General features: G+C 53.6%; 58 protein-coding genes and 1 pseudogene (1 of these 59 running past the window's edge). 23 read left to right on the top strand and 36 right to left on the bottom strand.

Translation table 11 applies throughout. The annotated features are described in order from the left end of the window. From MK323_08070 to MK323_08035, 8 genes are all read right to left on the bottom strand, one after another. A protein-coding gene (locus tag MK323_08070; protein ID MCH2482117.1) for an isopenicillin N synthase family oxygenase crosses the window boundary here: on the bottom strand, positions 1-863 show its 5' portion. The gene continues 160 nt to the left of window position 1, outside the view; 863 of the gene's 1,023 nt are visible here — the first part of the coding sequence; it begins with the start codon at positions 861-863; its stop codon lies off the left edge, out of view. A 108-nt stretch (positions 864-971) separates the two neighbouring features. After that, positions 972-2,120 carry a cobalamin-independent methionine synthase II family protein gene (locus tag MK323_08065; protein MCH2482116.1) on the bottom strand — a complete coding sequence of 383 codons (1,149 nt, stop codon included), beginning with the start codon at positions 2,118-2,120 and terminating at the stop codon, positions 972-974. Between the two features lie 37 nt (positions 2,121-2,157). Continuing rightward, the gene (locus MK323_08060; GenBank protein MCH2482115.1) at positions 2,158-2,496 is read right to left on the bottom strand and encodes a Lin0512 family protein; all 339 of its coding nucleotides are present in this window, start codon (positions 2,494-2,496) and stop codon (positions 2,158-2,160) included. A 372-nt stretch (positions 2,497-2,868) separates the two neighbouring features. Next, a complete protein-coding gene (locus MK323_08055; GenBank protein MCH2482114.1) occupies positions 2,869-3,807 on the bottom strand; it encodes an acetamidase/formamidase family protein in 939 nt (312 codons plus the stop codon). A gap of 24 nt (positions 3,808-3,831) precedes the next feature. Further along, positions 3,832-4,248: a DUF423 domain-containing protein gene (locus MK323_08050; GenBank protein MCH2482113.1), complete on the bottom strand. Its 417-nt coding sequence runs from the start codon at positions 4,246-4,248 to the stop codon at positions 3,832-3,834. Between the two features lie 87 nt (positions 4,249-4,335). Next, the gene (locus MK323_08045; protein MCH2482112.1) at positions 4,336-4,749 is read right to left on the bottom strand and encodes a GFA family protein; all 414 of its coding nucleotides are present in this window, start codon (positions 4,747-4,749) and stop codon (positions 4,336-4,338) included. 113 nt (positions 4,750-4,862) lie between these two features. Further along, on the bottom strand, positions 4,863-5,597 hold the full coding sequence (locus MK323_08040) for a dienelactone hydrolase family protein (protein MCH2482111.1): 735 nt from the start codon (positions 5,595-5,597) through the stop codon (positions 4,863-4,865). 66 nt (positions 5,598-5,663) lie between these two features. Beyond that, a complete protein-coding gene (locus MK323_08035; GenBank protein ID MCH2482110.1) occupies positions 5,664-5,876 on the bottom strand; it encodes a hypothetical protein in 213 nt (70 codons plus the stop codon). A gap of 208 nt (positions 5,877-6,084) precedes the next feature. Between MK323_08035 and MK323_08030 the strand changes: the two genes are divergently transcribed. Next, positions 6,085-6,699: a hypothetical protein gene (locus tag MK323_08030; protein ID MCH2482109.1), complete on the top strand. Its 615-nt coding sequence runs from the start codon at positions 6,085-6,087 to the stop codon at positions 6,697-6,699. A 174-nt stretch (positions 6,700-6,873) separates the two neighbouring features. Here the strand turns inward: MK323_08030 and MK323_08025 are convergent, their stop codons facing one another. Together MK323_08025 and MK323_08020 are read right to left on the bottom strand one after the other, a co-directional pair. After that, positions 6,874-7,593 carry a transporter substrate-binding domain-containing protein gene (locus MK323_08025; GenBank protein MCH2482108.1) on the bottom strand — a complete coding sequence of 240 codons (720 nt, stop codon included), beginning with the start codon at positions 7,591-7,593 and terminating at the stop codon, positions 6,874-6,876. Positions 7,594-7,809: 216 nt separating this feature from the next. Further along, positions 7,810-8,982 (bottom strand): MFS transporter, encoded by a 1,173-nt coding sequence (locus MK323_08020; GenBank protein ID MCH2482107.1) that lies wholly within the window; start codon positions 8,980-8,982, stop codon positions 7,810-7,812. A 131-nt stretch (positions 8,983-9,113) separates the two neighbouring features. Here MK323_08020 and MK323_08015 point away from each other — a divergent pair, with 131 nt between their 5' ends. The 3 genes from MK323_08015 to MK323_08005 are packed head-to-tail and all read left to right on the top strand — an operon-like array spanning position 9,114 to position 11,187. Continuing rightward, the gene (locus MK323_08015) at positions 9,114-9,980 is read left to right on the top strand and encodes a TauD/TfdA family dioxygenase (protein ID MCH2482106.1); all 867 of its coding nucleotides are present in this window, start codon (positions 9,114-9,116) and stop codon (positions 9,978-9,980) included. Between the two features lie 30 nt (positions 9,981-10,010). Further along, entirely contained in the window at positions 10,011-10,919 is a 909-nt protein-coding gene (locus MK323_08010; GenBank protein MCH2482105.1) for an amidohydrolase family protein, read from the top strand. Positions 10,920-10,968: 49 nt separating this feature from the next. Then, entirely contained in the window at positions 10,969-11,187 is a 219-nt protein-coding gene (locus MK323_08005) for a GNAT family N-acetyltransferase (GenBank protein MCH2482104.1), read from the top strand. A gap of 10 nt (positions 11,188-11,197) precedes the next feature. On the opposite strand, the gene MK323_08000 is transcribed toward MK323_08005, so the two are convergent. The 11 genes and pseudogenes from MK323_08000 to MK323_07950 all read right to left on the bottom strand — a co-directional run bounded on the left by MK323_08000 (position 11,198) and on the right by MK323_07950 (position 25,214). Continuing rightward, on the bottom strand, positions 11,198-12,316 hold the full coding sequence (locus MK323_08000; protein MCH2482103.1) for an alanine racemase: 1,119 nt from the start codon (positions 12,314-12,316) through the stop codon (positions 11,198-11,200). Then, positions 12,309-14,372 carry an NAD(P)-binding protein gene (locus MK323_07995; protein MCH2482102.1) on the bottom strand — a complete coding sequence of 688 codons (2,064 nt, stop codon included), beginning with the start codon at positions 14,370-14,372 and terminating at the stop codon, positions 12,309-12,311. Before MK323_07995 ends, MK323_08000 begins: the two co-directional genes overlap by 8 nt. Before the next feature lie 31 nt (positions 14,373-14,403). Next, the gene (locus MK323_07990) at positions 14,404-14,640 is read right to left on the bottom strand and encodes a hypothetical protein (GenBank protein MCH2482101.1); all 237 of its coding nucleotides are present in this window, start codon (positions 14,638-14,640) and stop codon (positions 14,404-14,406) included. A gap of 6 nt (positions 14,641-14,646) precedes the next feature. Beyond that, entirely contained in the window at positions 14,647-15,849 is a 1,203-nt protein-coding gene (locus MK323_07985; GenBank protein MCH2482100.1) for an aminomethyltransferase family protein, read from the bottom strand. Between the two features lie 46 nt (positions 15,850-15,895). Continuing rightward, positions 15,896-17,509, bottom strand: a complete 1,614-nt coding sequence (locus MK323_07980) for an AMP-binding protein (protein ID MCH2482099.1) — start codon at positions 17,507-17,509, stop codon at positions 15,896-15,898. 37 nt (positions 17,510-17,546) lie between these two features. Further along, positions 17,547-18,469, bottom strand: a pseudogene (locus tag MK323_07975) (LLM class flavin-dependent oxidoreductase). A gap of 152 nt (positions 18,470-18,621) precedes the next feature. Continuing rightward, complete coding sequence (locus MK323_07970; GenBank protein ID MCH2482098.1) at positions 18,622-19,098, bottom strand: VOC family protein; 477 nt, start codon at positions 19,096-19,098, stop codon at positions 18,622-18,624. Positions 19,099-19,186: 88 nt separating this feature from the next. Beyond that, a complete protein-coding gene (locus tag MK323_07965; GenBank protein MCH2482097.1) occupies positions 19,187-20,056 on the bottom strand; it encodes a polysaccharide deacetylase family protein in 870 nt (289 codons plus the stop codon). A gap of 66 nt (positions 20,057-20,122) precedes the next feature. Next, the gene (locus MK323_07960) at positions 20,123-22,423 is read right to left on the bottom strand and encodes a hydantoinase B/oxoprolinase family protein (GenBank protein MCH2482096.1); all 2,301 of its coding nucleotides are present in this window, start codon (positions 22,421-22,423) and stop codon (positions 20,123-20,125) included. Positions 22,424-22,437: 14 nt separating this feature from the next. Next, positions 22,438-24,540: a hydantoinase/oxoprolinase family protein gene (locus MK323_07955; protein MCH2482095.1), complete on the bottom strand. Its 2,103-nt coding sequence runs from the start codon at positions 24,538-24,540 to the stop codon at positions 22,438-22,440. Between the two features lie 38 nt (positions 24,541-24,578). Continuing rightward, positions 24,579-25,214 (bottom strand): cupin domain-containing protein, encoded by a 636-nt coding sequence (locus MK323_07950; GenBank protein MCH2482094.1) that lies wholly within the window; start codon positions 25,212-25,214, stop codon positions 24,579-24,581. A 193-nt stretch (positions 25,215-25,407) separates the two neighbouring features. Between MK323_07950 and MK323_07945 the strand changes: the two genes are divergently transcribed. Next, positions 25,408-26,391 (top strand): VOC family protein, encoded by a 984-nt coding sequence (locus tag MK323_07945; protein ID MCH2482093.1) that lies wholly within the window; start codon positions 25,408-25,410, stop codon positions 26,389-26,391. A 6-nt stretch (positions 26,392-26,397) separates the two neighbouring features. On the opposite strand, the gene MK323_07940 is transcribed toward MK323_07945, so the two are convergent. Together MK323_07940 and MK323_07935 are read right to left on the bottom strand one after the other, a co-directional pair. Further along, complete coding sequence (locus MK323_07940; protein MCH2482092.1) at positions 26,398-27,048, bottom strand: malonic semialdehyde reductase; 651 nt, start codon at positions 27,046-27,048, stop codon at positions 26,398-26,400. 25 nt (positions 27,049-27,073) lie between these two features. Next, the gene (locus tag MK323_07935; GenBank protein MCH2482091.1) at positions 27,074-27,931 is read right to left on the bottom strand and encodes a 6-chlorohydroxyquinol-1,2-dioxygenase; all 858 of its coding nucleotides are present in this window, start codon (positions 27,929-27,931) and stop codon (positions 27,074-27,076) included. Positions 27,932-28,037: 106 nt separating this feature from the next. Between MK323_07935 and MK323_07930 the strand changes: the two genes are divergently transcribed. Genes MK323_07930 through MK323_07915 form a run of 4 tightly spaced genes read left to right on the top strand, consistent with a single transcriptional unit; the run spans position 28,038 to position 32,272 of the window. Further along, entirely contained in the window at positions 28,038-28,481 is a 444-nt protein-coding gene (locus MK323_07930; GenBank protein MCH2482090.1) for a carbon monoxide dehydrogenase subunit G, read from the top strand. A 52-nt stretch (positions 28,482-28,533) separates the two neighbouring features. Continuing rightward, positions 28,534-29,385 (top strand): xanthine dehydrogenase family protein subunit M, encoded by an 852-nt coding sequence (locus MK323_07925; protein ID MCH2482089.1) that lies wholly within the window; start codon positions 28,534-28,536, stop codon positions 29,383-29,385. A gap of 20 nt (positions 29,386-29,405) precedes the next feature. Continuing rightward, positions 29,406-29,891 (top strand): (2Fe-2S)-binding protein, encoded by a 486-nt coding sequence (locus MK323_07920; protein ID MCH2482088.1) that lies wholly within the window; start codon positions 29,406-29,408, stop codon positions 29,889-29,891. Further along, positions 29,888-32,272 (top strand): xanthine dehydrogenase family protein molybdopterin-binding subunit, encoded by a 2,385-nt coding sequence (locus MK323_07915; protein MCH2482087.1) that lies wholly within the window; start codon positions 29,888-29,890, stop codon positions 32,270-32,272. Before MK323_07920 ends, MK323_07915 begins: the two co-directional genes overlap by 4 nt. Before the next feature lie 96 nt (positions 32,273-32,368). Here the strand turns inward: MK323_07915 and MK323_07910 are convergent, their stop codons facing one another. The 7 genes from MK323_07910 to MK323_07880 all read right to left on the bottom strand — a co-directional run bounded on the left by MK323_07910 (position 32,369) and on the right by MK323_07880 (position 37,953). Next, on the bottom strand, positions 32,369-33,100 hold the full coding sequence (locus MK323_07910) for an ABC transporter ATP-binding protein (GenBank protein ID MCH2482086.1): 732 nt from the start codon (positions 33,098-33,100) through the stop codon (positions 32,369-32,371). Beyond that, positions 33,090-33,815 (bottom strand): ABC transporter ATP-binding protein, encoded by a 726-nt coding sequence (locus MK323_07905; GenBank protein MCH2482085.1) that lies wholly within the window; start codon positions 33,813-33,815, stop codon positions 33,090-33,092. Before MK323_07905 ends, MK323_07910 begins: the two co-directional genes overlap by 11 nt. Next, complete coding sequence (locus MK323_07900) at positions 33,808-34,773, bottom strand: branched-chain amino acid ABC transporter permease (protein ID MCH2482084.1); 966 nt, start codon at positions 34,771-34,773, stop codon at positions 33,808-33,810. The genes MK323_07905 and MK323_07900 overlap by 8 nt, the downstream gene beginning before the upstream one ends. Continuing rightward, entirely contained in the window at positions 34,773-35,666 is an 894-nt protein-coding gene (locus MK323_07895) for a branched-chain amino acid ABC transporter permease (GenBank protein MCH2482083.1), read from the bottom strand. Before MK323_07895 ends, MK323_07900 begins: the two co-directional genes overlap by 1 nt. A gap of 174 nt (positions 35,667-35,840) precedes the next feature. After that, complete coding sequence (locus MK323_07890) at positions 35,841-37,112, bottom strand: amino acid ABC transporter substrate-binding protein (GenBank protein ID MCH2482082.1); 1,272 nt, start codon at positions 37,110-37,112, stop codon at positions 35,841-35,843. A gap of 350 nt (positions 37,113-37,462) precedes the next feature. Continuing rightward, positions 37,463-37,627, bottom strand: coding sequence for a hypothetical protein (locus tag MK323_07885; protein MCH2482081.1), 165 nt, complete (start codon positions 37,625-37,627; stop codon positions 37,463-37,465). Between the two features lie 23 nt (positions 37,628-37,650). Beyond that, positions 37,651-37,953 (bottom strand): Gfo/Idh/MocA family oxidoreductase, encoded by a 303-nt coding sequence (locus tag MK323_07880; protein MCH2482080.1) that lies wholly within the window; start codon positions 37,951-37,953, stop codon positions 37,651-37,653. Between the two features lie 119 nt (positions 37,954-38,072). On the opposite strand from MK323_07880, the gene MK323_07875 reads away from it, so the two are divergent. The 4 genes from MK323_07875 to MK323_07860 all read left to right on the top strand — a co-directional run bounded on the left by MK323_07875 (position 38,073) and on the right by MK323_07860 (position 43,486). Next, a complete protein-coding gene (locus tag MK323_07875) occupies positions 38,073-38,474 on the top strand; it encodes a hypothetical protein (GenBank protein MCH2482079.1) in 402 nt (133 codons plus the stop codon). Positions 38,475-38,614: 140 nt separating this feature from the next. Beyond that, positions 38,615-39,586 (top strand): dihydrodipicolinate synthase family protein, encoded by a 972-nt coding sequence (locus tag MK323_07870; protein MCH2482078.1) that lies wholly within the window; start codon positions 38,615-38,617, stop codon positions 39,584-39,586. A 143-nt stretch (positions 39,587-39,729) separates the two neighbouring features. Then, positions 39,730-41,820: a hydantoinase/oxoprolinase family protein gene (locus MK323_07865; GenBank protein ID MCH2482077.1), complete on the top strand. Its 2,091-nt coding sequence runs from the start codon at positions 39,730-39,732 to the stop codon at positions 41,818-41,820. 4 nt (positions 41,821-41,824) lie between these two features. Next, positions 41,825-43,486: a hydantoinase B/oxoprolinase family protein gene (locus tag MK323_07860; GenBank protein MCH2482076.1), complete on the top strand. Its 1,662-nt coding sequence runs from the start codon at positions 41,825-41,827 to the stop codon at positions 43,484-43,486. Here the strand turns inward: MK323_07860 and MK323_07855 are convergent. Then, positions 43,472-44,488: a homocysteine S-methyltransferase family protein gene (locus MK323_07855; GenBank protein ID MCH2482075.1), complete on the bottom strand. Its 1,017-nt coding sequence runs from the start codon at positions 44,486-44,488 to the stop codon at positions 43,472-43,474. The genes MK323_07860 and MK323_07855 overlap by 15 nt on opposite strands. A 196-nt stretch (positions 44,489-44,684) precedes the next feature. Here MK323_07855 and alr point away from each other — a divergent pair, with 196 nt between their 5' ends. Then, the gene (alr, locus tag MK323_07850) at positions 44,685-45,872 is read left to right on the top strand and encodes an alanine racemase (protein ID MCH2482074.1); all 1,188 of its coding nucleotides are present in this window, start codon (positions 44,685-44,687) and stop codon (positions 45,870-45,872) included. 126 nt (positions 45,873-45,998) lie between these two features. Here the strand turns inward: alr and MK323_07845 are convergent, their stop codons facing one another. After that, on the bottom strand, positions 45,999-46,181 hold the full coding sequence (locus MK323_07845) for a hypothetical protein (GenBank protein MCH2482073.1): 183 nt from the start codon (positions 46,179-46,181) through the stop codon (positions 45,999-46,001). A 250-nt stretch (positions 46,182-46,431) separates the two neighbouring features. On the opposite strand from MK323_07845, the gene MK323_07840 reads away from it, so the two are divergent. Beyond that, entirely contained in the window at positions 46,432-48,162 is a 1,731-nt protein-coding gene (locus tag MK323_07840; GenBank protein ID MCH2482072.1) for an amidohydrolase family protein, read from the top strand. Between the two features lie 172 nt (positions 48,163-48,334). On the opposite strand, the gene MK323_07835 is transcribed toward MK323_07840, so the two are convergent. Continuing rightward, positions 48,335-48,529 carry a hypothetical protein gene (locus MK323_07835; protein MCH2482071.1) on the bottom strand — a complete coding sequence of 65 codons (195 nt, stop codon included), beginning with the start codon at positions 48,527-48,529 and terminating at the stop codon, positions 48,335-48,337. A gap of 261 nt (positions 48,530-48,790) precedes the next feature. Further along, positions 48,791-49,198 carry a SufE family protein gene (locus MK323_07830; GenBank protein MCH2482070.1) on the bottom strand — a complete coding sequence of 136 codons (408 nt, stop codon included), beginning with the start codon at positions 49,196-49,198 and terminating at the stop codon, positions 48,791-48,793. 212 nt (positions 49,199-49,410) lie between these two features. Here MK323_07830 and hisI point away from each other — a divergent pair, with 212 nt between their 5' ends. Beyond that, a complete protein-coding gene (gene hisI, locus MK323_07825) occupies positions 49,411-49,896 on the top strand; it encodes a phosphoribosyl-AMP cyclohydrolase (GenBank protein MCH2482069.1) in 486 nt (161 codons plus the stop codon). After that, a complete protein-coding gene (locus MK323_07820; GenBank protein MCH2482068.1) occupies positions 49,871-50,563 on the top strand; it encodes a protein-L-isoaspartate(D-aspartate) O-methyltransferase in 693 nt (230 codons plus the stop codon). The genes hisI and MK323_07820 overlap by 26 nt, the downstream gene beginning before the upstream one ends. On the opposite strand, the gene MK323_07815 is transcribed toward MK323_07820, so the two are convergent. After that, the gene (locus MK323_07815) at positions 50,564-51,625 is read right to left on the bottom strand and encodes a TauD/TfdA family dioxygenase (protein ID MCH2482067.1); all 1,062 of its coding nucleotides are present in this window, start codon (positions 51,623-51,625) and stop codon (positions 50,564-50,566) included. It lies immediately after the preceding gene. 168 nt (positions 51,626-51,793) lie between these two features. On the opposite strand from MK323_07815, the gene MK323_07810 reads away from it, so the two are divergent. The 6 genes from MK323_07810 to MK323_07785 all read left to right on the top strand — a co-directional run bounded on the left by MK323_07810 (position 51,794) and on the right by MK323_07785 (position 57,365). Further along, positions 51,794-53,248 carry an amidase gene (locus MK323_07810; protein ID MCH2482066.1) on the top strand — a complete coding sequence of 485 codons (1,455 nt, stop codon included), beginning with the start codon at positions 51,794-51,796 and terminating at the stop codon, positions 53,246-53,248. A 43-nt stretch (positions 53,249-53,291) separates the two neighbouring features. After that, positions 53,292-53,591, top strand: coding sequence for a hypothetical protein (locus MK323_07805; protein ID MCH2482065.1), 300 nt, complete (start codon positions 53,292-53,294; stop codon positions 53,589-53,591). A 118-nt stretch (positions 53,592-53,709) separates the two neighbouring features. After that, a complete protein-coding gene (locus MK323_07800; GenBank protein MCH2482064.1) occupies positions 53,710-54,540 on the top strand; it encodes an SDR family oxidoreductase in 831 nt (276 codons plus the stop codon). Between the two features lie 88 nt (positions 54,541-54,628). Beyond that, positions 54,629-55,216: a thymidine kinase gene (locus MK323_07795; protein ID MCH2482063.1), complete on the top strand. Its 588-nt coding sequence runs from the start codon at positions 54,629-54,631 to the stop codon at positions 55,214-55,216. Between the two features lie 51 nt (positions 55,217-55,267). Then, positions 55,268-56,473 carry a M48 family metallopeptidase gene (locus MK323_07790; GenBank protein MCH2482062.1) on the top strand — a complete coding sequence of 402 codons (1,206 nt, stop codon included), beginning with the start codon at positions 55,268-55,270 and terminating at the stop codon, positions 56,471-56,473. Between the two features lie 106 nt (positions 56,474-56,579). Next, positions 56,580-57,365, top strand: a complete 786-nt coding sequence (locus MK323_07785; protein ID MCH2482061.1) for an SDR family oxidoreductase — start codon at positions 56,580-56,582, stop codon at positions 57,363-57,365. A gap of 31 nt (positions 57,366-57,396) precedes the next feature. Here the strand turns inward: MK323_07785 and MK323_07780 are convergent. Then, on the bottom strand, positions 57,397-57,671 hold a 275-nt coding region (locus MK323_07780; protein ID MCH2482060.1), incomplete at its 5' end, for a GNAT family N-acetyltransferase.

Genomic DNA, 57,671 nt, shown 5'->3' with positions numbered 1-57,671 from the left:
CCGACAAAAAACCCGATTGAAAGTCGCCTTGAAAGCTCATCGGCACCAGCAGGCGGTAACACTACTCTGTGAGATGTAGAGACAAGCCGATCATTGCTCCAGCGCATCAGCAAATCACCAATATTGAGAATGTACGAATCATCGACTGCCGGTGCGTCGGCCCAGCCGCCATCACGCATTTTGATCTGAAGGCCGCCAGGAACCGGATCATTACGCAGAATGGTCATCATACCAACATCAGTATGCGCCCCGGCCCGCAACTGTCCCGGCTCAGCATCTCCTCTAACCGCCGGATAGTGCAACAGCCTGAGCTGACTGGTGTGCGTGTGATCAAGAATATCTGCAAAGGTATCACCCGGAAGTGAAAGTGAAATCGCCAGAGCCTCGGCGATGGTCCGCATGAGAGCCTCCATCTTTTCCCAGTAGGCCAGCATGCAGGAGCGTAGATTGATTGGGGCAACAGGCCAAAGATTGGGCGCAAAACTCGGGTAGCTGCCAGGTCCGGTAAAGTAAGGTTCATCTGGAATATTATCCGGCCCGATAGCGAAAACTTCCTTGTAATCAGGTGGGCTGCTTCCACCGGCCATGCGAACAAGCGTTTCCTCTCCATAAGGAATGTAGCCCCGATTCTGATCATTCTTCGGTCGACGAATAACCAATTTTTCTTCCAGCGGCAAATCGAAAAACCGCAGCGCAGCGTCGCGCAGCTCGGCGCCAATAATCGGGTCAATACCATGCCCGGCGACGACAGCAAAACCCAGCGTCTGCGCAGCTGAACCCAGCTCCATTGCGACCTTGATCTTTGCGCCCGGGTCACCCGAGATAATGGGCGCCAGGTCAATGACTGGAATGCGGTCTGCCATTTGCTAATGATCCTACTTTCAGAAACCCTGTGTGCTGTCTCTTCATTATCACGACACTGCTGTAATGTCATATATCATCGCGCAGCATACCAGTTCAACACGACCCAACTACCACAAACGGTCACTGGCCAAGGCAGCACCTTCGACCAGGGCGCCCAGCTTGGCCCAGGCGATGTCCGGATCGACAGCGGGTCGCTCTGCAAAGGTTGCAAAGCCGCAGTCGGCACCAGCAATGACGCGTTCACGTCCGACTTTACTGGCATAGGCGCAGATCCGCTGTGCAACCAGTTCCGGATGTTCGATGAAATTGGAGGTCGAATCGATCACACCTGGAATGATTATCTTTCCATCGGGCAGCGGATAGCGATCGAAAACAGTCCACTCATGTCCATGGCGGGGATTTGCACCCTCGATAGAGATGGCATGTGGCCGAGCCGTGTACACCAGATCAAGAATATCGGACAGCTCAATGTCATGATGATGTGGACCGGAGTAGTTTCCCCAGCACAGGTGGAGGCGCATCGATTCTGGCGGGATATCTGTGGTAGCAGCGTTGAGCACCTCGATGTGCCGGGCCGCGATCTTTCGAAATTCAGCCACAGATTTTTTCCGATAGACCACATGACGACCCATGGCGAGGTCAGGGCAGTCCAGCTGCAGGATAGCGCCGGATGCAACAATGGCCTCATACTCGGCCTTAAGAATTTCCGCCAGCGCTTCAAGGTAGGCATCGTGGTCAGGATAGTACTGGTTTTGCAGAAATACCGTGACCACACCTGGTGAGGACGCGGTCAGAAATCCTTCCATCGGCTGATGTGCTTTTACTGCTGCGCTGAAGTTGGCGAGATCTTTTTGCAGCACGGTGTCATCACGCACTGAAAGCGGGCCATCACAGGCGGGGCCCTGCAGGCTGCGCTCTGTGCCGCCCTGCTCGACCAGCCGACGCGCATAGCCAATGAAATCCAGCAGATCACCGGCTGCACGATTTTCTCGGGCAGTACCATTGAAACCGTTCAAGCGGTCCTTGAGATAGGTCGCATAACTGATCTTGCTCATCTCACCATCACTGACCAGATCTATTTTTGCAGCCACCTGACGGGCGACAACTTCGTCTACAGCAACCGACACACACTGATCGAACGCTAGCTGATCATAAGGTTCACCCTGATCTTTCTTATGCAGCAATGCGCCTAGGCTATCCGACCTGGGCAGACTGCCGACATGGGTTGTAAGAATTCGTTCAGTTGAAGTTTTCATCACTCGGGTTTTAACCGTCACCGGAACGACCGCTTAGTTACTCCTCGAAACATACCAGAACAGCAGCATTTGCGATAACGATTGCATCGTCGCCAGCTTCATTGGGCACTTCCAGACCACCCGGCCTGACTTCGACCGTGACCGAGCCGTACGGCAACTCTGATGCAACAGCTTCCGAATCCACTGCACTGGGCTCAGTTACACCAATAACCAGCGTAATGCGCATGTCTTCCCGCGACTTGTTCGTCGCCTGAAAAAAATGAAGACTCGAGTGACGGATTGCATCCGAGACGGCCCGACGGGCCGCATTCGTATAATCTCGGCCATGTACATCCACCCCCATACCCATTTCAGTCACATATCGTTTAAGTGCCATTTAATTTCACCTTTGTAACCGTGTCGTCGAACTGCCCACGTACTGGTCACTGGATCATCCAAATCGATTTCCAGGCCCTCCCATCATAGCAACCAACCGAAACACAGCCCACCCATTGCCACAGTGCCAGGTTCGCTCTACACTTGAGGCCCGACGAACAACTTAGAAGGAGGTGATCACATGTCTAGTGATATGCGTATATTCCCAGTGGACTTTGGTGTTTTATCGGAACTTAAGAGCAACCTCCTGAGCTAAGAACAGCACCCTATCCAGTGATAGTGTTCACTGGGATGACCAATCACGGCGCCCACTTCGGTGGGCGTCTTTTGTTGTGACTGCCATTCGTGTCATGTCTAGCAGCCAACCTGCGGTTTAATCAAACACAATTTTCGGAAAATACAGCGACACGACCCAGTTGGGCTGATCGACGATTTCGCTTATCCGGAGGTCTGCACACACACTGCAAAGCATATAGGCTTCAACGGCCGAGATACCCTGCTGCGTGCTCAATAGATCGATCATCCCGCTCACGGCATCCCGGGCTCCCTGCATCAGGTCGTCACCGATTCCAGTGGTGACCTGATAACCCTTCAGATCAAAATGGCTTGTGACGGGACCTGTGGTCTCGTATCGTGGAAATGCCAAAGGCGTCTGCTTAATCAGCTCGAAGCTCAGGCCCACAGACATCGGACTCTCAATTGCAGTGCCACAGACCTCCCCGTCACCCTGGGCGGCGTGGGTGTCACCAATAGAGAACAAAGCCCCCGCTACTTCCACCGGCAGATACAACACACTGCCAGCGCAGAGATCGCGAATGTCCATGTTGCCACCGACTCGACGCGGTGGCACAACACTGTGCAGTCCATCAGCCGCCGGCGCTACGCCAATCGTTCCACAGAATGGTTTCAACGGAACACGGCCACCCGGCCCATAGGCAGCAGGTGACAGAGCATTCGGATCATAGCTCCAGGTGTGTAGCGCAGGCTCCGTAAACTGATCGGCCAGCAGACCGAACCCGGGGATTACCGCCGTCCAGCCCCAACCAGAGGGAGCGAAATGATCGATGGTCACTTTGAGAATATCCCCCGGATCGGCACCGTCGACCCGGATCGGACCGGTGACAGGGTTGACCTTCTCAAAGTCGAGTACCGACACATCTCCCACCCTCGAATTCACCGTCAGCTGGCCACCTGATGAGTCGACTGTATCGATTTCCATCGAGTCACCCGGCGCCACGGTGATCACTGGCAGGAATGAATTATCCCAGCCAAAATGGTGGTGCTTGGCGTGAATTGTGTGGGTGCCTGTCACTAAACTCTCTCTGTTCCGAGACTGCTATCGGCCCCTGTGCCGGCGATACATCTGCCATGACCGTATTCCCAACAGTATCCAGCCGATAATCAATAGAGAACCGCCAAGCGGGGTAATTTTGATGATAGGTCGAAATCCAGTCACGCTGTACACCAGCAGGCTGCCGGAAAAAATAAACACACCGACTGCAAGACACCAGCCGACCGACTGGAATTTCTGCGTCGGAAATCGTTCGACCAGTAACGCAACCACCGCGAGCATCAAGGCGTGGTAGAAGAGATATTCTTCGGCTCGCTGAAATCGGCCCGCAACATCCGAATCTGTCAAAAGATCCTGCCACAAATGGGCACCGAGACTGCCGGCTAGCAATCCCAAAGTGCCCAACACAGCTGCCAGAATTAGAAAGACGTTCATCAAAAACTGTTTTTCGGCTTCAAGCAAGATGACCCGTTCATGAGCAATCTCCTGTGCTCGGGAATCCTATATGACGCCGTGAACCCTTCAGACCTGTTGAACATCCTAGCGCAATTAAAGCTGCGGTTGTCGGTCGACCTTCGGAATTGACGACAGATCAGCGACCCAGTCCTGTTCGGAACGGCACCACACCTGCACTTTAGGTACCAACTCATTGCGTTGAGTCACCGTACCGACCCGCAAGCCGAAGAACTTGGAGTCGTCATCCTCGGTTCGCGCATAGATCCGGGTCCCACATTCCGGACAAAACGCGAGTGCCCGCAGTGTACCGCTGTCAGCTGTTTTCTGATAAGTCTTGAGTTCCCCTGTTCGCAGCTGAAACTGGTTATCGGCAATCCCTACCACCACACCAAAGGCGGTACCGGAATGGGTCTGACAATCTGTGCAGTGGCAAACCGCCACCTTTTCAGGGTCAACTTCTGCTTCGTAAGTGATATATCCGCATAAGCAACCGCCATCAACCTTCATTCGACTCTCCTCAGGCAAAGTTGGTAAAAGTCGCCCCGCTCAACTGCATAGTCGCCAGTTTGGGGGAAAGATTGCCCTGGTAGCGACAATGTACTGGCCGAGCAGACTCAAACCTATTGTTTTTTGAGTGTGCGATCAAACAAGCAGTGCAGCAGTTCCCAGTGACGTTCTGCTGCCTCTTTGTCGAACTTGGCACGGTTGGGAAACACAAACCCATGGTGTGCGCCATCGATCCACTCGCAATGGGCATTGGTTCCTGCCGCTTCGAACGCACCGACCAGCCGATCGTAATGTGCCCGGTCCACATAGGCATCATGCTCGGCTGCCATAACCAAGATCTCACCCTTCATTTCCGCTGCCCGGGTGTGTGGAGAATCCTCGGCATCCACGGCAAGGCGCACCCCGTGGATCGAAGCAGCCGATTTCACCACCTCCGGAAATTCTGCAGCGATCCACAATGCAAAGGGCCCGCTCATGCAATACCCGGTAACGCCGACCCGGCTGGCATCCGCAACAGCATCGGCGTCTGCATGGGCCAGCATCGCAGCAGCATCCTGAGCAACCAGACGATTGTCAAGATTCGACATCAGATCGAACATCTGCTCGGTACTGGCGGGGTCTTCCCGATGCACCGTAAACGAGCGGACATCGCGATAGTAGAGATTGGAAAGCACGACGTAGTAGCCCGTTGCACTGATCCGCCGGGCCATGTCGTGCAATTCTTCACGCTTTCCAGGCGCATCGATTAAAAACAGCACAACAGGAAATGGTCCACCGGACTCGGGATAGGTGATGAAGGTGGCCATCTGGCCGTCATCAGTCGCAATATCAATATGGTGTTCAATCATCCGTAGATCATACCTCCGTAAAGCCTGTCGTTTTCAGTAATCTTTCCCTGACACGCAATCCAACCGCTAACCGGCTTCAGCAACAATACCTTTACAGATCCAGGCCGAGGCGAGAAAGGACCGGAACCCGTCCGGCTTGCCACTTAGAAACACATCCAGAATAGCCTGCCCGGGCACGGTACCGACGTAGTTCAAAAATGAAGTCGCCAACCGGGTGCTGAAACGACCCATGATCTGATGGTAACCCTGCGCATGAACCGCTTTAAATGTACTGACCATAGTTGCTGTACCTTAACCAAAGTGGCGACATGCGTGGGGGGTCATTTATCCCCTATCAGGCCAGTGGCTTCGGTACCAATCAGTATACTAAAAGTCCTAAGTACAACCTTAAACCGATTACGATCATCACCACGGTGGTGTAACATAACTCATGCAGGTTAAACACCTGGCGTAGCGATCAATCCAACAACAGCAGGAGGATATAACTATGGCCGATGCCAATTATTTTGTGATTACCGTGGCTAAATGTGACCCCACTTATGTAGCGACTGCGATGGAACAGATCGGAAGTGTCATCGATGACCTTAAATCCAAAGCCGGTGCAATCGTTGTCCGGGCAGGCATCATCACCACCGGAGAACAAGCCGGCTCATTGGCTTTGTTCCAGGCCTACGAAGGAATGGACGGATTTGAAAAAGCGCTGGATGTGTATGCTGCGTCTTCGGATTATGCAGCGATGATGGCCAGCGGCAAGGTCAGCGTGGTCATGCGAAACCTCCTCAAAATACATGCCGTGCCCTTTGACCAGAATACGACCAAAACTCCCAAGTTCATTGTACTCACGCGAGTTACTGCAGCCGATACCATGATTGACACTGTCACTCAGCTGGCACCCATCTTTGCGGATGGCGGTGCACTCACGCTGCGCTACGGGACACTGGTAACCGGCAGCAATGCGGGCAACCGCTTACTCGGCGTCACCTATCCATCGATGGCGGCGATCGAGAAAACCTACGACGCACTGACCGCCGATGCGGCCTACCAGGCAGCACTTTCGAGTTTCAATGTCAATCTGCGGGCGATTGTGCGGGTTATGATGTAGTCGTTGTATCAGAACTCGTTACCAGAACGACAAACTAAATTGAAGCGGTGTAACCGATACCGGTTGCACCGCTTTTGCTTTCTCAACTGAAACACACCCAGTTTGTGGCGACGTACTTAAGTGGCATCGATTCACGGTCCTGAATCTGAAAGCTGGATCACCGGTCACTGATCGTCAACTTGCTACCAAAAGGCCATCCACCTGATGACGTGCGATCAGTTCGGTAATCAGGCCGCTGGCTTTGGCTTCTGCAACAAAATCCCGCAGGTAGGCCGCGCCCGCGGTTCGATCGGAAGGGGTACCCACGGCCTGCTGTACCGCGGTAAACCGGCCGTCGAGTATGCGCGCATTTTCAATCTGCACCACGTCCGAGAGCAGACGCGGTCTCAGTCCAGCCAGCGCGTCCAGTCCTTCGCCAACAAAAAGATCGAACGAGCCGTCAATCCCTTCAGCCCTGATCAGCTCTGCATGCTGCAGATTTCGACTGAGATAAAGATCGTAGGCACTGCGCGCGGCTATCGCGATCCGGACACCAGGCTGATCGACCTCCGAAATCGTCCGGATATCTGAATCACCAGACACCAGATAGGTTGCCTCTATCTCAACATACGGCTCGGTAAATTCGATGTGTTCAGCGCGAGCCGGTTCCACAGCAATCAGTCCGATATCCCAGACGCCCTCCACGGCAGCATCAGCCAGGGGCCCGGGTCGTTCAAACGGTACGTACGAAACACCCACGCCCAGACTGTCCGCGATCGCCGCCGCGAGATCCGGCGCCACACCCTGGGGGTCACCATTGTCGGCCCTTGAGCTCACTAGCAGGAAGTTGGCCAGATTAATCGCGGCACGCAGGGTGCCAGTCGGTGCGAGTTCTGTGACTACATTGTTGGACATTTAACGGACTCCTGATCTGTCAGCGTCGACGATTGTAGAAATTTTAAGATTATTAATCGAGGGGGTGTGCAGGCAGATCAGACAACTTTTCACAGCGCACCTGGACCATCGAATGACGTAGTTCCTCTTTTAAAAAAGTCATAGCATGTTCGCAGCCCGGCTGGCCAGCTAAGGTGTTATCTGGAACCCAAGCACATTGTGAAGCATCGTTATACCCTATTGACCAACCCGGTTCAGGCCAGCCTGTAATCGCCCACACATACCCAGCGGCAGCAGTGTCACCCCCGCCATTATCGCCACGGCAGTACCCACACTGTAAAAATCACTGATCATGCCAAATCCCACCGGACCGGCGACAGACGCACCATTCGCCATGCTGTAGATCAGCGCAAACCCACGCGACTGGCGGGCTTCATCCACAAATTGACTGACTGAGCCATAGGTGATGGTCGACGACCCCTGTAACACGATGCCCACCAGGGGCAGCAAACAAAACGCCGCAACTGGCGGCAACAGGATGACACCCACAATCCCTACAGCAGTGAATACCTCGACCAGAAACAAAGAACGAACCACCCCCATGTGTGCCGACAGATGACCACAGGCATATTTTCCGATTACCCCCCCCGCGAGCGTTGCCACAACCGCGAAGGCGGCCAAACCGGCGGGTATGTTTTTCTCAATCATCAGAAATGCAACAAACACTAAAAACCCGTCCTGTACGGCAATGTCGAAAAACACTATTGCAGCCAACCATCGAAATCCTGAACGGTCAGTAATACCCCAGCTGGCTGTGGTGCTTGGGTTCCTGGCCTGGATCGACTCACCACCTTTGGAGCGCAGTCGTCGCAGAACCAGCCACAGTACAGCCGAGGCAAGCAGTGCCAGAACCCCATAACCGCTGACAACCGTCTGCCAGGCAATGCCCACACCGAACAGCAGGCTCGCAACGGCTGTAAACAACAACTTGCCGGCATCACCACTGGCGTTATAGGTGCCGAGCGCCACACGCCGACTGGGACCGTCGTATACCCGACTGATCAGCGCAGAACTCAGGGAGTGTTGAAATGCCGCGCCCGTACCGGCGATCAACAGCGCAAACAACACACCATAAAAGCTGTTGGCAGTCGACAATATCCCGTAACCCAGACCTGCCGCAATCAATCCAAACACCAAAAGGCGTTGTTCTCCAAAGCGCTCAGACAAGATACCGGCCGGAATTTCCAGCACCCACATCATGCCGCTATAGACTGCCCGCACGGTCCCCACCTGGGCGTAACTCAGGCCCAGACTCTGCGCGAGTATGGGTAGCAGCACGTAGACCGTAGATGTAAGTCCATCCTGAGTCGCGTGCACACCAGCACTCACTGCCAGGGTTTGTTTCTTCACTGTCTGCATGTCGAGGATATCAAGGGAAAATCGCTTAGTGAATCACGCTCATGTGCTGAATATTCTCCTATAATGACATCAGTCTCCCAGCGACTGCCAACGGTTATGCTGCCTGATCAAAGGACCACCTGATGCCAACTGAAATCACGCCTCTGAATGCACCACTGGGTGCTTGCGTGCGCGGTACGCGCCTCAAAGGTAATATTAACCCGAACGATTTTCAGACTATCCAGCAAGCACTTCTGGACCACCACCTGCTGCTGTTCCCGGACCAAGACATTACGGAAGCCGAACAGGTAGGCTTCAGCGGCCTTTTCGGCGAACTCGAGATTCATCCATCCAAAGAACACCGCTCCTCAGTACAGCAGGAGATCTATCGCGTCTCGAACGTGAACGAGGATGGCCAGATCTTTTCGGTGGACAGCTACCAAGCCAAGTACCTGACCGGTACACGGATCTGGCATACCGACAGTTCATTTCGGGCGATCCCGAGCCTGGGCTCTCTGCTGCGTGCCGCCGAAGTGCCGCCTGAAGGCGGGGAGACCTATTTCTGCAATTTACACACGGCCTATGAAACCCTTCCCCAGCACCTCAAGGAGTTGGTCGATACTCACCATGCGGTGCACAGCTATGACTACATACAGACCCTGGTGTTTGGTGAAAAAGCACATTCGTTAGAACAGCATGAGGAACTGGTGCAGGAGCACCCCATGACACGGTCACACCCTGTGACCGGCCGCACCGCACTGTATATCAGCCCGCATACCATCTCTGAGATCGTTGGCCTGTCTGCTGAAGAAAGCCGACCGATCCTCGAAGAAATCTATGAATTTGCGACGCAAGACCGATTTGTCTACGAGCATCACTGGACACAGAATGATGTAATCATGTGGGACAACCGGTGCACCATGCACTCCGTAGCGTCCTACGATTCCGCTCGATACCGGCGCGTGATGCTGCGCGCAACAGTGTCTGGTGACGCACCTGTATTCCGTTGACCACATCGTCAGGCGTTCTAGTCTTTCGCAATGGTTGAAGACATTGAGATCATTGATGCTCACCATCATCTGTGGGATCTTGATCAGGGCCATTATCCGTTCTTAACAGACCAGCCTGAACCGGACTTTTTCCTGGGCGATTATTCTGCCCTACGGTGTAATTACCTCCCTCGCGACTACCGTAGAGATTCCGCTGGGCACAACATCATCGCCACTGTGCACTGCGAGGCCGAACGCGAGCGCACCGACCAGATCGGTGAAACGCTCTGGCTTAAACAGATCGCGGCAACGCACGGCATGCCCACTGCGATCGTTGCCCATGCCTGGTTTGATACGCCCGATGCGGAAGACATCATCGCGCAACAGGCAGAACGGTCCATGGTGCGCGGTATCCGTTCAAAACCCAGAACAGGGAATGCGCCCGGCGTATTGTCCCCCGATGCCCCCGGTACCATGGGTGATCCGCTGTGGCGTCGCGGCCTGAGGCTGCTCGAAAAATATGACCTGAGCTACGACCTGAGAGTACCCGTGTGGCATCTCAAAGAGGCCGTGGACATCACCCGGCTGATTCCCCAGACATCAGTCATTATCAACCACACGGGTTTCCCATGGGACCGCAGCCAAACCGGTATGACCCTTTGGCGCGATGCCATGCAGGCAATGGCGAATGAGCCAAACACCGTGGTCAAACTCTCAGAACTGGGATTAAAGAACGATCCCTGGCGGTATGAAGAAAACCGTGCGATTGTACTGGAAGCTATCGAACTGTTCGGGCCACACCGCTGCATGTTTGCAAGCAACTTTCCGGTTGCTGGCCTTCGGATACCGTTTGACGATCTCTTTCGTGCCTACAAAAAAATGGTCGCGGACTTTTCACTCGACGAGAAAAGAATGCTCTTCCACGATACCGCTGCGCGGGTGTACCGGCTGGACCTCTGAACCGACCAGTCCTATTCCATAACAACAATAATCAGCGCAACGAAGCGACTTGTCCGTAGCTGTCCAAGCCATACAGGAGTACGGCTTCACCGTGGTGGGTCTGAAACGGATGGTATCAACGATCGATCCAAACAACACCCGGTCGATCCGAGTCGCAGAGAAAATCGGGCCGCATTACGAGAAGGACGCCTTTATCGAGGGTTATGTCGATCGGGTCTATGTCATCGAGCAACAAGACCAGCCTGACCTCAGTACTTCTTCCCCTTAGCCGCTGTCGTTTATTGCAGCTTACCGCGGCCGATGACCGGCCATACCGTTTCAACAAGACCGTCACGGACACCGTAGAGATATTCGTGAAGAAATATCGCCGAGTCCGAGTAACCAGGCACAAATTCAATGGTGTCACCGACCCGCGGCTGCGGTGTCCCTTTTGACAAAGTGATAATACCGTGCTCGGCGGAGAATTTGATTGACGCACAATCTGAAATATTCCGCAGTTCCGGATCCGGCGATACATTGCCAGTGGCTTTGAATCCGGCATCACAGATGATTCGATCTGCAGTGGGGCGGCTGGTCACCGTCGACAGTACCGTCAGAGCCGATTCGACCTCTACGCCAAAACTCTTGCGATAACGGACACAACCATAGATCCCTCCGCCGGCTTCAATCTCAGTGATTCCCGGCGCAAACGCGCTGATCCAATAGGTGCCGCTGCCCCCGCAACTCACGATGTCGACGGGTATACCTGTGCATCGGATACGCTCGGCAGTGTCGTTCAACTGAGAAAGCGCTATTAGAATCTGACGTTTTTTTTCATCCGTGTCCGAAATCGCCACGGTGTGAGACTCCCAGGTCTGAAGACCGACAAACCGAATGTTTCCAAGCCCTGAAACCTGGCTTGCCAGTTCGACCGCAGCAGCGCCGGGCTGAATACCTGCGCGGCCCATGCCCACATCGACTTCTACCAGCACCCGGGGTCGTACACCAGCAGCACGAGCTGCCTTGTCGATCTGCTGGGCATTGTCCAGCTGGTCTACACAGACCATGATATCTGCCCGTTTGCACAGGTCGACGAGACGGGCGATTTTCTTCGCGCCGACAATCTCGTTGGCGACGAGAATGTCCGTGATCCCACCGTCGGCCATCACTTCGGCCTCACCCAGTTTGGCGCACGTTACACCGTGAGCACCCGCGTCAAGACACAAGCGGGCGAGATCAGGGTTCTTCATGGCCTTGGTGTGGGGTCGCCAACCGACGCCGGCCTCACCAATAATTGTTTTGCTCATTTTCAGGATGTTCCGTTCAAGGACATCCAGGTCCAGCAGCAGTACTGGCGTATCTAGTACCTCTTTTCCGGCACCGATGTACTGGTCGATAGCGTTCTGCTGATCAGCCATCAGCGATTTCGACACGCTCTAGTCTGAAAGGCACCTCGTCGGTGATCTCGGCGAAGGGCTCACGCGCACACCGATGTCCCGACCAGACTGCAGCCGCGATGGTGCCCGGTGCATAGCAGTCTCCAATTCGGACAATCCGTCGGGGCTCGCCATCACCATCGGCCACCTCTGTCTGAACGAGATCGGTATAGAGAGCATCGTTGGCCGTCAGTGCAGTGACCAGGACCACCGATGTACAGGCAATAGACGAGACCCGGTCGGTATAGGTACACCGTAACTCAACCACATCAGCGCCAATACTGACCAGGCTGTGGGCGGCAACAATCCGAATGCCGGCCTCCATGAGTCGGGCCTGGACCCGACTCTGCTCGAGGGTGTAAGTCGTAAATGCCGACGCAACTACTTCAGGCGTCACCAGAACGACTTCCGTTCCCAGGGCCCGCAATCGCTCCGAAATTACACCGCCCATGTAGTAATGATCATCATCGAAAACGACTACTGGGCCTTCGGGTTCAGCACCGTTCATGATGTCATCTGGCGTATAGACGTTACCACGATCAGCTCCCGGCACCATGGCCCTGTCCGTACGGCCGAATCCATCCCGGCGCCAGGTCGCCCCGGTCGCCACTACCACTAGGCTGCAGCGAGTTTCGAATACAGCCGCTGCATTCATCTGGCTTTCCCGGTAGACCGCAACATTGGGCATCTTTTCGATCTGCCCAGTCCGCCAGTCTCTGACCCGGGCCCAGGTCGAAAGCCCTGGAAACGTGGTCTCCCGGGTGACCCGCCCGCCCAGGTCTCGGGTGGCTTCTGCCAGCATCACGTCGTAACCGCGCTGGCCAAAAGCACGGGCGGCTTCCAGCCCGGCCGGGCCGGCACCCACCACCAAAACGCTGTCGTCCGTATCTTTGGCAGGGATGCGCTCGGGATGCCAGCCCCGGCGCCATTCTTCGCTTCGGGTCGGGTTCTGGGTACAGCGCATGGGTGTGTTCAGGTTGTTACCGGAAACGCAGATGTTGCAGCCGATACATTCGCGGATATCGTCGGGACGGTTCTGCTCGATTTTGTTGGGAAGGAATGGGTCAGCAATAGCCGGACGGGCTGCGCCGATGAAGTCGAGCACACCTCGCTTGATCTGCGACACCATGGTATCCGGCGACGTAAACCGACCTACCCCGACCACGGGTTTGCTGGTCACCGATTTTACGAAGTCGACGTACGGCTCCTGGTAACCTTCCTCTGCAAAACGGGAAGTCATGGAATCGTTGTTCCAGTCGCTCACATTGACATCCCACAGATCGGGCAACTCTGCGAGAATTTCAATGATCTCACGGCCGTCCCCCGCAGAGGTGATGCCTTTGTCGCCAAGCAGTTCATCGACTGCCAACCGCACCGCCACGGCACAGGTGTCGCCGACTTCGTCTCGCACCTCTTCAATGCACTCTCGGAACAGTCGGACCCGGTTTTCAACACTGCCGCCATACTCATCACTGCGCGTATTGATCCGTGGCGAGAGAAACTCTAACAGCAGGGTAATGTCATGACCGGCATAGACATAAACGATATCAAACCCGGCCTGCTTGGCCAGTCGGGCAGCGCGCCGGTGCCATTGGCGGAAACTGGCGATGTCACGCTTATCCATTGCCCTTGCGTGCACAGGATATGGACCCTGAACTGGTGTGTTGACTGGTGAAAGGGGGATCTCCCGTCCGATATGGTTGGGCGAGTAACTGCCGTTGTGAACCAGCTCGCACGCTGCCAGGGCACCGTGCTGGTGCACCAGGTCGGTCATGCGTGCATGAAACGGGATATCGCGCTCATCCCACAACCGTACCTGGGAGCGCATGTCGGCACTGTAGTGAATATCACACTGCTCAGTGCTCACCACAGCCCATCCGCCTTCGGCGTTGGTGGCGCGGATATGGGCGCTGACAGACGGATAGTTCCGACCCGCGCCGGTACAGTGCGGTACCTGGTAAAACCGGTTACGCGCAGTCAGTGGTCCGATCTTGACCGGCTCAAATAACACTGCATATGGATCTTGTGCTTGGATCATACGGATACTGCGTATTCAGGCGTTGGCTAATTTACTCGCGGTTATAGCGGATAAATGGCGTCAACCACCCGATACGATCGTAAGGGCCCCTGCCCGCCTCGTTAAGGTGCTGTGTCAACCAGTATACCGAAGGACAACCCGCCTCATCGGCAGCCGCGTAGATCGCTTCGGCGGCGGTTGCTTCATAAAGCTCCAGATAGCAGGCCCAGAGTCTGCGCCAATCAAGCTCGTCGCTATCCACGACGGGTCTAATCAGAATATCGGTCATGTACACCTACTCCTGACTCAGTTCAGCACTGCCTAATCCCCGGGGAATTTTCTTTACGCGATCGTAAAACGGCAACGGAACGATTTCGCAGTCATGACGCCCACTGTCGAGGTCGCCCAGAATTAGCTTCTGGCCGAGCCAGTTACCCTGAACAGAATCGATATCATCAAATCGAACGTAGCCGATACCTGTGTTCAGGGTCGGCGACCAATCACCGGTTGTGACCTGACCAACTTGCGCATCACTCTGGAACACGGGCAGTCCCGCCCGCGGCGCTACCGAATCACAGACGAGCCCAAACAAAAGACATGTTCGTTCCGCCTGTTTCAGAGCATCTCGACCAACAAAATCAGGTTTGGAAAAATCCACGAATGCTTCAAGTCCGGCTGCAAACGGCGTCATCCCGCGGTCCATATCTGTACCATTGTCCAGAATGCCCGCCTCGATTCGGCGAATGCCCATGGACTCTGCGCTGGCATAGGTCATCCCATGGTCCCTGCCACTGGCCATCAGATTATCCCACAGCGCACTGTGATCGATGTGGGGGCGGCTGTAGATTTCAAATCCCATCTCTCCGGTCCAGCCCGTACGGGAAACCAGAACCTCCTGTCCACCCAGATTGAACATACCTGCGTGAAAATACCGCAACTCACCGGCGTGCTGATCTGCTGCAGCTTTGCTCAGAACAGCCATCGATTTCGGGCCCTGAATCTGCAATACCCTAGACCCAGGATCGGTCACAGCAACGTCCAGACCCTCGGAAAAAGCCAACAACCACGATTCAAATTCACCGTTGGCAATCACATACCAGAATCGATCTTCCGCCAGCCGTATGACCACGCCATCCATCAGTATGCCGCCCTGCGGCGTACAGGCGATGGCATAGCGCGCACGCCAGCATTTCAGGTTGTCGATCCTGCGAGTTAACACCCGCTCCAGGAGATTGACCGCATCAGGACCGGAAATCTCCAACGGCTTCTCCGGCACATCGTAAAGGACGACGCTTTGACGCAGCCGCCAGTAATCATCGATAGCATTACCGCCAAGCGTCAATGGATAAAAACGGTTGCTGTACAGACCAAAAACCGTCTGCTCGTTGACATATTTATCACTGTACGGCGACTGTTCAAACCGCTTGGAAGACAGACGGACAACCGAGTGAGAATCGGCATAACTCAGTTTTTGTCTGTTGGCGTCGGCTTTTTTCATGTTTGATAGCGGGATAGTTCTGCCTGCTGTTCAGCGCGGGTTCGATTCACAGGGATTCATATTCACCGGCCAGATACCGCTTTCGCAGTTCAAACTTCCGGATCTTGCCAGACCCTGTCAGCGGAAAAGCTTCTACCTGAATCCACAGCACTGGCGTTTTCTGGGGTGACAGATTCTGCCGGCAGTGGGCATGCAGATCCTGTGGATCGATCGCCTCGTCAGTCGCCGCACGAACAAAACAGGCCACGATCTCTCCCCATTTATCATCAGGTAGACCCACCACCGCCACTTCTGCAACCGTGGAATGTTCAAGAAGCGCGTTTTCGATCTCCGCCGGGAACATATTCTCACCTCCCCGGATGATCATCTCCTTGACTCTGCCGGTCACCCTGACGTAACCCCGGGAATCCATGGTTCCCAGATCACCAGTGTGCAGCCAACCCTGCTTGTCGATGGCTTCCACCGTCGCTTCCGTATTGGCGTGGTACTCGATCATGTTGCAGTAACCCTGCACGCAGATCTCACCCACTGTATCGAAAGGCACCACTTTGTTTTCCTCAATACTACGAATCGACACAGTGGTCTGAGGCATGGGTTGCCCGACGCTATTGCAGATATCATCAATGGAGTCTTCGGCATGATGCTGAGTGATCAGCGGGGATGTTTCAGTCTGCCCGTAAACAGTTTCAAACTGACAGCTGAAAGCGTGCTGAATATTGCGCACCAGTTCAGGTGCGACCATCGCACCGCCCGAAACCACCATCTCGACCGACGACACGTCAGCGGGCTCAACGCTGAGCGACTCGAGCAATGCCACCAGCATTGTGGGCACCCCCAGGAATCCTGTGATACGCTCGCTTTCTATAATTCGCAGAATGGCTGCCGGATCAAACAGCTTGAACAGCACCATCTTGCAACCGAATTGAAGACAGCCCAGTGATATCATGGCGCAGCCACTGGTATGAAACATGGGCATGAAATTCGCCCAGGTAGACTCAGGTGTCGCCAGGGCTCGCTTGGCATAGAAGCGGGCATTATTCGTCAGGCTTCTGTGCGCCAGTACCGCGCCTTTTGGAAACCCCGTAGTACCCGAGGTATATTGAATCTGCACGGGATCATCGGGGTATACGTCCGGCAACACCGATACCCTGTCGCCCGTTCGAAACAGTGCAGCGTGATCATCCACATCGACAATCTCACGAACCGCTGCTAGGCCCTCGGTAGCCTTCAGCGCAATCTCATGCATCGGATTGCCGCGATAATGTTTAACCAGGAAGAGCGCAACCGACCCCGATTGTTCAAGCACATACTGCAACTCTTTGTCTTGATAAGAGGGGTTTGCTGTGACCAGAACAAGCCCCGCCAGCGCACACGCATACTCGATCAACAGCCATTCCGGAATATTGGGTGCCCAAACGGTGATCCGCTCACCTTTCGAATACCGGCTCGCCAGTGCCAGTGCCAGTTGTTCACTGTCCGACAGTAGCTCGCTATAGGTCCAGCTACGGCCAGTCTGACCTTCCATATCGACTTCGAGAAGGGCCGTGGTCGACGCGCGCTCGACAGCAGCCTCCCGCAGCAGATCGCCGACGGTCACCTCCCGGAGGATATCGTCTTCCTGCGCTCTAATCAGCGACTCGGTCAGTTGCAGGAAATACATCAACCGATCTCAATCGATACTGTTAAGACCCACCGAGCTACTCTCCGACAACCGCGTTAATCGCCGGCATCACGTCGGTCGCCATTAACTCCATGGATCGAATAGCAAGTTTCTGGTCCTTCCAGTCGTGCCCGGCATAGAGCAAGGTATCAAACGGGCCGACTTCGTCACGAAAAGCCAGCAGCTGTTCGGTGACACTTTGTGGTGTTCCAAAAATGATCAACTGTCGAACAATGGTATCGAGATCCAGGTCTTCATCAGCCTGTTTCTGATCGGTCTTAAACAAGTTAGCACGACCGGCTTTTGCCAGCTTGGTAAACAGTGGCCTGTAGTAATAATAGTAGGGCCCGTCTTTCGCCAGTGCGTAGCTGCGGGCACTCTCCTCAGTGTCAGCAACAAAAATACTTTTGGCCACCCGCCAATTGGCAGGGTCGGCGACCCGATTTCCAGCCACACAGCCCTCTTCATACTGTGGCCGGTGTGTCTTGACCCACTTGGGTTGCAGAAAGTTGGCCGAAATTGGATCCCAGCCCCGCGCCGCCGCCGCTGCGACCCCTTTGGAAAAGGGTGCGACTGCCGTCACTACGATAGGTGGGTGCGGTTTCTGATACGGTCTGGGGATCCGACCCTGCCCGATATCGGGTATCTGTGTACGATCAATGCCCACATTCCAGTACTCGCCCTTGATTTTGTATGGCGGCTCACTGGTCCAGATCTCAAGCACCTGATTAATGCACTCCAGAAACATCGCGTTACGGTCGCTGTCTAAATTTCCCATAGCTTCGGCATCAGAGGGCAAGCCGCCAGGGCTGATTCCCATCAAAATCGGCCTTTAGCCATGTTGTCGACCATAGCCACAAAAAAGCCGTCGACAATTCCCAGTTGATCGGCCAGGATTGCTAACTCTCGATCCTCCTGCAGCGTTTGCGAATAATCTCGCCCCACTGGGTGAATCGGCATTGTGAAAAAACCAACCTCATCGTGCTAATCAATACCTATTTAAGTACTCACGCCATATAAGCTCGGCACTGCACAGTAAACTGTGCGCAGGCAGTCAATACCACCTGATCCACTGTCCGCAATACTGGTTGGCGTTTAATTTCTGACGTGTATCAAGTACTGTCTTTTCGCGCCATTTTGAGATCTTCACTGAGTAACTCTGGATCGACTTCTTTGACCTCATCAGCATCGAAATTCAGCTCAACTTTGACCCCGTTGGGATCCAACAAAAACAGCTGATAGAGAGCCTGATCATCGACACGTCTTTTCTGAACAGCGACTGATTTTCTGCGCAAGTGCGCCAACGTTTCCGCGAGTCCTGTACAGCGGAATGCGATGTGATCGACAACTCCCGAGCCATGCACCGCTTCTGACTGTTGCCCGAGATAATTTTTTCGTGCATCCGACACATTATCTCCGCCGGTAGTCATGTGTACGACGTCATTGTCCCCGATATACAGCCATTTCACCGGGAAGCCAAAGTCTGGATGTGGTCCCTCTTCCAGACCCAGCACGTCACACCACCAGGCTGCCGTCTCCTCCAGGTTATCCGGTTGAATGAGAAAATGTTCAAGATGATGTAGGGGCATAGGTCCCTCGTTGATAGATTGACATTCTTCAATGACCTAAAACAGGCATCTGCGCGATCATCGTCTCCGCGTATGCAGCCATCGACCGTTATTCATTCACTGTGGAATTGTACCAGTCCAGAATTTCGCTACCGGTCATAAATAACACACCTTCAAATTTTCGTAGGTATTCAAAAATCATATCGTAGTACTTGATGCGGTGCGGCACGCCGGTGATGTAAGGGTGCGTCGATATGCACATGATCCGCGCGCTGTCACCACCCTCACGATAAAGGGTATCGAACTGATCTCGCGCGCGCTCAAAAATCTCCGGTGAACGGTGATGCTGAACAATATATATCGGGATGTCATTCAGCTCCAGGGTATAGGGCACCGCGACAAGACGACCATTTTTAACCTTCATCTCATAGGGCTGATCATCGTTACACCAGTCTGCGACATACTCGATACCCTCATCTGCAAGGATATCGGGCGTATCAAATGTCTCTGCCAGGCCCGGCCCCATCCAGCCGCGCAGTTTCTCGCCGGTAAATGCTTCGATGGTCTCGATTGTCCGCTTGATCACTGCACGCTCATCTGGCTCCTTGTTGATCACTCGTTGGATGTAGCCGTGGCCCAGCATTTCCCAACCTGAATCAAGACTCTCCTGTACCAACTGCGGGTAGCTCTGACAGACAGATGCGTTCAGGCTCACCGTGGCGCGAATACCATGTCGATCCAGCACTTGCTTTAAGCGCCAGAATCCAACCCGCAGGCCGTAGTCAAACCAGCCGAAGTTAGCAATATCCGGAGTAACACCTACACCCTGCGGGGTAGGCAGCACTGCACGCGCCATGGCCTCATTGATATCCCATTCTTCGACATTGATGACCGGCCAGATCGCAATGCGCGCATTACCCGGCAACTTTAATGGTGGTCGATGAAAGATAGGGGAGTAATCAGCTCTTGGATTAGTCATAGGTCCTCCTGTGACTGTTTGTACCAGGCTGGCTGCTACGTCCTATACGTCTCGACGTAAGACCGGTCATTTTTCGATATGAATATCCATCAGGACAGGTTCGCCACGCATGGCAATCTCATTCTCGATCAAAGTACCGCAGCCAGGACAGATAAATTGTCGAAATTCTGGTGTGTCATCGATGAATCGGCTGGGCTCTCCAATCAACAGATTCGACTTTGAGACCGCCTTGTCTATGCGGATACAGTGCTCCTTGTAGTTACTTCCCAGAAGCCCAACCTCTGTTTGACACTTGACACAACAGTAGACTTCGTGATCGATGTCGCCGCGCAGGTCAAGATTCTCCGTCACATGCATCACAATCTCACCGTTGCTACGCACTGGCGTTCCACTGTAACCCTGCAAACGGTGGTGACGCGTATCAGCCCGAAGTTTGCAGGTCGCATCCTGATTCACCTCCAGTGTGTCCGGGTCGACGATTACGCCATAGATCTCGCGGGCAGCTTCAACGGTGACTGCATTTTCTTCTATATCCACTTGGACACGCTCTGTATCCCGATCCAGTGGGTCGCCAAAACCACCCGCTGCACTGCAAACAACTGAATAGACATCTGCAGGCTGCTGTTGAAAATCTATCTGCCTTAACTGCAAAGTCACGTCCTCGCCCTTCAATTCTGAAATGTCATCAACCAACTGGCCGGCCTCAAAGCGTTCCCGTACATCCGAGTTACGCTTATATTTGTACTCATTGGTTGTACCTGGATAACCACCCATCATGCCTGTGCCAGTCGGTGTCGCGTTTCCGGATGACAACGTGTCCTGCGTAATCGATTCTGTGTTGTGCGGTATAAAGCAGCTCTCTGCAGACATTCCACCGCGGTATTTCCCGGCACCGCCGGAATCGGGCACTTCTTTCCGATACAGAAACAGCACTGGAAAATCCTGCTCCGTATGCTCGATGTTCGGCATTTTGCAGATCGGTGTACGGGCCTGACCTCCCGTAGAAATACCGTCTGCATGGGAGAATGCGCCGATCGCCCCGCCTATCGGATCCACGAGGATATAGCCGTAGCGCTCACCCCACTGATCGATTCCTCGAAAAATCGTGGCCGGCCACTGACTGGTACCGCCAATACAGATAATGTCCCGACGCATCTCGGGATCGCTGTAAATCATCTTTGACATCGCGTTATAGGTTGGATAAAGCGAAATCTCCATGGCCTGTACCGGCGCTGTTGATACGGACGCCGGATACCTGGCACAGGTAAAAGTACCCAGTGTTGGATCAAAATCTATGTGTCTGAGCGCACCGGCCGGAGCAAAATGCTGGTCCCAGCACAGAAGTTGATTTATCGCGACAATCTGTGAGCCCCGCCAGCCTGAATAGGTGGCATTCATAGCGCCGTCCTGAGGGGCTGTACCTTCGTTCTCAAAAACCAGTCTAGTACCTTTCTTTCGAATGGTCAGAATCACTCGGTAGGTCTGCCGATCGCCAGGGCGGCAACACTCCACGTAAGTTCGGTCCTGCCACACGCCATCGGGCAAACGTGCCATCTTTTCAAGATAGCTGGTCTCGCTGTCAGCGATGATCTTTTTCATCACGCCCTTGACCGTAGCCGAGCCGTAACGCTGAATCAAATCCAGTAAACGCTGGCGAGCTGAACTGTTGCCGACCATCTGCGCCCGGAAATCCAGAGCGACCATTTCGGGTTTTCGGGAGGACCGCAGGTAGACCTCTTCAATGTCCCGGCGGATCTCGAACCCTTCGATAATCTTGACTGGCGGCAGACAGATGCCCTCATCGAAAGAAGATTCCGCAGCCGGACAGAAACTACCAGGCGTGGCACCGCCGATATCGTACTGATGTAGACAGTTGGTGATCCAGGCAAACAGTTCGCCCTCCCAGAACACGGGACAAATCAACATCACATCCTGCTGATGGGGTGCACCTACCCAAGGGTCATTGGAAAGGAACATGTCACCGTCGGAAATTCCCGGATTGTCACTACGATACTCGAGGATCCATTTCACCTGAGTATCGGCAACACCCGACATGTACTGCATATACGGCCCGACATAAACGAATTCGGCGTCTTCAGTCATGATCGTCGGATTCAGATCCAGCGCATACATTGCAACGGGCGAGCCTGATACTCTCTGGATCGTTGCGCCATGCTCTTCATTGATGTTCCACAATGCATGGCGTATCACTTCAAAAGTGACGGGATCGATATCCGTATCGTAGTCCCTGTGGAGAATCAGCTTCGGCGAGTAACGCAACTCGCTAGACGGGACATACGGGTTGCTCAGCCCGGTAAGACTGTCGATGGGCATCTCGGATATTTTTGTCAGTACTGTTTCTGGCATAGCGGGTGTATCAATCAAGCGAGGCTGAGAACAAAATTTCCGAATAAATCTACATCGACCCGCCGTCCAGGATGCACGACCAGGGTGGTATCAGTGGTCTCAATGACCGCAGGTCCACAGACCTGATTACCGAACACCAGCCTGGCTCCGCTGTAGATCGGCGTATCAATCGTCTGCCTGGGGTCCGACCAGTAAATGGAACGATCTGAAATGTGCGCGGCGGGATCAACACACAATTCTCGGGTCTCTTTCGGTTTCAGGTCCGGCTTCGGGGTCCTGGCGAATGCCCGAATCCTGAAGGTCACCGCTTCCAGTTTCGCCCAGGGCAGCGAGGCCCCCTTACCGTAGATGAGTTCGTAGCGTTCCAGAAAATCCGAGCGCAGCCTTTCAAGATCGATATCGGTCAACGGTTCGGTAGCCACTATCACTTCCACCTCATTGATCTGGCCTTTGTGCCGTATGTCCAGAGAAAACTGTAGTTGCTGTTGATCCGTCGAAACACCGTCTTCAACAAATTGATCATTCACCTGCTCTCTCAATTTCGCAAAGCGATCATTGATCCCTGCAGAATTGAACGGAGAAATCATGATGTCAACCTGTTCAACAATGTGCAGGATATCCGCTGAGGCAGCGCCAAACCCGCACCAGGTAGAAGCGATATTTCCCTGTGGAACAACCACTTTTTGAACACCCAATTCGAAAGCAAACACACCTGCATGCATCGGTCCGGCGCCGCCGAAAGCGAACAACACAAAATCGCGGGGATCAAGACCCTTCTGTATCGTCATCCGCCGGATAAGATCTACCATCTGGAACTCCGAGATCTTGACAATACCCGCAGCCGCTTCCATCAAATCCAGCCCCAACTGCTTTCCAATTTCCGCAATAGCGTTTTCTGCTTTCCCACGATTAAGTTGGATGGTCCCATTCGCAAAAGAATCCACAGCGATATACCCCAGAACCAACGCAGCGTCAGTCACAGTGGGTATCTCACCGCCCTGGTCATAGCAGATCGGGCCGGGCACAGCGCCGGCACTGTCCGGACCTACGCGAAGCACACCGGTCGTCGGATCAACCCGGACGAGGCTGCCTCCGCCATTTCCCACTGCCTGTATGTCGATCTTCGGCAAAAAATACTCATACTGGTTGACGTTACTGACGTAAGTAAAAGCCGGCTCACCGTCGGATATGATGCCGACGTCAAAAGAAGTTCCCCCCATATCTGTTGTGATCACATTGCTGTAGCCCATCAGCTCACTTAGAAACTGCGAGCCGATCACGCCTGAAACAGGTCCGGAATCAAGGGTCAGCAATGGTGCTTCTATGGCCCGGTTCACTGAAATAGTACCGCCGCCGCATTGAGTAATTTGAAGCGGGTGCCCATAACCATAGTCGTTGAGTTCCAAGTCCAGTGTCCGCAGATAGCTGGAGGTCACCGGCCCAATATAGGCATTCAGAGCCACCGCAGTCGTTCTTTCATATTCACCCCACTTGGGTACAAGGTCCGATGACAGAGTAACGAATACCTCCGGTGACTTGGCTCGCACAATCTCACGTATACGCTTTTCGTGCGCTGCATGCTTGAATGACCAGAGAAAACATACGGCAATCGCCTCGACACCCAGCGCAAGCAACTCGTCCACCGCCTGCTCTGCTTCTCTTTCATTCAAATCAACGACCACATGCCCAAAGCAGTCCACACGCTCTGACACCCCTCTGATCAGCTTCTTGGGAATCAGTGGTTTGGGCTTTGAGCTTTCTGGGAAATGGACGACCTTGTCCAGATCCCGACCGGTCAATCCCCGTGAACCACGCATGATATGGATCACATCGTTATGACCTTTGGTCGTAATCAGGCCAACCTGAGCGCCTCTTTTCTGGATGATGGCATTGGTCGCCACTGTCGTCCCATGGGTCAACAACCGGGTTTGGCCACAAAGCGCTTCGAGTGTCATGCCCAGTGTGCCGGCACCTGCACGAAGTGCACTGATCATGCCTCTTGAGAAATCGGGAGGTGTAGAGGGCACTTTCGCGGTGGTCACGTGTCCTGTCTCATCAATTATGACGCAGTCGGTAAATGTACCGCCTATATCAACCCCAACCAGATAAGAAGACATCTCCCCTCCAACGCTGTGAATATTTACAAACCACAAACTCAGGTCGATCGAAAATCCTCCGGATGAACATGGGGCGATACCCACTCATTGCCTCCGCTGTCTGCTGGATCAGCATCCAACAATCCGGCTCCTTCAATTTCTTCAAGCGACTGACGAGTGAACTCAGCAGTCGGTGTGTTTCCGGAGATAATAAACATCAGTATCGAATACTCATCCGCTGGACCATCGGTCACGTTTTCAAAACGCCGGACTGCCCCGGGTGGAAACGAAATCACATCCAGTGGTTCCAGATCAATGTGCTCTACCTCTGCATTTTCCAGTTCCCAGCTGGCCCGCCACTTACCCGTCATAGTAATGAAGGTTTCGTTGGTGTCATGGTTGTGCATCATCGGACCTCTACCGGGAAGCGCTTCACAGTAACCCAGATTGAATCCTTCGGAGATCTTGATTGAAGACATGCGAGCGGCGCGTGCACCTACAGGTGATCCAGCACCACCGCTTTCATTGGGTGGAGGTTGAAACCCAATGACGTTAAACAAAAAGCGTACGGCGTCTGGCATATTGCTGTCTGCAAGACCACCGTCATAGCCCCGGAGACTCCTATACGGGGCCACCCGGTTGAGCATTTCCTCTCGGGTCGGGTAGATGCGAGAGATCTTCTCGTCGTAAGTCATAAGCCTACTCCTCTTTCGCCTTGGCGGCCGGGGGGTTCCAGTCTCTTAGCATAACAATATTCCGGAGTTGGAAACACATAAACACTGTCGAGATTACTGCGGGTGGTACACTGGTTACAGAGTAAATTATCGGCTCGCGCGGCGAATGTATCGTCGGGATACTGACTACTAAACCCACAGAAAGCATGCAACCATGAGTATCAACCATTTACATCACGTGACCCTGACTGTACCCGACGTCGAGGCTCAGAAAAATTTCTATGAAGATTTCGGATTAATTGGAAAATCTGACACTGAACGAGCAATTCTTCAGTGCAAAGGACGAAACCAGGACCAGGTGATTGTGGTGCCAGGTCACGGAATGGGGCTGCACAACATCTCATTTGGCACCACGACGAAAGGACTGAGCGAGATCGAAAAGCGGATTCGAAGAAGTGCAGATGTCACCCTCGAAAAACAACCAACTGATGCGCCCTACGACGGACTGTGGCTCCGCCACGAGTTTGACGGTACGCTCTACAATGTGAATATCAGTCAGCCGGCGGCCGGCCTAGGCGGCCCTAGCCCCCAAAAACCGGCATCACGTCAACCGTCTAACGTGCCTGGCGATTACCAACGACTCAACGCAAAAGGCGGCTTGTCATTTAATCAGAAAGTGTTCCCGACTCGACTGGGTCATGTCGTCCATTTCACCACTGACATCAACAAAAAGATCGACTTCTACACCAGGATACTGGGTCTTAAGCTCACGGACAGATCTGAGAACTTTATCGCGTTCCTTCGTGTGCCAGGTGGGTCTGATCATCATGTCGTTGCTGTCATCAAAGACACTCGACCGGGATTCCATCACGCGAGCTTTGAGGTAAACAACATTGACGAGATGGGACTCGCCGGCCAGCGTATGATGCACAAAGGTTATCGAAACGGCTGGGGTATTGGCCGTCATGCCCTAGGATCCAACTTTTTCTGGTACATCAGGGATCCGCACAATGGGCTCGCTGAATACTTTTTTGATATCGACTACATCGCCGACGACCGCAAATGGCGCGCTCGAGATTGGCCAATGGAGGTATCATTTTTCCTCTGGGGGCCACCGCCACCAGCAGATTTCGGCAAGAACTTCGAAGGTACCCGAAAAACCAGACCACCGAAACCTCAGTCTCTGGCCCGCACCTAGCGCGGCTTAAAGAACTTGACAGGCCACGTCAAAATCCAATCTTGGCAGTCTTTTGAACGTTTTCGACGCATCCCCGTAGCCAATATTGCACAGAAAATTAGAACGAAACATTGTCTCGGCAAAAAATGCTTCATCCACCATCGTATTGTCAAATCCCGACATTGGACCACAATCCAGACCAACAGCCCGTGCAGCAACGATGAAATAAGCACCTTGTAAACTGCCGTTGCGAAATGCGGCGGTTTCAGCGCCTGCAGGATTGTCTTTGAAAGCGAGCTGGACGGCAGGATTCTGGGGAAACATCCTTTCGGCGTACTGCCAGAACGCTACATCGTACGCAATGATGACCGTGACCGGTGCGCTCATTGTTTTATCAACATTGTTCGGTTTAAGCGCAGGTTGCAGCCGTTCTTTAGCCGCCTTGGAGGTCAGAAAGACCAATCTCGCCGGACAGCAGTTCCCACTGGTGGGTCCCATTTTCATAATCTGGTAGACCTGGTCAAGCGTCTCAACCGCAACGGTCTTGTCCTGCCAGGCATTAAAAGTCCGCGCCTCAGTCATCAGCAGCCGGAGGGTTGCGGGATCAGCCGCCTGAATTTCCTTCTTGAGCTCCTGAAGAGAACCCTGTGCCGCAATGTCTAAATCATCAAAATCCATGGTATGTATCCTTGTTTGCCAAGTCTTATGCGGTTGATGCCAGTCTAAAGTCCTCGTTGACCTTAAAGTACGGTGACGAAATTCCAAACTGTTCTGCTTCAACCGAATCATCCAGTTGTTTGAAATCAACAATCAAGCTGTCTTTCACCGCCTGAACAGCATCGGAATTGAGGTAGGGATCACCGCGGACGAATAGATGGGTAGTAAGGGGTTGATGCTGTTCGGCAGAAACCATGAAATGGATATGCGCCGGCCGCATCGCGGGTCGACCCAGGGCTTTCAGCATGACACCCACTGGGCCATCAGTTGGCACCGGGTAGGATGCTGGCTTCTCGGTACAGAACCCGAACTGACCCTGGCTATCCGTGTAGAAAATACCGCGAAGGTTCATGTCTGGAAACCTTTCCGTTTCCTGGACATCGTAAAACCCTTCAGCAGAGGCCTGCCAAACGTCCAGTTTAGCGTTGGCGATCGGAGTGCCATCGATACCCAATACCCGCCCCGTCACCAGGGTAGGTTCACCGGACCTGCCCTTGGAAATATTGGCGCCAAATGGCAATTCAGGTGCGCCAGGTACGTGAAATGGGCCCAGTACAGTGCTCTCAGTCGCGCTTTCCGGCTTAGGGTGTGCCAGCGTGTCGACCAGCATTGACACAGCCAGCGTATCCGAGAGCAGGATAAACTCCTGACGCGTGTCATCGCACCAGTGACCCACCTGGGTCAGAAAGTCAATGGCTTGCCCCCACTCCTCCAGTGTGGGCTCTACTTCTCGCACGACTTCATGAAGATGTGTGATGACCGAAGTCATAATCGATCTAAAGCGCACGTCATCACAATTTTCGAGTCTTGCGAGAGCTTCTACAGTGATTTTGTCTTCGCTCATGTACTCATCTCCGGTGGTGCTCGCGACTACGCATTTTGAGTGGCTTGTGGCCGCGACCCACTTATAATACATCGATGATGACCGCGGCAAGTCTTTCGAACAGGTAATGGAACTCAGCGGTGAAATTCAACTCTCAGCAACGGCAGACGAGATCTGGAAAACTCTCAACGACCCCGTTGCACTGCAACGCTGCATTCCCGGCTGCACAGCCATCGACAGGAAGGACAGCAACACTTTTTTGACAACAATCCGAATAAAAATCGGGCCGGTTAATACTCAATTTTCCACGTTGCTAACAGTGATCCCCGTCGCACCGCCCACCCGTTATTCGCTGACTGGCGAAGGACAAGGCGGCTCCTCTGGGTTTGCAAAGGGCACGGTCAATATCGAACTCAAGGCAAACGCAGCCGGTACTCTACTTGGCTATAGGTCTCAGATTCTAATTGGTGGTAAAGTTGCCCAGGTGGGCTCACGCCTCCTAACGGCCACGGCGAAAAAGTGGGTTAGGCAGTTTTTTGATACGCTCGCGGCGGTTATTAATGAGGATTAAAGACACGACTAAAAAACCGCTAGTGTCTGCTAAATAACACAACCCTTTCACCATGAAAGCTCCAGCATTTGGCTATATTCAACCGAAGACCGTCGATGATGCTCTGGAGTGTCTGCAGCAGCATGGGTCCGATGCGACCGTACTGGCCGGCGGCCAAAGCCTGATGGCGAGCCTTAATATGCGCCTTTCTAATCCCGCCGTACTCATTGATATCAACGATATCGATGAACTCAGCGGTATTAACATGGTTGAGAACCGGCTGAGAATCGGTGCGATGACCCGCCAAGCCGAACTCGAGCATTCAACTCTGGTGTCTCAACATGCCCCTCTGATTACAATGGTGATACCACACATTGCGCACCCGGCAATACGAAACCGTGGAACGATTGGTGGCAGTATCGTGTTTGCTGATCCCGCAGCTGAACTACCCGCTTGTATGGTTGCGCTGAATGGTCAGATGGTCGCCCAGGGCCCCGATGGTGAGCGACGAATCACAGCCACAGAATTTTTTCAGGATCTATTCGAAACAGCACTGGCCGATAACGAACTGCTGACCGCTATAGAAATACCCGTCGCAGACGAGAATCAGCGTTTCGGGTTTCGCGAGCTCACACGCCGGCATGGGGACTATGCCATCGTAGGTCTCTGTGCCTCGAGCGACTGGTCTTCAGACGACTTGACTGAACTGCGGCTCGCTTATTTTAATGTTGGTCCCCGACCTATACTTGCTGAACAGACAGCCAGTGACATCTGCAGGAACTGGCGACAGGAGCAAAACGGGATGTCCCTGGATCGACTTGATGGTGAGCTTGATCCTCCTGATGATCTTAATGCGACTTCAGCCATGCGGGTCCATCTGGCAAAGGTCCTGACTCGGCGGGTACTCAAGGAGTGGCGGTCGTGAGCGATTCGTTGGCTGTACTAATGGGAGAAAGCGAAATCAGCCTGACTGTCAACGGGGAATCGGTCTCCGAACGGGTACCCGTTCGACGGAATCTGGCTGACTTCCTGAGGCTCGATCTAGGGCTAACCGGTACCCATGTAGGCTGCGAGCATGGTGTCTGCGGTGCCTGTACGATCCGCCTTGATGGCAGGATTGTCCGGAGTTGTCTGATCCTGGCCATTCAAACAGATGGCAAACGAGTCGACACGATTGAAGGCCTGTCCGACGATGGCCATCTTGAAGATCTGCAGGCCGCATTCCACGCACGCAATGGACTGCAGTGCGGATTCTGTACGCCGGGTATTCTATTAACAGCTGCTGAACTGATCGAAACACATCCCGATGCCAATCGAGAACAGATTCGGGTCTTTCTCTCGGGAAATTACTGCCGCTGTACGGGGTACCATGCAATTGTCGATGCGATTGAGTCTGTCGTGCGCTCAGGCCAGGAAAAAAGAGAACCATGAATGTTCACCCTAGAAATCGCTGGGTACTGGACCGTCCCAACAGCTACATTGGTCGGAGCGTTCCCAGGCCCAATGCGAAGCGTTTACTTGAGGGTCGAGGCCACTTCGTAGACGACATTGTGCTGCCACGTATGCTGAATGTGGTGTTTGTCCGAAGTCCTTACGCACACGCACGGATTCTCAGTATTGATACCACTGCAGCACAGTCCTATCCAGGTGTCGTGGCGGTTGTCACCGGTGCCCAACTTGCTGAACGCCATGAACCGTGGGTTGGTGTGCTCAAACACCTACAAGGAATTGTTTCTCCACCCCAGTATGCAATGGCCGTTGAAAAAGCGTGCTGGCAGGGAGAGGCCGTGGTCGCGATCCTAGCGAAAACCCGAGCTGAGGGAGAGGACGCGGCTGAAACAGTACAGATACAGTGGCAGGAACTGCCGGTTGTAGCCGACGCCCAGACAGCCCTTGATCCGGATACACCCGTCATTCACGACACTCTGGAGAATAATTTATGCTGGGAACGGAATTTTGCTGCGGGTGACGTCGACCAGGCATTTGCGACCGCTGCCGTTGTAGTTGAGGAAACATTCGATATAGGACGGCACACAGGCGTCACGGTCGAACCGAGGTCAATCATTGCCGACTATCAGCCTGGCGAAGGAAAGCTGACGGTGTATCAGTCAACACAGGCCCCGCACATGATGCAGAACGTGTTTGCCAAACATCTGGGTATGAATGAAGGTGATGTTCGCGTTGTCACAAAAGATGTTGGGGGCTCTTTCGGTATCAAAGTGCACGTTTACGCCGATGAATTTGCCGCAGTTGCGCTGAGCCGGATGTTTCAACGACCCGTCAAGTTCATTGCTGACCGACTTGAGTCATTCGTAACTGATATTCACGCTCGGGATCATCTGGTCAAGGCCCGCATGGCCGTTTCTAAAGACGGAAAGATTCAGGCTCTGGAATTTGATGATCTGACCGGCATCGGACCCTATTCCATGTACCCACGCACCAGTGCTATTGAAGCAAACCAGATAGTCAACCTGACCGGCGGTGCTTATCAGATTGAAAACTACAAAGCGGCAGCGAAGGTTGTATTTCAAAACAAGAATGTGATGTGCCAGTATCGTGCCGTCGGGCACCCTGTTGCCTGTATGATTGCTGAGGGGCTAATCGACGAAGCAGCCCGACAGCTCCAGATGGACCCAGTCGACATCCGGCGGACCAATCTCTACCCTGATGATAGCTATCCCTGCAAGTCCATCACTGGGATGGCATTCGAAAATCTTTCTCACCTTCAAAGTCTGGACAAGCTCTTGGAAATGATGGGCTACGACTCCCTCCGTCAGGAACAGTCAGAACTACGGAAACGGGGTATCTACCGTGGTATAGGACTTGCCACTTTCATTGAGGTCACCAACCCAAGTCCAATGTTCTACGGCGTTGGCGGTGCCGCAATTTCAGCGCAGGACGGTTGTACCTTGCGACTGGATGCCAAAGGTAACGTTTTCTGTGCAACAGGTGTGACTGAGCAGGGGCAAGGTACCGAAACCGTCCTCGCCCAAATTGTTGCGACCAGTGTCGGAGTGGCCATGGAAAACGTCCGTGTAATTACCGGTGACACCGAAGTTACGCCTTATGGCGGCGGCACATGGGCATCTCGTGGTTGTGGCATTGCTGGTGAAGCAGCTGTCCAGGCTGGGCGAGTTCTACGAGAGAACATACTGGATGTAGCTGGAGTAATTCTGCAGACCGAATCAACCGCACTTGATATTCAGAATGGCAATATCGTCGACAGCGTAGACGGAAATGTACTGACCACACTCGATGAAGTCGCCCGCGTTGCTTACTACCGGCCGGATACTTTTCCAGAAGATTTCCAATCTGAACTCGTTGTTACCCGACACTATGTCCCCCGCGACTATCCGTTTGCATTCACAAACGGCATTCAAGCCTCTTATCTCGAGGTCGATGTCGAGACAGGCTTGATCACGTTACTAAAACATTGGTGCGTAGAAGACTGCGGGACTGTGATCAACCCTCAGCTGGTCGATGAACAGATTCGCGGCGGCATCGTACAGGGCCTCGGTGCTGCTTTGTTTGAGCACTGCATTTATGACACAGAGGGCCAGTTGCAGAACGGCACGATGGCTGATTATCTCGTGCCGATGGCCGCGGAAATGCCGGACATTGACTGTGCGCACGTAGTATCAATGACCGGGTCTTCAGAACTGGGAGCTAAAGGTGCAGGTGAAGCGGGCACTGCTGGTGCACCTGCCGCAGTAATGAACGCACTCAACGATGCACTGACGCCCTTTAACGCACGCGTCACCGCGGTTCCACTGACACCACAGAGAATCCTAGAAGCTCTCGGCACTCTATAGCCACAACGCTACCACTAAATCCTACGTCTGGTCATCGCCCTAAGCGCAGCTACCGGGGAATGAGATTCTTTGTCCCCATGAGAGATGTCTAGACAATTATGCGCCCAAGTAGTATTGCTTGATCATCTCATTGTCAGCCAATTCCGCTGCGCTGTTTGCTGCAAATTCAATTTCCCCATGAACAATGATGTAGCCCCGATCCGCAATCTTGATTGCCTGGTTGAAGTTCTGCTCGGCCATCAACACAGTCAGGTTTTTCTTGTCTTTGAGTTCTCTGATCTTTTCAATCATATGACTGACTAGATTTGGTGCGAGACCGACTGACGGTTCATCAATCAGCAGAATCGTCGGATCGGACATGATCCCTCGCGCGACCGCGACCATCTGCTGTTCTCCACCACTCATGCTTCCTGCCAACTGTTTTCGACGCTCCCGCAGACGTGGAAATGTCTCGTAGACAAAATCCAGGTTGTCAACGATTTTCTCGCGTGCCTGCTTACGATAAGCGCCAAGGTATAGATTTTCTTCGACAGTCAGTGCCGCAAACAATCTTCTACCTTCCGGCACCATTGAAATTCCCGCCGCAACAATCTCCTCAGGCTTCTTTCCGACCAGGTCAGTGCGTTTCCCGTCTATTTCCAGAACAATCTCACCACTGTCAGGTTGAACTAACCCTGTAATGCACTTCATCAGCGTACTTTTACCGTTGCCGTTGGAACCCAGTAAGACAACGGTCTCTCCAGAGTCAACGGTTATAGATAGTCCGTGCAGTACTCGAACCGAACCGTACCCACCATCGATGTTATTTACTGTAAGACTACTCTCCAAGGTAAGCCCTCTCTACGTCACGATTATTGACAATTTCATCCGGCGACCCATCGGCGATTTTCTTTCCGGCATCAAGTACCACGATACGCTCCGAATATTTCATGACCGCGCGCATAATATGTTCAATCATGATCACCGCAACACCACGTTCGTTCAGAGCAAAAAGTATATCGAGAACCTCGTCGACTTCGGAACTCGACAAACCCGCCATGGTTTCATCGGAAAGCAATAATGAAGGTTTTGCCGACAGCGCCCGAGCAAGCTCTAATCGCCGCATATCAATTTGGGTAAGATTGGCCGAATTCTCGTCGGCCCGATCTTGCAATCCTACAAGTTCAAGAGATTCCATGGCCTGATCTCGAAGACGACGCTGCTCCAGACGGCCCGAAGCCGCATATATCATCGGTATTTCAAGATTTTCGATGATGCTCATGCTGCGAAAGGGCCGCGGAATCTGGAAAGTCCGAATAATCCCAAGTCTGGCACGATTGCTTGCGCTCGTTCCTGTGATATCACTGCCCTCAAAATTAACTTTTCCCTGTTCGTTGAACAATGCGCCCGAAATACAGTTGATCAAAGTTGTCTTGCCGGACCCATTCGGTCCAATCAATCCAAGTCTTTCCTTGCCACCCAAGGAAATGTCGACTCCATCCAGCGCCACAAAGCCGCCAAATCGTTTTGTCAGGTTGGTAACTGCAAGAATTGGCTCAGCCATTTCCCTTTCGCCTCTTGCGTATGAAATGTATGAAATCCTGATACAAACCTGTAATCCCCTGTGGCGCCAGGGAAATAAAACCTACCAGTACAACACCTACGATCAGCAAATTCAGCTCCGAGGAGATATTGACCGTAACAGTTTCCTGGATTGTGCCGAGAAGCAAACCACCAATGACCGGACCGATCCACGATGCGGTACCGCCAATCATCGGTACGGCAATAGCCATGACTGCAACTAGAAGATTAAAGGCTGAAGCCGGCTCGACGAACGTGATGAAATAAGGAAAAGGAGCGCCCGCTGCGCCCATCAACCCACCCATCACAGTTGTTGAGATCAATTTGAGCTTGAGTGTCGGAACACCCATGCATTCTGCTGCCAATTCGTCATCTCGTATCGCGGCCAATCCTTGGCCAATCTTTGATGAATTCAGGTAGCGAGAAACAATGATGGCAATAAGTGTGATCGCAAGAATCAGTACAAACAACCATTCAATGTAGGAATCAAAGAACACTACATCCTCAGGAATCAGAAGATAGTAACCGCCGGCACCACCAACATATTCCCAGTTGACAACAATAGTTTCAAGAATAATCGCCACCGCCAAAGTTGCGATTGCAAAATAAACGCCTTTTAAACGCAACGTAAAATATCCGACACCCAGACCGATCAAACCGCTTACTATCGGCGCCACCAACACCGCAATGAGCAACGGCGGCGCATCAAACGCCCTATGCAAAAACACGGTGGTATAGGCGCCGACGGCGAAAAACCCACCACTGCCAAAGTTCACGTATCCGGTAAATCCACCAAGAATGTTCCATGCGATGCCCATGATCATCAACTGCATCACGGCATACGTTGCATAAAAATAAAACTCGTTGTCTACCACCATCGTAAAGGCGATGCCAACCAGAAAGAGGGCTGCGATGATGGGCCAGAATTTATTCAGTTTCATCACCCGCGTCCAAACAACCCTTGCGGCCTCACGGCAAGTGTCACCAGCAGTATCCCGTATGCTGCTGCCGGCGCCCAGGAAGGTCCGATGAAGGTCGAAATGAGAGTCTCTGCAATTCCAATCATCAACGCGGCGAAGAAAGTGCCGCTGACGGATCCCATCCCGCCCAGAATCACGATGGCAAAGACGCGGCCGATATAAAGACGCCCGACTGAGGGTTCGACCGGGTGAATCACAATCAACAAAGCGCCAGCGATGGCCGCGGTGGCAATTGCGATGCCAAAAGCCCATTGCTTTACCTTGATGGGATCAGCACCCATAAGCTGCAGCGCTATCCGATCTTGTGATACGGCCAAAATAGCCCGCCCCATAAAGGTCTTCGAGAGATACAAATAAACCCCGCCTGTGACCGCGGAGGCAACGATAAAGGGGACCAACATCCGGTAGGGTAGAGAAACTTTAAAATTCCCCAATGGTATCCAATCATTTATCCATAGAGTTTCACCGATGTAAGGTGCCTGCACATTGCGGTAGTCGACGCCGAAGACCAGAATCAACAACACTTCGATAATAAACATGATGCCGAAAAAATAGGCCAAACCGGTTAGACTTTCCTGACCGGTGCGCTCAAAACAAACGTAATAAAATCGGTACATCCCAATTCCAAGAAGAAAGAAGAGCGGCATGAAAAGAAAACTCGCCACAATTGGATCAAGTCCAAAATTCTCATTGACATAGAATGTGATGTACGATCCGATGATCACGAAAGCGGGGTGCGCAATATTAACGATATCAAGTCGCCCAAAAACAATAGAGAGGCCGAGCGCAACCGCGGCATAAAATCCGCCGAGAAGCAGACCGGATACTACCGCGTTGATAAATAATTCAGTCACGGGCGTGTCAAGCTGCCTGATCGTACGTCGTCGTGTGTCAAAACATTAAAGAGGAGGCCCCGGATTCGCAGTGTTCGCGAGATTCGCGCTCACTGCGACGCGGGGCCCCTTAATTTAATTATCAAATATCAGAAAATTTATTCAAATTGTCGCTTGTTTCCCCGTCTACTTATACTAATCCCGCGTATACGGATACTCAATTTCGCCGTTCTTTACCGATTCCGGATACAGGACAACACGGGTCCCCTCATTTTCGAACTGAGACATATCGCCATCCTTGATATCTCGAAACTGTACTTGAAGGGTACGCGTTTTGGCCCATTCACCATTTGGAGCAAACGACACCGCTCCAACCACTGTATCGAACGTGTTGTTGCGCATGTGCTCTCCGATCGCCGCATGATCCAGTTTGCCGACTGCGTTCACAGCAGCACCCAATACCTGAAGGTAAGCGTACGCGTAGGGCGGCAAGTAGTGTCCGAGAGGATCCACTTTCCCACCCGCCGCAGCGGCTTGATACTTAGCCAGGAATGCGTCGACACCCTCAAAATTCAACGTCGAGGCAGGGACCCAGAAATCATAGTTGACGATGCCGTTCATTTTTGAGCCCAGGGTTTTCTGTATTCCAGCATATTGCAGGCCAACCATTCCGCCGCCAAACATTTTCGCTTTTAGGTCCAGTTCGTTGGCAGCATTCGTTATCCCAACAGAACCTGGGGGATAGGAGCCGACGTACACCAGATCGGGATTGGATGCCATGATGGCACGAACAACCGGCGTAAAATCAGCCGTTCCCGGTGGATAGGTCTTGTCGTAAACGATATTCAACCCCAACTGCTCTGCGTGACTCCGTGCACCGGCTACTGCATTCTTGGCAAATTCGGAGTCGGCAGCCAGAAGCGCGATCGATTGCGGTTGTGGACTCTGGTTCATCGCCAGATTAAAGAAGCCCCGTGACCAATCCAACTTCGGCTCGGGACCGGCAGGCATGATCTGGAAATAATTGTTGTAGTTAAACCGCTCGTTGACCGCCAATCCGAACAGCGCTATGAAGACCATTTTTTGCTTCATGACAATGGGCATTGCCGGTGCAATCAGGTTGGTTCCATAACTCGAAACTACGAGATCAACCTTGTCGACATTGATCAGTTTCGAATAAATACCTGGGACCTTGGATGGATTCGTCGAATCGTCGTAATAGACGAATTCAACCTGGCGTCCTAACAATCCGCCGGCTGCATTGACATCATCCCTCCAAATCTTCATTGCGATCAGGGCTGCCTGCCCCGCACCGGCCAAACCGCCGGTCAAGGTCATGCTGAAACCGATCTTGATCGGGTCGGCGGCCTTTGCAACTGGCGCCAGAGCCAGGGTTACGGCTATACCGGTCGCAACCACCAGCCCTTTGATTGTTGTGCGAAATACACCTTGCTGACGAGTCTTCATAATCATTCCTCCATATATTTAGTACTGTTTAGCGCAAACAATAATGAACGTTCTACTAGAAACTGCCGAAGTTCGATCAACATCGTTTATGCTCCCCCAGGTTTCGAACAACCGTTATCGATCACCTTTTCACATCTGCGACACTTAAAGAATAAACGGTGGCGGTCTATCCTACCGAGACATTAAACTATTCGTCTGCTTTTGTCTGCATCCAAAGTAATTCTGGCAGTTACCGCCCAGTCTCCCCTGGCCTTGCTGCTCCCTAGTCATGCCCGATCTGGCCCACCTTGTTTAACTTGCTGATATCACATACAGATTCCGGTTGGTTCAAGCCAAAATCAAACTCGGCCTCAACCCCGCCCATGGGTGAAATAGTTCGACAAGTCGGTCTTTACATGACCCCACAAAATACCCGGTAGAGTGACCAACATGTCCCAGAGCGTATCCCAGCCCCCCTTGAGTGTTACGGGCGCCATGATCCAGGGAGCCGCTGTCACAATTCGCTTTCTTTCCACTAAATATAGTTCCGGCCGGTCACTCAGTAAACATGCTTGCCCGCAGTCGCCGCCTGAATGACCTGCTCTTCGGGCTGGGCATGAGGAGTAGTGAGAATCACCGCCTCGATGTCGGATCGGTCGAGTGCAAACTGGTAGTCATCCGTAAGCTCGAGTTCATGGTGTTGAACAAAGGCGCGTACTTTGTCTGGAAGCCGCTCAACTGCAAGGTGAATCCTGGGTGGGCTCCCGGTGCGATTGCTGAAACGTTCGATGATGTGGCAACCCCACCAGCCCAGACCCACGACCGCTACGTTCACAACCCCAGCTTGCTCTGTTTGTGCCACCACAAAAATTCCTCATCTTTTGCATCGCCAGCCCGATCCGGACAACTGGGCTGGCGGTTCCTCAGCGCAGATAATCACCTGACCTTCAATATCATACGGAAAAAATCTATAGTAGCCATATGACACTACGGACACTGATCGTACTGGCGCAGTTTGTTGCCGCCTTGGGCGTTTTTTTCTCTGTTGTCTATCTTGCCATCCAGGTCCGCCAGAATGCCAAGATCACCAAAGCGCAGTTTGGCCACAGCCTGACATCACGGCTCTACGAACGATACTTTCTCGCAGCCAAAGACCAAGAGTTCTCGCGGTTCCTGGCGAAAAACTGGTCCACAGATAAACTCGAAGACTACGAGTACTGGCGCATCACCCTGTGGATCAACACCTGCCTGGTCGATATTTTTGACACCTACGATCAGCACAAGCATGGGCTGGTAGACATTACCCATCTCAATATGCGCATGAACCTTCTCCAGGCCGGACTCATGAAGACCCGAATGGGCCGACCAACCTGGGAGTTCTAGAAAGTCAACCGAAGCCCGGAATTCATCGAATGGTTCGAGACCGAGATTTATGGAGGCCTGCTCACGGATACAGATCCAGAAGGGTCTGCGTGGCAGGATCTCAACATGAAGCGCGATTGAATCTCGGGATTATTTAGCCGGTGACAAGATCGAATCCATATCTCGACGAGACTGCCCATGGTGTGTACATCATCAGTGCAACACCCTTTAGTGACAATGGCGCTCTGGACTACACCAGTCTCGATCATCTGATCGACTTCTACCTAGACCAGGGCGTACATGGCCTGACACTGCTGGGCGTCATGGGTGAAGCACCGAAGCTCAGTTCCGAGGAACAAAGCCAGTTTATGCACCGCGCACTTCGGCGTGTTAACGGCCAGCGACCGGTAATCGTCGGTGTCAGCAACCCTGGGGTCGACAATCTTGTGGTGCTGTCACGCGAAGCCATGAATTCCGGCGCAGCCGGTGTCATGGTGTCGGGAATCCCCGGGCTCAAAACAGATGAACAGGTCTACCGGTATTTCTCCCAGGTTATCCATGCGCTGGGACCTGAAATTCCAGTATGTTTGCAGGACTACCCACCGACCACCACCGTCTACCTATCGGTCGGCGTGATCAACCGGCTCATCACTGACTTTCCCTCGATCAAGATGTTCAAACACGAAGACTGCCCCGGACACCGCAAGCTCAGCAGTCTAAGGCGTGCACCAGAAACTGAAGGCGTCCGGCGGGTGAGCATCTTATCCGGCAACGGTGGCCTGTACATGCCACAGGAACTGCACCGAGGTGCAGATGGCGTTATGACTGGTTTTGCCTTCCCCGCACTACTGGCATCAGTGTACGAGATGTTCATGGCGGACCGGGCGGATGACGCCGAAGACCTGTACGACATTTACCTGCCACTGATTCGCCATGAACAGCAGTTCGGGCTGGGCCTCGCCTTGCGTAAAGAAACGCTGCGACGACAAGGGGTATTGGCCTCGGCCAAGTCCCGAGACCCAGGACCCAGCCTAGATCAGGATGACCGGGTGGAACTCCAGTGCCTGTTCGACCGCCTTTTGCACAAACTCAAAGCCGCCGGCCACACCATCCCACCCGGACTGGACCGGTAGGTGATCGACATTCCGACCGACTCACTTATCATCAGAATACTGACTCGCCGGCTGGTCTCGTCAAAAGTTGTTACCATCAGGCCCTTTGGCTGGCATGAAACGTCCAGAAACTCGAGAGTTGGCTTGACAAGGCCTTTCCGCAGGTGAGCAAAAAACAAATCGATATCCGACTGGCCGTAGACGTTGGTGGGACGTTTACAGACATCGTATTAGAGACACCCGAGACTCAGACTACCGCCAAGGTGCTGACGACGACCTCTACCCCGGAAGAAGCTGTTATCGCCGGTGCGAAAGAGGTCTTCGCGTCAGCAGGTATTGATCCCACTTCAGTCGATCTTGTACTCCACGGCACAACGCTTGCTACAAATGCGATCCTCGAGCGCAAGGGTGCCGTTACGGCATTGATCACGACTGAAGGGTTTAGGGACGTTCTAGAGATCGGCTACGAAACCCGCTACGACCAGTACGACGTTTTTCTGGAAAAAGTCACGCCGCTGATCTCCAGAGACAGGAGATTGTGTCTTTCTGAACGGATTGACATCAATGGTCAGGTGATTCTTGAACTGGACGAGTCGGCCATACCGGGACTGGTACCCGACCTGACGGCAGCGGGCGTTGAAAGTATTGCAATCGGGTTTCTCCACGCCTATGCCAACCCTGTGCATGAGCAAACCGTCGCACGCACTCTGGCTGACCTAATGCCGGATATCCCGATCACTCTGTCATCGGAAGTCTGTCCCGAGATTCGTGAGTATGAACGGCTGTCGACCGCGTCGGCTAATGCTTATGTACGGCCCGCGATGGAAGGATACCTGTCCCGCCTTGAAATCGGCCTCCAGGCAATCGGCCTGACCTGTCCGGTACTGCTGATGACCTCGAGCGGTGGTTTGACCACGCTGGAAACCGCAAAACGACAGCCGATCAGGCTGGTTGAATCGGGCCCCGCGGGAGGTGCGATTCTCGCCCGCAATCTTGCTGTGGAACTGGGACTGAACCGGGTGATCGCCTTTGACATGGGTGGCACAACCGCAAAGATCAGCCTGATCGAAGACTTCGAACCGGGGAAAGCGCGTGAATTTGAGGTCGACCGACAGGCTCATTTCAGAAAAGGCAGTGGTTTACCGCTTCGAATACCTGTTATTGAGATGGTCGAGATCGGTGCCGGGGGTGGCTCTATTGCTCGTATAGACGGTACCGGACGGGTCACGATAGGACCAGACAGCGCGGGTGCAGATCCCGGGCCAGCGGCCTATGGTCAGGGCGGCACACACCCTACGATTACCGACGCTGATATCGTGCTCGGGAAAATCGACACTGCACAGTTTGCAGGCGGCAAACTTTCTCTCAATTATGACGCAGCTGCCAAAGCCCTGGACACAAATATCGGCGAATCGCAGGGGCTGACTACCCTGATGTCGGCATTTGCGGTCAATGAAATGGTAGACGAAACCATGGCCAACGCTGTACGTGTTCACACCGTAGAAAAAGGTCACGATGTGGCCGAACACACTGTGATTGCATTCGGCGGTGCAGCGCCGCTGCATGTCGCCAGGCTGGTCGACAAACTGGGTATAGACTGCTTCATCATTCCGGCTAATGCCGGTGTCGGGTCTGCCGTCGGTTTTCTGCAGGCACCGATCTCGTATGAAGTTGTACGCAGTCTTTATATGTCCCTCGACGATTTCGACAGCACACCAATCAACCGGATCTTCGATGAAATGCGGGAGGAAGCCCTGGCGGTAGTCCAAGCTGGCGCAGGCGATAGTCCATTGACTGAAGCACGGTCTGCATTCATGCGTTACCGCGGCCAGGGTCATGAAATCTCCGTACCCATCAGTGGTGATACTTTCGACGAACAGACCATTGCGGCGTTGAAGTCGAACTTTGATAAACAGTATGCTGCCCTTTTCAGACGGACACTGCCCAACGCAGAGATCGAGGTGCTGACCTGGGTGCTCACGATTTCAACCCCTGCCCAGAGCCCTGTTATTGGAAAATTGGGAAACACCCGGCTCCAAGCCGATGCCATTGGGGAACGCCAGGTGTTTGACGCTGAACAAGACAGTCACATACATGCGCTGATCTACAATAGGAGCACCCTTCAGCCCGGCTCCACTCTGACAGGTCCGGCGATTGTCGTCGAATCACAAACTTCGACTTTCGTCCCCGATGGATTTAATCTCAATGTAAGTGCCGGTGGCCACCTGGTGGTTGAACGAGACACAGGACATTAAAACCATGAACAAAAGCGGAACCCTCGACACCATTCGAATGCAGGTGATGTGGAATCGATTGATTTCAGTCGTCGAAGAACAGGCCCAGACACTGATGCGCACCGCTTTCAGTCCGATCGTTCGCGAATGCGGCGATCTATCGGCTGGGGTATTCGACGCCCGCGGCCGTATGTTGGCACAGGCCATCACCGGCACACCCGGCCATGTGAATTCTATGGCCGAGTCGGTAAATCACTTTATTGATCATTTCCCACTTGAAACGATGGTCGAAGGTGACATTTACATCACCAATGATCCGTGGATGGGCACTGGCCATCTAAACGACTTTGTACTGACCACGCCGTGTTTTCGAAATGGTAATTTGGTTGCACTTTTTTCATGCACCTCCCACTTGACGGACATCGGTGGAATAGGTACTGGCCCTGATGCCACCGACGTACACATGGAAGGCATCTACATCCCCATGCTTAAACTGGCTGATGCAGGCAAGATCAACGAGACTCTGATGGCCATGGTGCGGTCCAATACCCGCCAACCGGTGGAATCGGAAGGCGATGTCTATTCCCTCGCGGCCTGCAATGATGTGGGCTGCAGCCGCCTGGTAGAAATGATGGATGAGTTTGAACTGGATGATCTGGATACGCTGGCCGACTTCATCTGTGACAAATCTCTCGCTGCTGTTCAGGCCGAGATCGCTAACCTGCCCAACGGGGTGTACCACAACAGTATGCGTATCGACGGCTTTGACGGGCCCCTGGATCTGGTTGCAGCGCTGACCATAGACGACGCGTTGGTGATTGTTGATTTTGCCGGTACCTCAGGTATGGCAGTACACGGCATCAACGTGCCGATGGCTTACACCACCGCCTACACCTGTTTCGGTCTCGCCTGTGTGATTTCACCCGAGGTGCCCAACAATGCGGGCTCGCTGGCACCGTTTCGTATCAGGGCGCCGGATAAATCAGTACTAAATGCGCCCTATCCGGCTGCAATCAATGCCCGCCATATCGTCGGGCAGATGCTGCCAGATGTGGTTTTCGGCTGCCTGGCGCAGGTAGTACCGGAAAAAGTGCCCGCCGAAGGGGCATCCTGCCTGTGGAATCTGACGTTTCGCGGCAAGACCGATCGCGGTGCAAACAACTCAGATATTTTCGCGATTACGGCAGTCACCAATGGTGGCACAGGTGGCCGCCCCGTCAGCGATGGTCTTTCTGCCACCGCCTATCCTTCCGGTGTTCGCGGTACACCGGTTGAAATCAATGAATCGGTTGCCCCTTTGCTATTCTGGCGCAAGGAATACCTACCCGACTCGGGCGGCAGCGGCCGCTACCGGGGCGGGCTCGGCCAGGTCATCGAGATTGAAAATGCGATCGGTCAGGACATGGAACTGCTGGCTGCATTTGACCGGATCGATTTTCCGGCCCGCGGCCGGGCCGGTGGCGCTGACGGTGCTGCAGGACGTGTGGCACTCAAACAGAACGGGGAACTGCAAGGCAAGGGCTGTCAACAAATCCCTGCAGGCGATCGGCTGATCATCAACACCCCCGGCGGTGGTGGATTCGGACCCGCACCTCAGCGGGACCGGCAACTGGTCAGAAGGGACCTCGCCAACGGTCTGATTTCACACCAAGCTGCCGTCGGCGACTATGCATTAACCGACGGGTAAACGGTCACCAACCTGTGCTGGAAGCCGGCCAACCATTGCCTGGATATGTTCGATCGTGGCACCGCAACAGCCACCGATGATCTGTACGCCCTGTTCGACCCAGCCGCGACAGGCCTCAGCAAAACTCTCGGGTGAGACCCGGCCAATATCAAGAAAACCGGGAGTTGGCAACCGGTCAGTCTGATCGGCTTGCGGTTGAGCGCTCCGCATGGTCTCCGGATAAGCCATGATCGGCCCGGTCCAGCGATCACACAACACCTGCAGCCCGGGCGTCGTGTCCCCAAGCGTGCTGTGCATGATCCCAAAGACGTCTCCCCCGACATTTTGAAGCGCATCGATGATCTCATCCAATGGCAGCGGCAGCGGTGGTGCATGGTCCGCAGCAATACGCCCTTGCGTGGTCAGATCCCACCCGACTACGGCACCATTGTCCTCAAGGCTGCAGCTGACACCCACCCAAACCGGTAAGCCGGTCTCAACGGCCGCCTCCAGCGCACGACTCGCGTGCTCGATATCGAGCATCATTTCGAGGATTAGAAGGTCGACACCTGAATCAGCCAGCGTGTTCGCCATCTCCCGGTAGTTTGCGATCTCCTGTCTTTCGGTAGGAATAAACCGAGGGTCGGGACTGATAAAACCTGGCTGCCAAGCCACTGTGTTGGACATGCTGCCGGCAATCGCCACCGGCCGGCTTGGCGCGACAGTGTCGCGGGCGTTTCGGGCTAACGTTACAGCCTGCTGATTTATCGCGACGGTATCGCTGTCCAGCCCGGCACCAGCCAGAACATGACGGCAGGTTGCAAACGTATTGGTCGTGATTACATCCGCGCCGGCACGCATATAAGACTCATGCACTTGCCGGACCTTCTCTGGATGGTTCATGTTGGCAACAGCACACCAGGCTGCGCTGTCCATCTTGGCACCTAGACGTTCGATTTCGGTACCGGTCGCGCCATCTAGCACGATGACATCGCCGTGGGCAATTTTTTCGTCCAGGATCATCTTTTCATACGCTTTATAGGTCTATTGTCTTCGGCAGGGAAAATCCGCTACCCACGACACTTGCCGAGGAGAATTTCAGAACAGTTAGGTTCCATAGTACAGAAACTGTGTCAATAAGCGATAGTGAGACGACCCAACCCGAACCTGTTTCAGTGGTACATTGGCTTTATCTGACTGATCGTGATGGGGATACATCATGTGGCTGCCGATAACCGATCGTGATCAAATTCAGCGCGCAATGGCGGGCTATCCCTGCTGGCTCGAAATGGACCTGGATAGCCTGCGCTTCAACCTTGCCAACATACGTTCCCGGGTGGGTGTCGAAGTCATGCCGGTGGTGAAAAACAATGCCTATGGCCACGGGCTGGTTCCAGTGACCCAGTGTCTATATGACGAAGGTGTACGATGGTTCCTGGTGGCTAAGTTGTACGAAGCTGACGTGATTCGCCAACAGTTCCCGGAATCAAAGGTGTTGTGTATGGACACCTTGTTTGGTGATGCCGCCTATGACCTGGTGGTCTCTCGCGGTATCTCTCAAGCGGTTTTTACACTGGAAATGGCCCAACGGCTGAACGATACCGCACAACGGCACAATACCCGGGCCAGTGTATTCATCAAAGTTGATACAGGCCTGAGGCGTGTCGGTGTACACCACGAGGCCGCACCGAACTTTATCGAGACTGTCTGCAATTTGCCTCATGTCGAACTCGCGGGACTGTTCTCCAGCTTCATGCAGCATCCAGACGAAGACCAGAACATGCTGGCTCGATTCAACGAGGTCGCCTCAGAAGTGGAACGACGGGGTATAGAGGTACCGCTGCGTAGCATGGCCAGCACTAATGCGATATTTCACCAGCCCGAGGCATGGCTCGACATTGTCCGCCCTGCGATGTGCCTGTACGGTGTACACCCGTTTGCCAATGACCGCAACGTCAACCTCGCGCTGAAGCAGGTGCTTGAACTCAAATGCCGAATCGAGTTTGTAAAAGATATCCAGGCAGGTGATTCAGTCACCTATTTTGGCACTTTTGTTGCACAACATCCTATGCGTATCGGCACCATGCATATGGGGTTCTTTGACGCCATTCCACGTGAACTCGCCAACAAATACCGGGTCAAAGTTCAGGACCGCTATTGTCCCGGCGTCGGCACAATAGCGCTCAACCATTCCCTGCTGGACCTCACTGACACAGCAGTTGCAGTCGGCGACACGGTCACCGTGATCAGTCGTGACGGCGAAAACAACTTATATGAGGTTGCGAGCGCAGCGGGCTGGATGGTCTACAGTGTGATGAATCACCTGAACACCTGGTTGCCGCGGCTGTATCTCGAAAATGGCGAACCCACTGCCCTGCTGGACCCCGTCAAATTCGACTCACAATAAGGCGTACTCTATTGGCTTAAGGTCACAACCGTGCCCTGGCAGAACCTGGGTTCTGCCTGTATAACATTTTACGCTGTCGACCTGCCCGCGACAAAATTACTCAGGGCAATGAATAGAACCTAGCGTTCAGAAGACGACTACAAACGCAACCACAGCCATTGCTGACATTGCGACAGCACGGCGCATGGAAGACATTTCAGACCACCGCTCCCTGACTCCACTCCAGGTCACGGGGAAGCTGGTGAAGCGACCAATGACCATGAATTTGCTGCTCTTTTTTCGACCTGACACAAAACGACTTCTCTCCACAACACACTCCTGATTACTTCTAGTTAACAATGACACACTCTCTTTGGTCCAACTGATAAATTCAGGGGAACTGAGCCTTATACCGATTACAGTGGTAATACTCAAGCAATAATTAGAAACCCGACTGTCGATGAAGATACTGACTATCGGCCGGTCAGGGTTGAAACACCCTCGAGCGTCACCTATGCTCAACAGATCATAAAGCTGCGATCAGACGAATCAGCTCACCCGAAACCAATGGAGAAAATTCATGGGGCTCGACCTGGCAATCAAAAACGGAATCATCGTAGACGGGTCTGGTGGACCACGATACCGGGCAGACATCGGCATTCAGGACGGCAAGATCGTCGAAGTGGGCCGCATTCGCAACAGTGCGACCGAGGTTATTGATGCCGAGGGCAAGGTGGTTGCCCCAGGATTCATCGACGGGCACACCCATATGGATGCCCAGGTTGCCTGGGATCCTTTGGGCAGTTGCTCCTGCTGGCACGGTGTGACCAGCGTGGTCATGGGCAACTGCGGCTTTGCACTGGCACCGTGTCGGCCCGAGCAACAGGAGTGGTTGGCGCGTTGCCTGGAGGCGGTTGAAGACATACCTGTCGAAGCGATGATGGCCGGGATCAACTGGACCTGGGAGACCTTTCCTCAATACCTGGATAACGTGGAAAAACTGCCTAAAGCCATCAATTATGGCGCTTTTCTCGGACACTCTGCGCTACGCATGTACACCATGGGCGACCGTGCGCTGACCGAAACTGCCAACGAAGATGATTTGAAACACATGGGCGACTCAGTTTCTGAAGCCCTGGGCGCCGGTGCGCTGGGACTGAGCACATCACGGGCGTCAACCCACGTCACACCCGACGGATCCCCCATCGCCAGCCGTATTGCCGACTGGAGTGAAATCGATTACCTGGTTGATGTGATGGCCCAACAAAATCGCGGCATATTCCAGATCGGGCCAGATGTGTCCAGCGGTGAGGCCCATAAGACGTTCCTGAACCGCCTGCAGAAGATCGCGGTAGACAGTGGTCGGCCAGTCATGTTTGGCACCCTCTCGACTCGGCAAGGTGCGGATCCATTTCCCTGGCAATCCCAGATGCAGTATCTGGACGATACTGCCGACGCCGGTGGGCGTGTGTTCGGTCAGACAACGACACGCCCGATTATCGCCCTGTTTTCGATCAAGTCGTATCTGCCGTTTGATAATCTGCCAACCTGGCGTGAACTGCGGGAACTCCCTATCCGGGAACAGCAACAGCGCTTCGCTGACCCAGACACCCGACGTGCTCTGGTTGCGGACGAAGCCGGGATGAAGCCGCGGGACAACACCTTCCAGGGGGGTGGGGCAGCGACCACAGACCCCAAGAAACCCGACTATACCAACCTGTATGCCCTCAAGGGCGTGGATTGGGATGACCCGAGTGTCGATGAGTTGTCCAGGATACGGGACCAGCATCCAGTCGAGGTCATGCTTGACCTGATGATAGAGAATGAGAACCAGTTGTTTGTACAACCTCTGGTTAATGAAACACCAGAAGATGTGCTGGGCATGCTCCGCCATCCCCGAACACTGGCTACGTTTTCAGATTCCGGTGCCCACGTTTGTCAGGAAATGGGGTCCTCTTTACAAACCCACCTGTTGAGCTACTGGGTACGAAACCGAAAAATGTTTACGTTAGAGGAAGCTGTGCGCATGGTGACCTTTGATAACGCTTCGGCATTTGAACTCACCGACCGCGGACTGCTGCGACTCGGCTATCGCGCCGATGTCGTCGTCTTTGATGAGGCAACCATCAAGCCCCGGCTACCCACTGTCGAATCAGACTTACCTGGAGGATCACGACGTCTGGTCCAGAAAGCCGACGGTATAGCCGCTACAGTGGTGAACGGCGTAACAACATTGCTTGATGGTGAGTCGACCGGCTGCTACCCCGGCGAGGTCCTGCGGGGAAACCGATCGAATCGCGACCTGCCATAACCCAATTAACACGTCTATAGAGTCTAAAATCAACTGGCAGTAGAGCTAAATCACTGATAAAGAAAACCCCGCCTGAAAGGCGGGGCAATCATTCACACAACTGTAGAGAGAGCTGACTCATAAGGCATCACCACGATTAAAGTCCCCGCCTCTGGTCAAGACAGATCAGAATTTATACGCTACAGCTCATGTCTTCTCCACAGCACATTGGCGATTTGATCTTTCCACAGCCAGCCGGACACTTGGCCACAGCAACGGTTTTTCCGTCATCGGTTGTGATGTGATCGTGTACTAGTTCCTCACCGCACTTTGCACATTTCATTCCGGTCACACCCATACCGCACTGATCACAAACATATTGAACCATGATCTATCTCCTTCTGCTCCAGCATCGGGTTGTTTCATTCAGCTGGGCGCTTAGCCGACACAAATGAACCTGGGCTACAGTAGGCGACACACCAACTGACCGTTCGCTATTCTCAGGTAGCATCAGTAGTTGGTTCAACACCGTTTTCTACAAGGTAATTGTCCCTGTATCAAATATTTTTTCACAGGTCCCTCTGAACGAACGTTGCCGGAAGAAAATTGACAAACAACCCCGTACATCGAGGCCTTTGGCGTTTAACAGTCAAACGGCCTGCAACCTGGTCTGCATCATCTCGATCATCTGGTAAAACCCGTTGGTGCGGTTCATAGAAAGCAGTTCATCCATTTTGATCGCACGGAAATGCTCGGTGGTAATCTGACGGGCCTCATCGACCGGTGAAGAGTTGAAGATATCAAGCAGCATGTACGCATATCCACCCGCTATCAGGGCATCACTGTAGGCCTTAAATCTGTCGTCTTCCCAGTCCACATACAGCTCGAACTGACAGTAACTTACCTGGTTTTTGGGTAAACACCTGTTTGTGCTGAGTCGGTCATCGGTCAGTTTCTGCCCGAGCGATATCATCCAACGATAAACCTCCATACTGTCGATAGCCCGAAGAGCCTCGATGTTATCCTTGTATTCGTTGATCTTGTCTATGAATGCCATTTACCTGCCACACCGTTATTTTCAGAATTTATTGAAGATAGACCGAAAACAGCTCCATCTGACGTCAAATTACCGACAACAGTATTATGACATCTTCAGTCAAATGGATACTCCACAGGGGATCGCCATTGCGTGAACCCGGCATAACTTTCTAATGCGGCAGGGAAGATAGGGCCGATTGCGGTAAAATTCAAGTGGCGGAGACTGAACCCATGGACGATGGCACCATTTTTACGGCTCGAACGAGTATCGAACAGGTGGAAGAGTCAACCAGCCTTGCACCAAAGTTCGATGCCAACAGCCTGATTCCCGTAGTGACCACCGACTTCACTAGCGGGGAAGTCCTGATGCATGCCTACATGAACCGTGAAGCTTTCGCCCGTACGATAGAACTTGGAGAAGCGGTCTACTATTCTCGCAGCCGAAAGGCCCTTTGGCACAAGGGACAGACCAGCGGCCTGGTTCAGATCGTCAAGGAAATCCGCATTGACGACGACCAGGACTGCGTGTGGCTGCAGGTGGACGTACAGGGTGGTGCCAGCTGTCATGTCGGCTACCGCTCCTGTTTCTACCGCACAATCCCTTTTGGCGACTCGGCTGCACGCACAGAGGGCCTTGAACTGGAGTTCACCGAAACCGAGAAAGTATTTGACCCAGTCGAAGTTTACGGTGATGCACCCAACCCCACCAAACTCTAGCCAACGAACCTCAAAACAGTTCGAGACACGTGGCAGCAGCCGGGCCAGAACCAAGCTGGTCGAACAACTAAAGAACAAAGGTATCCGAAACCTGGCTGTGCTGAATGCACTAGAGGCCGTACCGCGGCACTTGTTCCTGGATCCAGACCAGATTGACAGCGCCTACGTCGATACGGCCCTGCCAATCGGCCACGCACAGACTATTTCGCAGCCGTATGTTGTTGGTCTTATGAGCGAGATGGTCCTGACGGCCGCAAAGAAGAACCAGCGGGTCCTGGAAATCGGCACTGGATGCGGCTATCAGACCGCTATCCTGTCCCATCTATTCGATAGGGTCTACTCGGTAGAGCGAATCCTCTCGCTTTTACAGAGAGCGGAAAAGAACCTGGAATCGCTGTGCATTAACAATGTCACACTGCAACACGGTGACGGCACAATCGGATGGCCAGGACAAGAGACATTCGATGCAATCATTGTCACCGCGGCCAGTGACAACCTGCCCAAACCGCTCTTCCGTCTTCTTAAACCCGACACCTGCCTGATTGCGCCGATTGGTGGACCTGGAGATCAGCAATTGACCACGCTACGAAACCAAAACGGCTTGATTTCCAGTGAGACTGCTGAGGCCGTGCGCTTCGTACCGCTCCTGTCCGGAACCTGCAAGTAATCAGTCGCTATCAAGACCGGCCATCGGCCGGGCATCGTCTTCGGGCAGCCAACTGCGGTCTTCCCCTGAATACAACTCACCCGGATTGCCGCGCGTTGTAGTGCGCCACATCAGTCTTTGGTGGTTCTGTGCATCGTACCAGGTCGCGCAATGCAGCAAGTTACGGTTGTCCCAGATCAGAAGATCGCCCTGACTCCATTCGTGAACGTAGGTGAATTCCGGCTGAGTCATATGCATCATCAGTTCGTAAAGCAGCGCTGCACCGTCACCCTCAGGGCCCGGTTCCATACCGACGAAAGGCCCATCGATCCAGTCCATCTGTCCTGCTTCACACAGATAAAGTGATCGTCTGCCTGTCACCGGATGCGTCCGTACCACGGGCTGGCGTTGTGGCCTTTGGTGCGGGAGTAAAGGTTTTGGTGTCTCACCGGCTTTGACAGCGTACTCGGCTCGCCCGATGCCGGGTATTGCATGAATGCCCTGCAACCCCTCAACCGTACTTTTGAGATCAACTGATAATGCATCGTAAGCGCTCGCCGCGTCGGCATAGAGCGTCTGGCCCTGGCCAGGTGGCGACGGGAGCACAGCATAAAACAGGGAAATATCGGGCGGCGGACGACGAAAACTCTGATCTGTGTGCCATCCACGGCGCTGTGGAAAACTGACCGGCAGCCCACCTGCCGGTGTCAGTGGTGGGTCAGGCTGCGCCGGTGGCATCTGGCAACTGGGCGGCATATTCGTGATCTGAAGAATCTCCGGAAATTCAGGATGAATCTTCTTCTGCTCGGTTAAGGTTTGTTCGTAATTCTCAACCTCCGGACCGAAAAGCCGGCTCAAGCGTGTGAGTAATCCGGGTTCCGTGTGAATATCATCAAGTCCGGGCAAGTGGAGCAGGCCACCCGTACCGTAAAAAGCCTGTACAAGTAAAGCAGGAGAGGATTCGAGGGCACACACGGCTGAATCAAGGGGGGAAGTCCCGGCAAAGCTGATCCGCCCACCGAAAGACGCACTAGTCAGCGGATCAACAGTGAAGAGCCTTCCATTCCCCGCATCTAGATTCATGGATATGTCGCCTGATCAATAATGGCCGTTACCGGCTTCACAATTCTATAGCGCGGGGACAAACAACGGCTACTGGTCTGTCGCTCATGGCAAGCTGATCGGCCGGTATAATGTTTCGAACCAAAGTCACACTGCGAAGGTATCAGTTTCAACCATCCAAAAGAACCCATGACCGAGATTACATTAACCCCGGCAATCAAACTTGCACAACAGGTAAAGCGCAAGGAAATCAGTGCAGTGGAACTGCTCGAACTGCACCTGCAACGCTACCGACAGCATAACCCGGTGATCAACGCTGTCATATTCACGCAAATTGATCATGCCTATGAACAGGCACAGGCCGCTGACGAAGCCGCGGCCCTGGGCAAAACAACCGGCCCGTTACACGGTGTGCCTATGACCATCAAAGACAGTTACGACTGGATCGGTTCACCGTCGACCTGGGGAATACCTGAACTGATGGACAATTATCCCGAAGTTAACGCGGTCGCTGTGCAGAGACTGCTGGACGCGGGGGCGATTATCTATGGCAAGAGCAATATTCCGCACAAACTTTCCGACTGGCAGTCATTTAACGCGATCTATGGCACCACCAACAACCCCTGGGATCCGACGCGTACGCCCGGCGGTTCATCAGGCGGCGCGGCTGCTGCATTGGCCACCGGTATGGCCAGCCTGGAGATCGGCAGCGACATTGGTGCCTCAATCCGCAATCCTGCACACTTTTGCGGTGTTTATGGCCACAAACCGACCATGGGTATCGTACCGCTTCAGGGCCACCTGCTGCCCGGAGACTCTGCCTACCACGATATTTCCGTGGGCGGCCCCTTGGCACGAAGCGCCAGCGATCTAAAACTGGCGCTGGATATTGTGGCGGGGCCGACGGGCGAACTCAAAAAGGCCTGGCAGTTTCAACTTCCGCCACCGCGCAAGAACAATCTTAGTGAATTCAAGGTCGGGGTTCTGATGGAAAGTCCTGTGTGCGCGCAGGATGAAGAGCTGACTGAACAGCTACTGGACACGGTCGCCGCTCTGGGAAAAGCGGGTGTGCAGATCGACTATGCGGCCGACCCGGGTTTTGACTGGCGTCGATACCAGGAGGTCTACCTACTGTTGCTTCGGGCCACCACCAGCGCTGGATATACCGATGAGGAGTATGAATTTCATCTTCAAAGCGCTGCTGCACGAAAGCCTGATGACACCCGCTACCGGGCCTATCTTGATCAGGGCATCACGATACGCCATCGCGACTGGTGGGCACTGCACGATGAGCGGGAACAGATGCGCCTGCGCTGGCGGGCATTTTTTGAACACTATGATCTTCTGCTGTGTCCGACCGCAGCATCTACTGCCTTCGTACACGATCACATGGGTGAGCGACCCGACCGAACCATCGACATAAACGGACATCAGGAGCTTGTTGTGGACCAGCTCTTCTGGGCGGGGCTGTCCAGCGTGGTTTATCTGCCATCTACCGTTGTACCGGCGGGACTGACCCGCTGCGGCCTGCCCTGCGGTTTACAGCTGATTGCGCCCTACCTGGAAGACAACACGGCACTCCAGTTTGCACAGCTGATGGAAGATGTGATCGGTGGCTTTCAGCCGCCACCTGGGTACGAATAACCGAGCAACGGCAGGTGTAGTTAACCATCGCCACCAACAACCGATGAATAGCGAAACGGCTGCCTCAGAGCAAACACAACGTTTCAGCCCCGGTGATCCTGCCGCACGCGAACACCTGCTGGATCAGGGCTATGCTGTCTTCAAGCCAGTGGTCGCGCCCAAACAATGCAGTATCGGCCTTGGACACTTCTGGGACTGGATCAGGGTGGTCTCTGATCAAAAGGTCATGCCTGGTGATGTCGATACTTATCATCACTGGCCGTTGAGTCCCAGACCACAACCACACATCGACCCCACATATTCTCTCCCACCGATTCGTACGCGGACTGGCAGACTAGAGTGAAACGCGGTGACTGTATGATATGCCCAGACAAACCTGCATCGATGACGCCACAACGTTTTCGCCTTATCGGCTACAGTAGCCAGGAAACTTGGATTCTGACCCGCAATTTTCATTCGTGATGACAGCCCAATCGCTAAAACTAGAAGGGCGCGTCGCTATCGTCACGGGAGCAGCACGGGGAATTGGCCGGTCCATTGTAAAAAAGCTGGCGAGTGAAGGCGCACAGGTGATTGCCAACGACCTGGATGCAGCCCCACTTGCTGAGGAAGTGGACAAGCTGGCACAACAGGGACTAACGGTCCACGCCCTGCCTGGCGACATCACCCAGCAAGCAACAGCTGAGGCTCTTGTCTCCACCGCACTCGACCGTTATGGCAATCTCCATATCGTCGTCAACAACGCCGGCTACATCTGGAATTCAGCAGCAATCAAACACACCGACGAACAGTGGCATGCCATGCTGGACGTTCATGCGACGGGCCCGTTCCGACTGTTGCGCGAAGCCGGGCACCACTTCCGCCAGCAGGCGAGTGTCGATCCACCGGACAGGCTACGCAAGGTTGTCAACATTTCATCGATTTCGGGTGTCTACGGTGCAGCAACACAGCTGGCTTATTCCACCGCAAAGGCTGCGGTTGTTGGCATGACGAAAACACTGGCCCGTGAATGGGGTCGTTATCATGTCACTGTCAACTGTGTCGCCTTCGGTTATATCGACACCCGCCTGATTCAACCATTCGAAGATCAGCCCAACCGCGTTACGATCAAGGACCGCGACCATCCGGTTGGCCTTACCGCAGCACAACGAGAATCGGCGAAGGAGATGGCGGCACTTGGGCGCCTGGGCCAACCGGAGGATGCAGCGAATGCGGTTTATCTGCTGTGCATACCTGAATCCGATTTCATCACGGGTGAGGTGCTGGTCGCCAGCGGCGGCCTGATGAACTAACCGGTCAAACAGTTGTCGACATCTGGTCAGCTTCACGCGCACGGTATCATTGAAGGACTGCCTTAAACACAATCTCGGTAGCTGACCCATGGCTAAACTCTATTTTTATTTTTCAGCGATGAATGCCGGCAAGACTACGACTCTGCTGCAATCCAGCCACAATTATGCCGAACGCGGCATGGAGACACTGGTGCTCAAACCACGGATCGACGAGCGTGAAAGAACCAGTCGCATCCGCTCCCGAATCGGTCTTGAGGCCGAAGCTGTCGAATTTGGCCGCGGCGACGATTTACTGCAGATGATTTACGATCGGGTGGATCAGGATCGTCTAGATTGTGTTCTGGTCGACGAAGCGCAGTTCTTGAGCATCGATCAGGTCAGACAACTGACTGATGTTGTCGACCGGCTCAACATTCCGGTGCTGACGTACGGCCTGCGTACTGACTTTCGTGGCGAACTGTTCGAGGGCAGCCAACAACTTCTGGCTCTCGCCGATGAACTCAGGGAAATCAAGACCGTGTGCCACTGTGGCCGCAAAGCCATTATGACTGTGCGACTGGACAACGACGGCAAACCGATTCACGCAGGTGAGCAGATACAAATCGGCGGCAACGAGCGCTATGTTTCGATGTGCAGACTTCATTTTAAGGATGCGCTTGGTGATACTGAACGATAATCAACACTCACGCACTATAGATCCACATTTAGACAGATCACGGGATCAATCATGACGGCTGACGCAATACGCTGTACCAACGATCTGAAACTCAGTAAGACCCTGCTCGCCCGACAGGAAATCAAGCGACTCAATCGGTCGATAAAACGCAAATCGGAAAAAGGCAAACAGTCCGCCACCCGCCGCCATCTACTGGCCACATCAGTTCGACTCAGCCCTGGCATGGCTGCGGGGGTGCACCAAAAAGCCGACCGTTGTGTTGAACGGCTCGGTATCGATAGCCCGCTAGAGCTCTATGCCTATGCGAGTCCACAATTCAACGCAGCCTGCTTTAAGCCTGAGGAAGGCCGGGTCTTTATCATGTTCTCATCCAGTCTGCTGGAAGCCTTCAGTGACTCAGAACTGCTGTTTGTCATGGGACATGAGCTCGGCCACCATGTTTATGACCATCATAAGATTCCGATCGGCTATCTACTCAGGGGACGACAACCGCCACCAGCCGATCTGGCGCTTGATTTGTTTGCCTGGTCCCGTTACGCCGAGATCTCCGCTGACAGAGCCGGGGCCTTTTGCGCCCAGGACCTGGAAAGTGTTGCGCGGGCACTGTTTAAGCTGGCGTCTGGCATTACCGACGAGCGGGTCGTGCGGTTTGAACTCCACGAGTTTCTCGCCCAGGTCGATGACATGCTGGCATATGATGACAAACCGGGCCAAGGTGCACCTAAACAGGACTGGTTCTCAACCCATCCGTTCAGTCCCTTACGAGTCAAGGCACTGAAGCTTTTTCATGAATCTGACCTGATGGCGGCCACTGGTATAGATAAATCAACACTGGAAGACCAAGTACATCAGGTCATGAGCCTGATGGAGCCGGATTACCTGCAAGGTAAGACAGACAGCAGCCGCGCGATGCGCGATCTTTTTCTTGCTGCTGCGGTTGTCATTGCTAACACCTATGAGGGCATCAGCAAAAAAGAACGCGACACTCTAAAGCGTTACCTGGGTGAGGCTTACTCGCTCGACACACTAGACTCTGACCGGCTTAAAGAAGATCTGCCGCGCAGAACCGCTGAAGTCAAAATTCGAGCCAGTCATACCCAACGCATGCAGGTACTGCGCGACCTGTGTGTCGTTGCTGCTACTGAACAGCCGATCTCGGATGCTGAAAGAGATCTGCTAAACCATATCGCATCTGAACTGGAGGTACCGGTGGGGTTTGTAGTCCAATGCTTGGAATCAGACATCGAACTCGATTAATGGTCATAACATGTCTTCGTCGACTACCGTGCTATAACAACCAAGCCAATGAGACAAAGAGACAGGGGCTTTCCTTAACACAATACGATCAACGGAGTTGATTCAGATGGGTATATCGATTGCAGGCAAGATCGCAGTGGTCACAGGTGCAAGCCGTGGCATCGGAGCGGGCATCGCCCGGGTGTTCGCTGACGAGGGCGCAACCGTGATCTGCGCTGCCCGCTCCAAGGACGATGGTAATACGGTGGTTCAGTCAATCAACAACAGCGGCGGCCGATCTGAGTTCTTTCAGGCGGACATTCGCGAGGAAGATGATTGCCGGGCACTCATTGAACACGTTGTCGGTGCTTATGGTCAACTGGACATCATGTGCCACAACGCGGGTATATATCCGGATCTACTGATGGAGGAGATGCCCACCGAGGTCTGGGACGACACCCTAAACACCAATCTGAGATCGTGCTTCCTGCTGACAAAACCCTGTATTCCGATCATGCGACAACAGCAGTGGGGTCGGATTCTCTTCACCTCCTCGATCACTGGTCCTAACGTGGCTCAAGCCCGACTTGCAGCCTACTCCGCCAGCAAAGGTGGTGTGAATGCATTCATCAAGGCAGCGTCACTGGAACTGGCCAAAGACGGCATTACAGTCAACGCGGTCAGTCCCGGCAATATTCTGACCGACAGCCTCAAAGAACTCTACGGTGAGGACGGTGCCAAGGAAGTCGCTAAGGTGATCCCGGTTGGTGATCTCGGTGATACCGCCGACATCGGCTACGCGATGGTGTACCTCGCTTCCGACCAGGCCAAGTTTGTTACCGGCCAGGCAATTGTGGTCGATGGCGGGCAGATCCTGCCTGAAGACCCGGACTCATTCCTGCGCAACGAATAACACAACCGCCCGACTAGATCCAGGCAACGCGTCAAACTGTCAGCACCCTTAACTGCATGGATACCCGTTTCGCCTGACCGATCCTCTCGAGCGAGACTTCCTGGAAGCCCAGCGTATTGTGAAACTTCCGCGAGGCTTCGTTCAGAGGTTCGACATTGTATTCACAGACAATGTTTCCGATCTGTTGGCTAATGGCCCATGCAAATAGGTCCTCGTATAGGATTGTGCCCAGGCCCTGACCTCGAGAACGGTCTCGAACGACGATCCGGTCGATATAGGCAAAATCATCATAGTGTTGATCAAACC

The sequence above is a fragment of the Gammaproteobacteria bacterium genome, from assembly GCA_022450155.1.
Classification (GTDB): Bacteria; Pseudomonadota; Gammaproteobacteria; order Arenicellales; family UBA868; genus REDSEA-S09-B13.
Note: the sequence above shows the minus strand (reverse complement) of the source record. Positions and strands in the feature narration are given on the sequence as shown.

Bases quoted from the DNA above. Each gene is read 5' to 3' on its own strand.
- MK323_08065 (MCH2482116.1), bottom strand. From the start codon at position 2,120: ATGAAAACTTCAACTGAACGAATTCTTACAACCCATGTCGGCAGTCTG.
- MK323_08060 (MCH2482115.1), bottom strand. From the start codon at position 2,496: ATGGCACTTAAACGATATGTGACTGAAATGGGTATGGGGGTGGATGTA.
- MK323_08045 (MCH2482112.1), bottom strand. From the start codon at position 4,749: ATGAAGGTTGATGGCGGTTGCTTATGCGGATATATCACTTACGAAGCA.
- MK323_08040 (MCH2482111.1), bottom strand. From the start codon at position 5,597: ATGATTGAACACCATATTGATATTGCGACTGATGACGGCCAGATGGCC.
- MK323_08035 (MCH2482110.1), bottom strand. From the start codon at position 5,876: ATGGTCAGTACATTTAAAGCGGTTCATGCGCAGGGTTACCATCAGATC.
- MK323_08030 (MCH2482109.1), top strand. From the start codon at position 6,085: ATGGCCGATGCCAATTATTTTGTGATTACCGTGGCTAAATGTGACCCC.
- MK323_08025 (MCH2482108.1), bottom strand. From the start codon at position 7,593: ATGTCCAACAATGTAGTCACAGAACTCGCACCGACTGGCACCCTGCGT.
- MK323_08015 (MCH2482106.1), top strand. From the start codon at position 9,114: ATGCCAACTGAAATCACGCCTCTGAATGCACCACTGGGTGCTTGCGTG.
- MK323_08010 (MCH2482105.1), top strand. From the start codon at position 10,011: ATGGTTGAAGACATTGAGATCATTGATGCTCACCATCATCTGTGGGAT.
- MK323_08000 (MCH2482103.1), bottom strand. From the start codon at position 12,316: ATGGCTGATCAGCAGAACGCTATCGACCAGTACATCGGTGCCGGAAAA.
- MK323_07995 (MCH2482102.1), bottom strand. From the start codon at position 14,372: ATGATCCAAGCACAAGATCCATATGCAGTGTTATTTGAGCCGGTCAAG.
- MK323_07990 (MCH2482101.1), bottom strand. From the start codon at position 14,640: ATGACCGATATTCTGATTAGACCCGTCGTGGATAGCGACGAGCTTGAT.
- MK323_07985 (MCH2482100.1), bottom strand. From the start codon at position 15,849: ATGAAAAAAGCCGACGCCAACAGACAAAAACTGAGTTATGCCGATTCT.
- MK323_07980 (MCH2482099.1), bottom strand. From the start codon at position 17,509: ATGTATTTCCTGCAACTGACCGAGTCGCTGATTAGAGCGCAGGAAGAC.
- MK323_07970 (MCH2482098.1), bottom strand. From the start codon at position 19,098: ATGCCCCTACATCATCTTGAACATTTTCTCATTCAACCGGATAACCTG.
- MK323_07965 (MCH2482097.1), bottom strand. From the start codon at position 20,056: ATGACTAATCCAAGAGCTGATTACTCCCCTATCTTTCATCGACCACCA.
- MK323_07960 (MCH2482096.1), bottom strand. From the start codon at position 22,423: ATGCCAGAAACAGTACTGACAAAAATATCCGAGATGCCCATCGACAGT.
- MK323_07955 (MCH2482095.1), bottom strand. From the start codon at position 24,540: ATGTCTTCTTATCTGGTTGGGGTTGATATAGGCGGTACATTTACCGAC.
- MK323_07950 (MCH2482094.1), bottom strand. From the start codon at position 25,214: ATGACTTACGACGAGAAGATCTCTCGCATCTACCCGACCCGAGAGGAA.
- MK323_07945 (MCH2482093.1), top strand. From the start codon at position 25,408: ATGAGTATCAACCATTTACATCACGTGACCCTGACTGTACCCGACGTC.
- MK323_07940 (MCH2482092.1), bottom strand. From the start codon at position 27,048: ATGGATTTTGATGATTTAGACATTGCGGCACAGGGTTCTCTTCAGGAG.
- MK323_07935 (MCH2482091.1), bottom strand. From the start codon at position 27,931: ATGAGCGAAGACAAAATCACTGTAGAAGCTCTCGCAAGACTCGAAAAT.
- MK323_07930 (MCH2482090.1), top strand. From the start codon at position 28,038: ATGGAACTCAGCGGTGAAATTCAACTCTCAGCAACGGCAGACGAGATC.
- MK323_07925 (MCH2482089.1), top strand. From the start codon at position 28,534: ATGAAAGCTCCAGCATTTGGCTATATTCAACCGAAGACCGTCGATGAT.
- MK323_07920 (MCH2482088.1), top strand. From the start codon at position 29,406: ATGGGAGAAAGCGAAATCAGCCTGACTGTCAACGGGGAATCGGTCTCC.
- MK323_07915 (MCH2482087.1), top strand. From the start codon at position 29,888: ATGAATGTTCACCCTAGAAATCGCTGGGTACTGGACCGTCCCAACAGC.
- MK323_07905 (MCH2482085.1), bottom strand. From the start codon at position 33,815: ATGGCTGAGCCAATTCTTGCAGTTACCAACCTGACAAAACGATTTGGC.
- MK323_07900 (MCH2482084.1), bottom strand. From the start codon at position 34,773: ATGAAACTGAATAAATTCTGGCCCATCATCGCAGCCCTCTTTCTGGTT.
- MK323_07890 (MCH2482082.1), bottom strand. From the start codon at position 37,112: ATGAAGACTCGTCAGCAAGGTGTATTTCGCACAACAATCAAAGGGCTG.
- MK323_07875 (MCH2482079.1), top strand. From the start codon at position 38,073: ATGACACTACGGACACTGATCGTACTGGCGCAGTTTGTTGCCGCCTTG.
- MK323_07860 (MCH2482076.1), top strand. From the start codon at position 41,825: ATGAACAAAAGCGGAACCCTCGACACCATTCGAATGCAGGTGATGTGG.
- MK323_07855 (MCH2482075.1), bottom strand. From the start codon at position 44,488: ATGATCCTGGACGAAAAAATTGCCCACGGCGATGTCATCGTGCTAGAT.
- alr (MCH2482074.1), top strand. From the start codon at position 44,685: ATGTGGCTGCCGATAACCGATCGTGATCAAATTCAGCGCGCAATGGCG.
- MK323_07840 (MCH2482072.1), top strand. From the start codon at position 46,432: ATGGGGCTCGACCTGGCAATCAAAAACGGAATCATCGTAGACGGGTCT.
- MK323_07835 (MCH2482071.1), bottom strand. From the start codon at position 48,529: ATGGTTCAATATGTTTGTGATCAGTGCGGTATGGGTGTGACCGGAATG.
- MK323_07830 (MCH2482070.1), bottom strand. From the start codon at position 49,198: ATGGCATTCATAGACAAGATCAACGAATACAAGGATAACATCGAGGCT.
- hisI (MCH2482069.1), top strand. From the start codon at position 49,411: ATGGACGATGGCACCATTTTTACGGCTCGAACGAGTATCGAACAGGTG.
- MK323_07820 (MCH2482068.1), top strand. From the start codon at position 49,871: ATGCACCCAACCCCACCAAACTCTAGCCAACGAACCTCAAAACAGTTC.
- MK323_07815 (MCH2482067.1), bottom strand. From the start codon at position 51,625: ATGAATCTAGATGCGGGGAATGGAAGGCTCTTCACTGTTGATCCGCTG.
- MK323_07810 (MCH2482066.1), top strand. From the start codon at position 51,794: ATGACCGAGATTACATTAACCCCGGCAATCAAACTTGCACAACAGGTA.
- MK323_07805 (MCH2482065.1), top strand. From the start codon at position 53,292: ATGAATAGCGAAACGGCTGCCTCAGAGCAAACACAACGTTTCAGCCCC.
- MK323_07800 (MCH2482064.1), top strand. From the start codon at position 53,710: ATGACAGCCCAATCGCTAAAACTAGAAGGGCGCGTCGCTATCGTCACG.
- MK323_07795 (MCH2482063.1), top strand. From the start codon at position 54,629: ATGGCTAAACTCTATTTTTATTTTTCAGCGATGAATGCCGGCAAGACT.
- MK323_07790 (MCH2482062.1), top strand. From the start codon at position 55,268: ATGACGGCTGACGCAATACGCTGTACCAACGATCTGAAACTCAGTAAG.
- MK323_07785 (MCH2482061.1), top strand. From the start codon at position 56,580: ATGGGTATATCGATTGCAGGCAAGATCGCAGTGGTCACAGGTGCAAGC.